This is a genomic window from Carnobacterium sp., from assembly GCF_049673005.1.
Classification (GTDB): Bacteria; Bacillota; Bacilli; order Lactobacillales; family Carnobacteriaceae; genus Carnobacterium_A.
The window spans coordinates 1-57,671 of sequence record NZ_JBATXB010000037.1 but is presented as its reverse complement, the minus strand read 5'-3'; the positions used below and the strand labels follow the sequence as shown (position 1 = coordinate 57,671).

Below are 57,671 nucleotides of genomic sequence, written 5' to 3'. Positions count from 1 at the left end.
GAAATTGGTTACAATAAGTATATTGTACCATATTTTCTGTTGAGGCTAAAGAAAGCACGTGATATAACTAAAGAAAATAATATATAGTACTATCGTTTTTTGAAACATGAATAAACAAACTAAAGAAAGTTCTCAGGAGGTACCACATTGAAACAATTAAAAACACCCATTTTTTGGAAAGAACAGGCTAAAAAAATATTTTTTGTTTTATTTGCATCTATTACAAATTCGTTTGCTTTGAATAATTTTCTTATTCCATCACAAATATATGCTCCTGGAGTAAATGGGATTTCTCAATTGCTCTCACATGTTTTTAAAAACGGATTTGAGATTACAATCGATACGGGGATATTTATTTTACTTATTAATATTCCTATTGCTTTGCTAGGTTGGTTTAAAATTGGAAAAGATTTTACTTTATATAGCTTTATGACTTCAGTCATGATTTCTTTCTTTACAATTATTTTACCTATTTCACCTTTAACAACTGATCCGATTATGAATTCTCTTTTTGGAGGAGTAATTGGTGGAGCTGGGATTGGGTTTGCATTAAAGTATGGTTTCTCAACTGGAGGGCTAGATATAATTTCAATGGTTTTAGCTAAAACTACCGGTCGATCAGTTGGAAGCTTATTATTAACCATAAACGGAATGATTGTTATTGCTGCTGGATTTATTAATGGTTGGCAATATGCTATGTATACCTTGCTGTCTATATATGTAATGACAAGGGTAGTAGATATGATTCATACTAGCCATCAAAAAGTGACGGCAATGATCGTTACAAATGATCCAGACGCATTAATAAAGGCAATTCATGCTAAATTGATTCGTGGCATTACCGTTATTCCCGCTAAAGGTGGATATACAGGTTTAGATCGCTCTGTTTTAATGATTGTTATCAGTAATTATGAAATGTATGACTTAGAACAAGCTGTAAAAGAAGCAGATACAGCGGCATTTGTTAACTTTATGGGAACAAATAAAGTGGTCGGAGAATTTTTAAGTCCTGATCAACAAAAAGCTAGAAGATCAAATCAATAATTACATCTGATTTAAACAAAAAAAGGCTGCTCATTATGAGTGGCCTTTTTTTTGTTCTTAAAGACTGAGGTGTTTTTCTAAATAAAGAGCTAATCCGTCATTATCATTTGTTTCTTCAGTCATATCATTCGCAATATCTTTAAGAGCTTGGATACCATTTTTCATTACTACGCCATTTCCTGCGTATTGAATCATTTCATAATCATTATCTTCATCGCCAAAAGCAATAACGTTTTGTTGTTTTATTCCATAAGCACTAGCGACACGTTCTACTCCTAGAGCTTTTTGAACGCCTGCAGAAACAATTTCTAGACAAGGAGAGCTACCGCCCCAAGTCCTTACTTCAACTAAATTACCGTAACGTTGAACAATTTTATTGATAATTTGCTCTTGATTTTCTTGTGCTGTAAACACACACACTGATGTAGGACTTTGTTTTAAATTAGCAGCAGATAATTTTAGTACGTCTTTTTGTCCATGTGGGAAAAAATCAGGATAAGGTAAAAAAGATTCATCTGTATAAACAGAGTCAAGTAATTCAGCCGCAATTAATTGAATATCGAAATCTTTTTTTAAATCGAGCATATCAATTGCAATATCACGACTAACTGTTTTATGGTATTGGTTTTCCCAATTTTTTTCATTAGGTAAATGACATAAAGCTCCATTAAAATTAATAATAGGTGTAATCATTTCTAATTGATCGTAATAATGTTTGCTATTACGGTAAGGTCTCCCTGTAGCAATTGAAATGATATGTCCAGCTTCCCTAGCTTTTTTAAAAACTTGCTTTGTTTTATCTGAAATTAAAGATAGTTTATTTAATGTTGTACCATCTAAATCAACAGCAATTAGTTTTTTATCCATTTTTTCCTCTTTCTTTTACGGGGTAAATTTTATTTTTATGTTAAACTTACTTTAACCTATATAGAGTAACTGTACCATAAATGTATAACTAACGAAAAGAGGGAAATGGATGATTACAATTAAATCAGTTAGTGTAGATGGATTACCACTGTTAGAAATTAATCCTAAAGGAAAAGAAATGGACTTATTGCCAACGGTTATATTTTTTCATGGGTGGACTAGCAATAAAGAAAGTTGTTTAGTCAATGGTTATGAGTTAGCGAAGAATGGATTTCGTGCATTATTACCGGATGCTTACCTACATGGTGAGCGAAAAGAAAAAGAATTATTGCCTGATGGGCTAGAATTTTGGAATGTAATCACCAGAAATTTAACTGAGTTGCCACTGATTAAAGATTATTACGTAAAGAAAGGACTTAGTGATATCAATCGTTTTGGTGTAACTGGCCTTTCTATGGGTGGGTTTACAACGTGTGCTGCTTTAACGCAATTTCCTTGGATAAAATCTGCAGTAGTCTTAATGGGAAGTCCAGATCCAATTAATTTTACAAAATGGTTGCTATCATCAAAATGGACAGAAGGTATACAAACTTCTATTAATGAAGAAGCCTTTAATGATTCTTTAGTAACATTATCGCCTATTTCTTTAGCTATGCACCCAGAAAAAATTTCTAATCGTTACGTTCATTTTTGGCATGGGACAAATGATGATCTAGTTCCTTATCAACCTACATTTGATTTTTATGAGAAAGTAAAAGAACGTTCTTTTGGATCAAATGTAAGTTTTTCCGTAAGTAAAGGTGTAGGCCATAAAGTTCCTCATGTTAAGTCTGTAGAAATGGCTGATTATTTTCTAGCTCATTTATAATAGCCATAAAAAAGATAGTTTTCAGTTTTACTTTTTGTATTAAACCAAGTAAACTAGTAGTAACAGTTGGAGGTGTTTTCTAAATGGAAATGGATAATAAGCTTTGGAAAGAAGATGAAGTACAAGAAATAAAAGAACGTATTATTGCGTCTTTGGAACAAGTAATTGATCCTGAACTTGGTATTGATATAGTTAATTTGGGTTTAGTGTATAACATCCATTTATATGAATCAGGTTTTTGTCAAATTGATTTAACCTTAACAACAATGGGATGCCCTCTGGTTGATGTAATCACAGATGATATTATTAAGGCTTTAAAAACTATACCAGAAGTAACTTCTTCTGAAGTAAAACTAGTTTGGTATCCTGCCTGGGATACTACTAAAATGAGTCGATATGCACGAATTGCATTAGGTATTCGCTAAAAGAGTTCTGACAGTTGTCAGAGCTTTTTTCATTTGGGAAATAACTATTCGGCTACTTTTTTTAAAAAAATAGAGAAAATCTTTGACCAATTTTAACCATTTGATTATAATTAAATTATAAGTAAATCAATAAATTTTAGTTAAGGAGGAATTAAAAATGGATAGCGAAAAAATGACTTCTACGATGCAAGAATCATTAGCAGAAGCACAAAATGTTGCAATGAATAGGCACCATCAAGAAATTGATATTGTCCATCTATGGAAAATATTTATGACCCCGACCAATTTTGCTCGCGGGTTTTATCAGAGCGTCGGTCTAGATGTAGATAAATTCGAGCAAGCTATTGATCAAGAATTAGATCGGATGCCTACAATAGAAGGTAGTTCTGTTAACTATGGTCAAGCGCTTAGTCAAAACTTATTTCATTTATTGAATGAAGGAGATCAATTACGCAAAGACTTTCAAGATGATTATTTAGCTACTGAAATAGTCATTTTGGCGTTAATGAAATTAAAAAATTACGTATTAACTAAGTATTTACTATCAAATGGTGTATCTGAAAAACAATTAAAAATGAGAATAGAAGAATTACGAGGGGGCGATCGTGTGACTTCAAAAAATCAAGAAGAGAGTTACCAAGCTCTTGAAAAATACGGAATTGATCTAGTGAAAGCAGTGAAAAGTGGGCAACAAGATCCGGTAATTGGGCGAGATGAAGAAATTAGAAACGTTATTCGTATTCTATCAAGAAAAACTAAAAACAACCCAATCTTAATAGGTGAACCGGGTGTTGGTAAAACCGCCATTATCGAAGGATTAGCTCAAAGAATTGTTCGAAAAGATGTTCCAGAGAATTTAAAAGATAAAACAATTTTTTCTTTAGATATGGGAGCTTTAATCGCAGGAGCGAAATACCGAGGTGAGTTCGAGGAGCGTTTGAAGGCTGTCTTAAAAGAAGTTAAAAAAAGTGAAGGGAAAATCATTCTCTTTATTGATGAAATTCATACTATTGTTGGTGCCGGTAAAACAGAAGGAAGCATGGATGCAGGAAATTTATTGAAACCTATGCTGGCTCGTGGTGAATTGCATTGTATTGGGGCAACGACACTAAACGAATACCAATTGTATATGGAAAAAGATAAAGCTCTTGAAAGACGATTCCAAAGAGTCATGGTCGAAGAGCCTAATGTAGAAGATACGATTAGTATTCTTCGTGGGTTAAAAGAACGCTTTGAAATCCATCACAGTGTAAATATTCATGACAATGCTTTAGTAGCTGCAGCCAATCTTTCAAATCGCTACATTACCGATCGTTTCATGCCGGATAAGGCAATTGATTTGGTTGATGAGGCATGTGCAACAATAAGAGTTGAAATGAACTCTATGCCGACTGAATTGGACCAAGTAACACGGCGTTTAATGCAGTTAGAAATTGAAGAAGCTGCACTAAAAAAAGAAAAAGATGAGGCAAGTAAGCGTAGACTAGACATTTTACGCGAAGAATTAGCTAACCTACGTGAAGAAGCTAACACATTGAAAATGAAATGGGAAACAGAAAAAGAAGAGGTTGCTAAATTACGTGATAAGCGTTCAGAAATAGAACAAGCCCGTCGTGAGCTAGAAGATGCTGAAAGCAACTATGATTTAGAGCGAGCAGCTATTTTACGCCATGGACAAATTCCAACTTTAGAAAAAGAACTAAAAGAATTAGAAGCTGAAAATTTAAAAGAACAAGAAGATAAACAACGTTTAGTTCAAGAGTCCGTAACAGAAAATGAAATTGCAGTCGTCGTAGGGCGAATGACTGGAATTCCTGTGACTCGGTTAGTAAAAGGCGAAAGAGAAAAACTACTTCATCTAGCAGATACGTTGCATGAGCGAGTTATTGGACAAGATGAAGCGGTAGAAAGTGTAACTGATGCGGTGATTCGTGCTAGAGCTGGTTTACAAGACCCTAATCGTCCAATTGGTTCTTTCCTATTCCTTGGTCCTACTGGAGTAGGTAAAACAGAGTTAGCAAAAGCTCTCGCTGAAAATTTATTTGATTCTCAAGAACGGATGGTACGCATCGATATGAGTGAGTACATGGAAAAACACTCTGTTTCTCGTCTAGTTGGGGCTCCTCCAGGATACGTTGGGTATGAAGAAGGTGGCCAACTAACGGAAGCCGTTAGACGTCACCCTTATAGTATAGTATTGCTTGATGAAATTGAAAAAGCCCATCCAGATGTTTTTAATGTTTTATTACAAGTTTTAGATGACGGTCGTTTAACAGACGGAAAAGGAAGGTTAGTTGACTTTAAAAATACTGTTTTAATTATGACAAGTAATATCGGTTCTACTATCTTATTAGATGGAACGGATGAAAATGGACAAATTAATGAAGCAGCAAAAGAAGAAGTCCTTACTTTATTAAATGCCCATTTTAAACCAGAGTTTTTAAATCGTATTGATGATACCGTACTATTTGCACCATTAAGTATTGAAATCGTGAAGCAAATAGTGCTCAAGCTGACAGATGATTTAGCTAAGCGTTTGGTCGAGCAAGAAATTGAGCTATCGATCTCAAAAGAAGCTCAGACATGGATCGCTAAAAATGCTTATGATCCAACGTATGGTGCAAGACCATTGAAACGCTATTTAACAAGAAGTGTGGAGACTCCTCTTGCCAAAGAGATTATTGAAGGCAAGATTCTGCCTAAGTCAAAAGTAACGATTACACTGAAAGACGATAAACTAGCTTTTGAAACAGTTGAATTAACGGATTAACTAGCTACTTATCGAGTAAACAAGTAGCTATAAAGTAGCGAAATAAAAACGCCTCACAGCACTAATAGGCTGTGAGGCGTTTTTATTTATAATGGATGCTCTGCTTAGTTTACTTGGTTTCGCCAGCATGAATTGTTTTTGGAATAACTTCTCCAATTAGTAAAATAATAACTGCAGAAACAATACCAATCAAAGTAGCTGTTACAAAATCATATGAACCGCCAGTTAAAGAGCTGCCAATATAGTTAATTGCTTGGCCGATACAAAATCCCCAAAATAACGTCACGATAATTTTCATAATACAACACCTCTCTTTTACAAGTTAATTTTATCACGTTTAGACAGATTGTAAAGAGAACTATGGAAAAACTACTTTTAACGATTTGCGCATCCCTATAAATTAAGGGTATAATACATAAGATGAAATGAGAATGGAGTGGCTAAGATGTCCTTTGTACATTTGCAAGTTATCAGTGCTTATAGTTTGTTACAGAGTACGTTATCGATTGAAAAACTGGTTGTTTCTGCAAAAGAACGTGGATACAAAGCAATCGCTTTAACAGACCATAATGTTATGTATGGCGCTATTGATTTTTATAAAACGTGTATCAAACACAGCATTAAACCAATTATAGGTGTAACGCTGGATATTGAAGGGGTTACCAATACTCAACAAGATTATCCTCTAATTTTGTTAGCTCAAAATAAAAAAGGTTATGACAATCTTATGAAATTATCGAGTAAAAAGATGTTGATGGATCAAAATGAACGCATGAAACTTGAAGATGTAAAAAAATATAGTAATGGATTGCTAGCTATCACACCAGGGAAAGATAGTGAATTTGAATCACTATTAGTTAATGATGAAATAGATTTAGCCCTCTTAACACTAAGAGCTCAGCAAGAGGCATTTTCCAGTGAAAACTATTTTATTGGACTGCAATTACACAATGAAATAAAAGATGTTCAGTCTAAACTAAGAGAGATACAAAATCAAGTATCGATAAAAACGGTCGTGTTAGGAGATTTGCGTTACCTAGATCCTTCAGATGATTTTAGTAATAAAGTTTTGAAAGCAATCGGTTCAGGAGAAAAAATTTCCTTATCTGAAGTAGATACACTAAGTGGACAACACTCGTTACTTGAAAAAAATCAGCAAGTTGAAATTTTTAGATCCGCCGGGTTACAAAAATCAATAGAACAGACAGTTTTAGTTGCTGAAAGGATAAATATTGAAATTGAATTGGATCAACATTTACTTCCTCGATTCGAGTTGCCCAAACAAACAAGTACATCGAGTTATTTAAAACAACTTTGTTATGAAGGATTAAACCAAAGAAAACCAGACTATCCTAAAGTCTATCAAGAAAGACTAGATTATGAATTAACAATTATCCAAAAAATGGGTTTTGAAGATTATTTTTTGATTGTCTGGGATTTAATGGCTTATGCTCATAAAGTAAAAATTATTACTGGCGCAGGTCGTGGTTCTGCTGCGGGCTCGTTGGTTTCTTATGTACTGGCTATTACGGATGTTGATCCGATAGAATACAATCTGTTGTTTGAACGTTTTTTAAACGAAGAACGTTTTACAATGCCAGATATTGATTTAGATTTTCCGGATAACCGTCGAGAAGAAATGTTAGAGTATGTGAAAAATAAATATGGTCAAAATCATGTGGCTCAAATTGCAACTTTCGGAACGTTAGCTGCAAAAATGGCGTTACGTGATGTAGCTCGAGTATTTGAACTCAGTCAAACAGAGGCTTCACTATGGTCTAATACAATACCAAAAACACTTGGAATAACTTTAGAATTAGCTTATCAACAATCGAAATCATTAAGAGAACTTGTACAAAAAAATGAAAAAAATACGCTACTATTTAATACAGCTAAAAAAATTGAAGGGTTACCAAGACATGTATCCACTCATGCAGCAGGAGTCGTTATTAGCGATCATCCTCTAAGCGACTATCTTCCACTCCAAAAAGGTAGCAATTCAATTAATCTGACTCAATACCCGATGGGAAATGTAGAGGAAATTGGCTTATTAAAAATGGATTTTTTAGGGTTGAAAAACTTATCAATTATCGACAACACACTTAAGCTCATCAAGAAAGAAACAAATACCGATATTAATTTGTTAGATATTCCAATGGACGACCCTTTGACGCTTGAATTATTCACTAAAGCAGATACAGTTGGTATTTTTCAATTTGAATCAAATGGAATAAAAAATGTATTGCGCAAATTAGGTCCGACATCAATTGAAGATGTTGCTGCTGTGAATGCTTTGTATCGTCCAGGTCCAATGGAGCAAATTGATTTATTCATTAAACGAAAAAAAGGTGAGGCACCAATTATTTATCCTCATAAAAGTTTGGAATCGATTTTAAGCGTTACTTACGGTGTAATGGTTTACCAAGAGCAAGTCATGCAAGTGGCGTCTAAAATGGCAGGCTATACATTAGGGGAAGCGGATATTTTAAGACGAGCAATGGCAAAGAAAAAAAAATCATTAATAGATATTGAGCGGAACCATTTTATTAGTGGGGCAATGGAATTAGGCTATGAAAAAAAAATAGCTACAGAAGTATATAGTTATATTGAACAATTTGCTAACTACGGATTTAACCGATCACATGCAGTAGCTTATTCCTTTATCGCTTATCAGATGGCTTATTTAAAAGCACACTATCCACAAGCTTTTTTTGTTTCACTACTTAATTCTGCTTCAAATAATCCTACGAAATTGAAAGAGATTATACTAGAAATAAAAAAAAGAAAATTAACTATCCTACCACCGGATATAAATAAAAGCTTTTATGCCTTTTCTCTAAAAGATAGACAAATCCAGTTTGGCTTAGGATCAATAAAAAAAATAAGAAGAGATATGGTTATGGACATCATACGAATTAGAAAAGAAAGTGGTCCTTTTAAAGACCTAATTGATTTTTTAAGAAGAATTGAACCAAAGTGGTTGAAAGAAGAGTACATTAAGCCATTAATATATGTTGGAGCATTTGATGAACTGAGTCATTCGAGAGGGACGTTAATCTCATCACTGATGGGGATTTTATCTAGTTTAGAATTGGCTGGTAATAACATTGGATTATTCGATATATTGAAACCAAAATATACGCATTCATCTGATTTAAACTTAGAAGAAAAACTCGAATTAGAAGAGTTTTACTTGGGTATTTATCTATCTGGTCATCCAACAGAAAAGTATGAAAACGTAGCATTAATAAAAAAAACATCCTTTATACAAGAGTTACAAATTGGCCAACATGAAAAAATAATAGGTCTTGTAAAGGATGTTAAACGAATTAGAACAAAAAAAGGTGAAATTATGGCTTTCATTACATTAAACGACTCTTCAGGGGATTGTTCTTTAACTCTTTTTCCTATTAAATATAGACAATATGGAAAACTATTAGAAAAAGGACAGATAATCTATGTAGAAGGAAAAGTTGAAAGTAGTCGTGACGAAATGAAACAAGTCATTGTTTCATCAGTAGAAGACATCAAAATTTTATCAGAGATAGCGAAAATAGAACGACTCTTTATTCGAATTCCTTCTAAAAAAAATGATAGTGAATCTTTGCAAAAGTTAAATGACCTATTAAAAAAACATCGTGGGACAATTCCGGTTATACTTTATTATGAAGAAACAAAGAAGAAACTTGTATTAAATGAATCTGAATGGATAGATGGATCACCTATTCTCAGATTAGCACTTGAAAAAGTAATGGGAACGGGGAATGTTGTTATGCAAGAAAAAGAACAAAATACAACTTTTTAAAGGTTTTTCGCATTTTAATAGGACAATTCAGGCTAAAAATGGTAGAATAATTTTGTGAGCTTAATAATTAAAAAAGTTTTTCATAAGCTTTCTTAATAAACGCTAGTAAAAATATAGTAATTAATGGTCGGATAGTTCTCCGAATATTAGTTGCTATACTAAATACACTGATAAGGTGGGTTAATAACATGAAACGTATCGCTGTTTTAACAAGTGGAGGAGACGCTCCAGGAATGAATGCGGCTGTTCGCGCAGTTGTTCGTAAGGGTCTCTACGAAGGAATGGAAGTTTATGGTATAAACTACGGTTACGCAGGTTTGGTTGCTGGAGATATCCGTAAATTAACAAGAAGAGATGTAGGAGATAAAATTTCTCGTGGAGGAACATTCTTATACTCAGCTCGTTATCCAGAATTTGCAACAGAAGAAGGACAATTAAAAGGTATCGAGCAATTAGAAAAATTCGGCATTGAAGGTTTAGTTGTTATTGGTGGAGATGGTTCTTATCGTGGAGGATTAGCCTTAACGAAACATGGTTTTCCTGCTATAGGGTTACCAGGAACAATTGATAATGATATTCCAGGTACTGATTTTTGTATTGGTTTTGATACAGCAATTAATACAGTTTTAGATTCTGTCGATAAAATTAGAGATACTGCAACTAGTCATGTGAGAACATTCATCGTAGAAGTTATGGGACGCAATGCAGGTGATATCGCTCTTTGGACTGGTATTGCAGGTGGAGCTGAACAAATTATTATTCCTGAAAAAGAATTTAACATGACAGATGTTGCTAATACGATTCAAAAAGGTCGCGAACGTGGTAAGAAGCATAGCATTATTATCCTTGCTGAGGGTGTAATGAGTGGCAATGATTTTGCTGAGAAATTAGCAGAATTTGGAGATCACCATGCTCGTGTTACGGTTCTAGGACACGTACAACGCGGAGGATCACCAACGGCTAGAGACCGTGTATTAGCTAGTATTTTTGGTGCAAAAGCTGTTGACTTATTAAAAGAAGGCAAAGGCGGATTAGGTTTAGGAATGATTGGCAATGAAATTGCTGAAAATAAATTTGAAGATATTTTAAATGACCAAAAGCATATGCCAGACCTTTCATTATATACATTAAACCAAGAGATTTCATATTAACCAAAAAGACTTTTTCACAAAAAAATGATTATTGGGAGAGATTAAATTAATGAAAAAAACAAAAATAGTATGTACAATCGGACCAGCAAGTGAATCAGTAGAATTTTTAGTACAAATGATTGAAGCAGGTATGAATGTAGCTCGCTTGAACTTTTCACATGGAGATTTTGCAGAACATGGTGCACGAATCAAAAATATACGTGAAGCATCAAAAATCACTGGTAAAATGGTTGCAATTTTATTAGATACAAAAGGTCCAGAAATGCGTACACACAATATGAAAGATGGCCGTGTTGACTTTTCAACAGGAGATATTGTTCGTATCTCTATGGATGAAGTTGAAGGAACAAGAGAGAAGTTTTCTATCTCTTACCCAGAATTAATCGATGATGTTCATGTAGGAACGCATGTGTTATTGGATGATGGTTTAATCGACTTAGAAGTAACGGATATTGATTTTGAAAATAAAGAACTGATAACATTGGTTCACAATGCTGGAGTTTTGAAAAATAAAAAAGGTGTTAACGTTCCAGGGATTTCTGTTAATATGCCAGGAATTACTGATAAAGATGCAGCTGATATCCGTTTTGGTTTAGAAAACGATGTAGACTTTATTGCAGCTAGTTTTGTTCGTCGTCCAAGTGATGTTTTAGAAATCACAGCTATTTTAGAAGAGCAAAAAATGGAACATGTTCAAATTATTGCTAAAATTGAGAACCAAGAAGGCGTTGATAGAATTGACGAAATCTTGAAAGTTGCAGACGGTGTCATGGTTGCGCGTGGAGACTTAGGAGTAGAGATTCCTACTGAGGAAGTTCCTATCGTTCAAAAATCGTTAATCGCAAAATGTAATGCATTAGGGAAAGCTGTTATTACAGCAACTCAAATGCTAGATTCAATGCAAGATAACCCGCGTCCTACACGTGCAGAAGCGAATGACGTTGCAAATGCTATTTTTGATGGCAGTGATGCAGTTATGTTATCTGGTGAAACAGCAGCTGGTAAATACCCAATTGAAGCTGTTCAAACAATGGCTCGTATTGCTGTCCGTACTGAGGAAGCATTAGTAAACCAAGATGCGTTTGCATTAAAGGCTTACAGCGAATCAGACATGACAGAAGCAATTGGACAATCAGTAGGTCACACTGCTCGTAACTTAGGAATTCAAACAATTGTTGCGGCAACAGAATCAGGTCACACAGCTCGTATGATTTCTAAATACCGTCCAAAAGCTAACATCGTAGCTGTTACATTTTCAGAACGTGTCATGCGTGGTTTAGCTCTTTCATGGGGAGTTCACCCAACGGTATCTTCTAAGCCAGCATCTACAGATGATATGTTCAATTTAGCAGCAACTATTGTTCGTGAAAACGGCTTTGCTTCAGATGGAGATTTGATTATCATCACAGCAGGTGTTCCAGTTGGAGAACGTGGTACAACTAACTTAATGAAGATTCAATTAATTGGTTCGAAATTAGTTACTGGACAAGGAATTGGTTCAGAATCTATTATTGGGAAAGCGGTAGTAGCTCTATCTGCAGCTGACGCAAACGAGAAAGCAGTAGAAGGCGGAATTTTAGTTGTTAAAACAACAGATAAAGATTACTTGCCAGCTATCCAAAAATCATCCGCTATTGTTGTTGAAAATGGTGGTTTGACTAGTCATGCAGCCGTTGTAGGAATTGCTATGGGGATTCCAGTAATTGTTGGAGCAGAAGATGCAACAACATTAATCCTTTCAGAGGAATTAATTACAGTTGATTCACGTCGCGGTATCGTTTATCGTGGAGCAACAACTGCGATTTAAAGAGTTTTTCTACTCAAAAAAATGATAACGTTGAGACTTTTGAAAAGGTGGCTGATCATCTTTTCAAAAGTCTCTTTGTATTTTAGTGCTAGATGACATAATGTAATTATGGTAAACTTGTATAGAAGATTTAAGGGGTTTTATTTGTTTGCTTAGAAACAAGTGTAAATAACATGATAATTAATGGAGGAAAAAATATGAATCAGTCATTAGGGAATATAATAACCGGGTTAGTTACGGATATAAACGAAAAAGCTTACTTTATTCAAAAAGATGGAGTAACGTATAAGTTAGTAAAAGATGAAACAACTAATTACGAGCTAGGAGATACTGTTGAAGGTTTTGCGTATGTTTCTTTAAATAAAGAGACTATCTTAACACAAAACATCCCAACAATTCGCATTGGTAAATTTGCATGGGCAACGGTTGTTGATACGCGTAAAGACTTAGGTGTGTTTATGGATGTTGGTTTACCAGATAAAGAGCTTGTTGTATCGTTAGATGAATTACCTGTGTTAAAACATCTTTGGCCAAAAAAAGGTGATCAATTAATGATTACAATAAAAGTTGATGAGAAAGATCGCATGTGGGGAACGCTAGTGCCTGAAACGGTTTTTGAATCACTTTCTACAAAGGCTACTGCAGAATTGAATAACCAAAATATTACTGCTACAGCTTATAGATTAAAGATGATTGGTACGTTTGTCTTCACTTCAGACAATCATTTAGGTTTTATTCATCCATCTGAAAGAAAAGATGAACCTCGTATGGGTGAAGTGGTGTCCGGGCGAGTTATTGGTGTTAGACCAGATGGTGTCCTAAACATTTCATTAATGCCTCGTGCGCATGAAGCCATAGGTGATGATGCTGGAATGTTATTGGCTATCTTAGAACGCACGGCAGAAGGTAGTTTTCCTTATACAGATAAGAGTGATGCTAATGAAATCAGAGAACGTTTTGGGATTAGTAAATCTCAATTTAAGCGGGCTTTAGGCAATTTAATGAAACAAAGAATGATCATTCAAGAAGATGGAGAAACAAAGTTGGTCCAACAATCTGTAGAAGCAGATAGTGAACCCGCAGTAGAACCAGTGAATGATGAAACGAAAATAGTAGAATAGAAAAAATTTGTTGAATTAGATGAGGGATTATTAATGAAAACAACTGATTCCATGTTGACAAAAATCACTGAAAAGCTGCATCATTCAGGTTTTAAACTCACTCCGCAAAGAGAAGCGACAATAAAAATTGTTCTTGAAAAAGAAACCGAACACATGAGTGCGGAAGAAATTTATTTAGCTGTTAAAAGAAAAAACTCGGATATAGGCTTAGCAACTGTATATAGAACTCTAGAAATATTAACCGACATTGAAGTAGTCAACAAAATTAGTTTTGATGATGGATTAGCACGGTACGATTTAAAAAAAGAAGGCGATAAGCATTTTCATCATCATCTTTTATGTTTGAAATGTGGTGGAATTGAAGAAATAGCTGAAGATTTATTGGAATTAGTTGAACAAGATGTAGAAAAACGATTCGATTTTCAAATCAAAGATCATCGTTTAACTTTTCATGGAATATGTAAACATTGTCAATAAATCTAACAAGTAAAAAAAGAGCAGATCACTTCATGTGTTTCGTGCTCTTTTTTTCAATTGGATTAAGGAGAGAAAAAATGGAAGAAGATTTAGCTGGGTATATTCGTTTTTTAACGATTGAACGCGGACTTTCAAAAAATACAATTGAAAGTTATTTACGCGATTTAAAAAAATATTTACTTTTTTTAAAGGAAAATCATTTGATGACTTGGGACAGTATTGATCGCTATGCGGTATTATCTTTTTTACAACAGTTAAAAGAAGAAAAAAAAGCAGCCGGATCAATTATAAGGATGGTCTCAAGTTTAAGACAATTTCATCAGTTTTTAAGACAAGAAAAGTTAGCAACAGTCGATCCAATGGCACATATTGATACACCTAAAAAAGCTCAAACTCTGCCAAAAATATTATCGACAAAAGAAGTAGAAATCTTAATTGAAACTCCGGATACAAGTCAAACACTAGGGATTAGAGACCGTACAATCCTTGAGGTTATGTATGCAACTGGCTTAAGAGTATCAGAGTTAACTGAGTTAAAACTGGATGATCTTCATCTTTCGCTAGGCTTAATTCAAACGATTGGTAAAGGTGAAAAAGAACGTATCCTTCCATTAGGAGACTTAGCAATTAAATGGATAGAGACTTATTTGAATCATAGCCGTAATAGACTAGAACGATCAGATTGCCGCTCTGATTTTGTCTTCTTGAATCACCACGGTCGTAAATTGACAAGGCAAGGTATTTGGAAGAACTTAAATATTCTTGTGAAAAAAGCAGGAATAAAAAAAGAAGTAACACCTCATACTCTAAGGCATTCTTTTGCTACTCATTTGTTAGAAAATGGAGCAGATCTAAGAACTGTTCAGGAATTATTAGGTCATTCAGATATTTCAACGACCCAAATTTATACTCACATCAGTACACATCGTATGTCTTCGGTCTACAAAACCTATCACCCACGAGCGTAACCGTTTTATATTTTATCTTTTCTCTCGCAATATACTGTGTTATTCATTATAATGAATAGTGTAAATGATGAAAATGAGGAGGCTATAAGAATATGTCTTATAAAAGAGTGCATTTAATCGTGATGGATTCAGTTGGAATTGGTGAAGCTCCAGATGCTGAACAGTTTGATGATGTTGGTAGCGATACATTAGGTCATATAGCTCAAGAAGCAGGTTTAAATATCCCTCATTTAGAAGAGTTAGGATTAGGGAATATTCGTCCATTGAAAGGTGTACGACATGTGCAAGATAATGTTGGCTATTACACTAAACTAGAAGAGGTATCTGTTGGTAAAGACACCATGACAGGTCATTGGGAAATAATGGGATTAAACATTCAAACTCCTTTTAGAGTATTTCCAGATGGGTTTCCAGAAGAATTACTAAAAAGAATAGAAGATTTTTCAGGTCGTGAAATTGTTGCGAACAAGCCAGCTAGCGGTACTGAGATTCTGGATGAATATGGTGAGCATCAAATGAAAACAGGGGATTTAATTATCTATACGTCTGCGGATCCTGTATTGCAAATTGCTGCTCATGAAGAGATCATTCCATTGGAAGAATTATATAAAATTTGTCAGTATGTAAGAGACATTACAAAAGATGATCCTTATATGATCGGTCGAATCATTGCTCGTCCGTTTGTCGGAACTCCTGGTAACTTTACTAGAACGAGCGGTCGTCATGATTATGCATTAAATCCATTTGGAGAAACGGTTTTGAACCATTTAAGTGAAGCTGGAAAAGACGTTATCGCAATAGGGAAAATAAATGATATTTATAACGGAGAAGGGATCACAGAGGCTGTCCGTACAATTAGCAATATGGATGGTGTTGATCAATTATTAAGAGTGATGACTCAAGATTTTGAAGGATTAAGCTTTTTAAATCTTGTTGATTTTGATGCATTATTTGGTCATCGCAGGGATGTAGTTGGTTATGCAAAAGCTATTGAAGAATTTGATGCTCGCTTAGAAGAAATAGTAGGACAGTTAAGAGAAGATGATTTGTTATTAATTACTGCTGATCACGGAAATGACCCAACTGCTCCAGGTACTGATCACACACGTGAGTATGTTCCTCTATTAGCGTATTCTCCATCTATGAAAAAATTTGGAGAAATGCCACAAGGTCATTTTTCAGATATTGGTGCAACAATTTCTGATAATTTCAAGACAAAAGATACTGGATTTGGTAAAAGTTTCTTGAAGTATTTAGTATAAAAAATAAAAATTGCAATAAGAAGGAGACCATTCATGACTTCCACGTTACAAGAGAAAATTAAAAGTGCAGCAAACTATATTATTAACAAAGGTGTCACAAAACTTGATGTTGGATTAATTTTAGGTTCAGGATTAGGTGACCTTGCTGATGAGATTGAGAACCCAGTGGTAATAGCTTATAATGAAATTCCACATTTTCCAGTATCAACAGTTGTAGGCCATGCCGGTCAATTAGTTTATGGTGAATTAGGTGGGAAATTTGTATTAGCTATGCAAGGCCGCTTTCACTATTATGAAGGGTATAGCTTAGAAGAAGTGACTTTTCCAGTTAGAGTAATGAAAGCTTTGGGCGTTCATTCTTTGATAGTTACCAATGCAGCGGGTGGAGTAAATACAACTTTCTCACAAGGGGAATTGATGATGATTACTGATCAAATTAATTACACTGGTGTAAATCCGCTGATGGGTCCTAACGATGAAGCATTAGGCGTACGTTTCACAGATATGAGTGAACCCTATGATAAAGATTATCAAAAAGTTGTGAAGAAAGTAGCATCTGATATGAATTTAGATTTAAAAGAAGGTGTTTATATGGGCTTCTCCGGACCGACTTATGAAACGCCTGCTGAAATCAAAATGGCTCGCTTGCTAGGAGCGGATGCTGTTGGTATGTCTACTGTTCCTGAAATTATCGTAGCTAAACACGCATCACTAAAAACAATTGGAATTTCTTGTATCACGAATCTTGCTGCAGGTATGCAAGAATCTCTAAATCATGAAGAAGTTGTAGAAACAACGCAACGCGTTAAAAAAACATTTAAGTTATTTGTAAAAAATATTTTAGAAGCTATTTAATGTCTGAGAGAAACGTCTGCTTACTTGAACTTAAACAAGTAAGCAAACGTTTTTTAATAGTGTTAATTATAAAATGACATTTCCCAAATAATCGAAAAATAGGGTAATTAATTTTTTAAAACTAATACAATGTATTAGACTAAATTATTAGAAAAAATAATCAGTTAAATTAAAATACATAAAGGATTAGTTGATTATAATAAATTTGTTTACGATTTTTTTAGAGATAAAAGCAATCTTACTAATGAAAAGTAAAGAGTTGAGAAATGTGTAGTAAACCTAAGACCTAACTAACATAAGAACGAATTCTTTTCGTTTGGAGATCTTTTGTTTCGTTGAGAAATTGCTTTTTTTATGGTATGGTAAGGAAAGCAAAAATTCGGATAAAGTTGAAAAGAGGACGTCAAATGGACGAACGTTTACTAACAGGTACAATGAAAATAAACGAAAAAAAGCATCTTGAAATTGGTGGTGTAGATACTATTGAACTAGTTCAAAAATATGGTACACCTTTATATGTATATGACACAAAAGCGATTAAACTAAAAGCTCAAGCATTTAAAGCTGCTTTTTCTGAAAGACAAATAAAAGCTCAAGTTGCTTATGCAAGTAAAGCTTTTTCTTGTCTTGCTATTTATCAGTTGATGGCAAAAGAAGGAATGTCTCTGGATGTTGTTTCTGGTGGAGAACTTTATACAGCTATTAAAGCAGAATATCCTAGTGAAAAAATACATTTTCATGGAAACAATAAGTCAGATGATGAAATAATAGCGGGCTTAGATTATCAGGTTGGCTGTTTTGTAGTAGACAATTTTTATGAATTGGATCGATTGAATCAATTTACCTCAGAACGCAAACAAAGAATGAATATTTTAATTCGAGTTACTCCAGGTGTAGAAGCTCATACGCATGATTATATTTCTACAGGTCAAAATGACTCTAAGTTTGGGTTTGATTTAGAAAATGGTCAAGCTAAAGAGGCGGCAATTCTGGCTAGTAAGATGCCATTTATTGATGTTATAGGCTTACACAGTCATATTGGTTCACAAATTTTTGAATTAGAGGGTTTTAATTTAGCAATTAATAAAATGTTGAATTACTCAAAAGATTGGAAAAATCAATTTGGCTTTGAATTAACTGTTTTAAACGTAGGTGGAGGTTTCGGTATTCAGTATACTGTTGAGGATAAACCGTTGGAAATTAAAGAGTATATCGATTCAATTATCACTGAAATCGAAAATGTGACAAAAAAATTAGATTTAAAAATGCCTGAAATTTGGATAGAACCTGGTCGTAGTTTAGTCGGAGATGCTGGCATCACTTTATATGAAACGGGTTCACAAAAAACAATACCTGAAGTTCGTAATTATTTAGCTATCGATGGTGGGATGTCTGATAATATTCGCCCAGCTTTATATAGTGCAAAATATACAGGTGTTTTTGCTAACCGTGTAAACGATCAGAACGAAGGACTGTATTCAATAGCCGGTAAGTGTTGTGAGTCTGGAGATATGCTTATTTGGGATTTACCCTTGCCTGATCCACAGAAAAAAGATATTCTGGCAGTATTTAGTACAGGGGCATACGGATACGCGATGGCAAGTAATTATAATCGTATTCCTCGTCCACCAGTTGTTTTTGTAGAAAATAGTATTAATTTTCTTGCTATACAACGTGAAAGCTATAGTGATTTATTAAGACTAGAACAGTCATTGATTTAGGCTAGTTCAGTAAGTTAGGTGTTTAATGGATAGAATCTCTAGGGGGATAAACAGAACATGCTACTCGAGTATAAAAATAATTATGAAAAGATAACGATGGGTTTAATGTCATTTATACCTGATTTTAAGGAAGTCAGTCGTCTTAAATTTGAATTAGATTGGTACAATCAAGAAGAAAGTCGTAAGCTTTTTCTGTGGCGAGGAGAAGAAACACAAGATTTTATAGCTGTAATTGGTGTTGAAACAGGCGATGATTTAATCTTATTGCGACACATCTCAATTAACCCTTCTTTTCGTAACGAAGGAATTAGTTATAAAATATTAGAGGCACTGGAGAAGCACTTTACTGGTCAAAAAATTATAGGAACCTTAGAAACAGCTCAGTTAATTGTTAGATGGGAACAAGAAAAGAATAAAATTAATGAGCAAGACATCGTTTCCACTACTATTAACCAGAAAGAAGAGTAAGCGATGTCTGAGATAAATGTAAAAATTGATGCGTTTGAGGGTCCTTTAGATCTACTGCTTCATCTAATCAATCGTATGGAATTAGATATTTATGATATCCCAATCGCTGAAGTCACTTCACAATACCTAATATATATTAAAACAATGAAAGTATTGCAGTTAGATGTTGCAGGTGATTATTTGATAATGGCCGCAACTCTAATGGCTATAAAAAGCAATCTCCTATTGCCTAAAAAAGAGTTGGATTTAGAAGATGAGGTACTTGATTATTTTGAAGAAGGCCAAGATCCACGCGATGCTTTGATAGAACAGTTATTAGAATATCAAAAATATAAAGAAGCCGCTATAATATTAAAAGATAAAGAAGAAGATCGAAATCAGTACTATACAAGAGAACCAAAAAATTTGGACTATTTACAACATAATATCCCACTCGAACCACTAGAAATCACAACAGACGATTTAGTGATTGCTTTTAATAAATTGCTGAAAAAACGATTAAGTAAAGTTCCACTTCAAACAAAAGTTATGTCTGAAGAAATAACTATTACTGAAAAAATGACGTTTATTCTTAGTCAACTCTCTCGTAAACCTCATAAAGAAGGTTTGCTATTTTCAAGTTTATTTAGTAATCCATCCAAAAAAGAGATGGTAGCAACTTTTATGGCTATGCTTGAATTAATTAAAGAAAAATCAGTTGTTTTTAAGCAATCACATAAATACGGAGAGATAGTTGTGTTTTCAATAGAAAACAACGATGAGAGGTGCTAATGGATGAATGAAAAAGCTGCTATTGAGACCTTGTTGTTTGTAGCGGGTGACGAGGGACTAGCTTTAAATGAAATTGCGACTCTGCTAGCTTGTTCAACGCAGCATGTCTATCAACTATTGATGGAGTTGCAACAAGAATGTGAAGCATCAAAAACGCGTGGTTTAACCTTGTTACAAGTTGGTGAGCAATACCAATTAGCCACTAAAAAGGAGTATGCTGAAATCATACGTTCTTATGCTATTTCACCACTTTCAACTAACTTGTCTCAAGCAGCACTTGAGACATTAGCAATTATCGCTTATAAACAACCCTTAACAAGAATGGAAATTGATGAAATACGTGGTGTTCAAACGAGTGGTTCATTACAAAAATTAACTATTAGGGGCTTAATCGAAGAAAAAGGTCGTGTAGATGGACCTGGTCGTGCTATATTGTATGGGACATCTCACTATTTTTTGGATTACTTCGGTTTGAAAAAAATAACTGAATTGCCTGCGTTACCTGAAATATCGGATATAGAACAAGATTATTCAGAGAAAGAATCGAATTTGTTCTTTGAACGATTTAATGAACAGTTTTCATGATAAAATTAAAAGCACTAAAATTGGAACGTTAAGGAGTAGTTAAAGAATATGGAAAGATTACAAAAAGTAATGGCACATGCCGGGATAGCTTCTAGAAGAAAATCTGAAGAGCTAATTGTTGAAGGTCATGTAAGAGTAAATGGGAAAATTGTAAAAGAATTAGGGGTTAAAGTTGGTAACTCTGACAAAGTAGAGGTCGATGGCGTACCAATTGATCGTGAAGAACCGATTTATTTTTTACTAAATAAGCCAAGAAGTATGATATCAGCTGTTTCAGATGATAAAGATAGAAGAGTTGTGACTGATTTGTTTACGCATGTAGAACAAAGGATCTATCCAGTCGGTCGATTAGATTATGACACAACAGGAGCGCTTATTTTAACAAATGATGGGGAACTTTCACAGATGTTGATGCATCCTAAATTTCATATTGATAAAACCTATGTAGCTAAAGTTGAAGGAATTGTTGATAGACGTTCACTAAATAAATTAGAGAATGGTATTAATATTGAAGGTAAAAAAACTTCACCTGCTAAAGCAAAAATAATTTCAGTAGATAATGATAAAAAAATGTCCATGGTAGAGTTAACAATTCATGAAGGAAGAAACCAACAAGTGAAAAATATGTTTCGAGCAATTGGACATCCGGTCCAAAAACTTAAAAGAGAAACATATGGAACGTTAAACTTAAACGGGCTTCGTCCTGGAGAATGGCGTGAATTAAAATCTTTTGAAGTAAATCAACTTCGAAATTTAGTAAATGAGAACAAAAAGAATTTAGATTAAAAGGTAGACTTCAGATGACATTAGTTTAGTTGTCTGAGGTTTATTCATACATAAATAATGCATATCGCTGTATGCCAAAAGAATATCATGTATAATAAATGAATATAGGAACAAATAATCAAAATTTTTTTGGGGGTGTAGTGTCGTTGGAGAATGAGGGAATTAGTTTGTTAGTTGTCGATGATGAAGAACGCATTCGGCGCTTACTGAAAATGTATTTAGAAAAAGAAAACTATACCATTACTGAGGCAGAAGATGGTGGACAAGCTTTAAGTTTGGCTATGGAAAATGATTATGATTTGATATTACTAGACCTTATGCTGCCTATTATGGATGGTCTCGAAGTAGCAGAGAAATTACGTGAACATAAAAGTACTCCTATTATGATGCTGACAGCAAAAGGCGAAGAGATGAATCGTATTCAAGGATTTGAAGCAGGTGCAGATGATTATATTGTCAAACCATTTAGTCCTAGAGAAGTTGTTTTGCGCGTTTCTGCTGTTTTAAAACGAACACATGTTGAAAAAGAAAAAGAAGAATTAAATCCAGATTTGATTGTAACGCCCAATATAAAAATCGATAATCAATCACATCGTGTGTTAGCAGATGGTAATCCAGTTAATCTTACTCCAAAAGAATACGATCTTTTATTGTATTTAATTCAATCTCCAAATCAGATATTTGGAAGAGAGCAGTTATTAAGAGAAGTTTGGAAATACGAATTTTTTGGAGATTTAAGGACAGTTGATACTCATATTAAACGACTTCGAGAAAAACTGACTAAACAGTCAGAAACAGCAGCAAAAATGATAGTGACTGTTTGGGGATTAGGCTATAAATTTAATTCTTATTCTGAAGATAAAGAGTAGGTAATAATATGAATAAGTCCAACAACCTAACCATTCGGATTTGGTTGATCACCATGCTAATTATTAGTTTTTGTTTTATTAGTACTAGTGTACTATATAGCCATGTTTATCAGCAAAATTTGCAAGAGAAATATATATCAGATTATGAAAGAACGATTCAATCAATAGAAAAACAAATAGAAGATGACTCAATCACTTCTTTAGCTGATGTGGAGAAATTGAAAGCGTATGATTCGCATTTGTTTATGTCCTTTCAAACAAAGCAAATGCCTGATATCACTCTAACTGAAAACTCTAATTCATTCTTTGCCGATAATAAATTGAAACTAATGAAAGATAAAGAAATAAACAAGGCGATAGCTGAAAAAAAAGATACTCAAATCATTAGTGAAATAGAACTTTCAGAAGGTAAAATAAAGTTGTTTATTTTTAGAATGAAAAACATTTCAATAGGAAATCAAGACGGTATACTCTATTCTGTTGTTGATTTATCTTTTTTAAAAGATGCTGAACAAAAAATGGATAATTGGATTTTAGGTGTATTCTCTTTATATGGATTACTAGCTGTATTATTTTTTTATTTTTTGAAAAAACATTTAGGCCACCCTTTAAATGATCTTAGAGATATTGCATTTGATTATGCTAAAAATGATTTTAGTCAAAAAGCATCCGTTAAATATAAAGATGAATTGTCGCAGTTAGCTTTAGCTATGAATAAAATGAGAAAATCTTTAGAGACTACGGGATCGGCTACAAGACAAGAAAAAGAATTGTTAGAAAATATTGTAGCGTCTATATCTACTGGAATATTGTATTACAATCAAGATAAGACGCTGTTAATGTCTAATCCATTAGGGGAAGAATTCTTATTGAACTGGGATACGATACAAAATGTTGATGATTATCATTTGCCAGAATTTTTAGAAGATAAAATTGACGAAGTTGTTAAGAAATCGGAAAAAGTTTTTTATGATTTAATGATAAATGACTTTTATTTTCATCTGTCCTTTGTTCCTTTATTTGATGAGGGTATGGAAAATGTTCGTGGTGTCTTAGTCTCATTAAAAGACCTAACTAAAGAACGACGTTTGGACAAGATGCGAGTTGATTTTATTAATAATATTTCTCATGAATTACGTACTCCTTTAGTAATGATTCAGGGCTATAGTGAAGCGATTATTGATGATATAGCTGAAACAATTGAAGAGAAACATGAGATGGCAAGCATTATTAGTGATGAAGCAAAGAGAATGAATCGATTGGTTAACGAAATGCTTGATTTATCTCGGATGGAAGCGGGATATATTGATTTAACGATTGAAGACGTTAAATTAGAAGGTTTTTTCAGAAATGTATTGTCGCGTTTTAGTAGAATTGCTAAAAATGGCAATGTTCAATTAGAAATGAAAATTGATCCCGATATCCAAGAATACCCAATGGATGCTGATAAAATGAATCAGGTCTTAGTTAATTTGATTCACAATGCTATTTATCATACCTCAACAATTAAACGAGATGACGCGAAGGTAGAAATCCGAGTTCAGTTGGATAAAATAATAGATGAAATCCTAATAGACATCGTTGATAACGGACCTGGAATTCCAGAAGAAGATATTCCATATATTTTTGACCGATTTTATAAAGCAGATAAATCTCGTGTAAATAATAAATCTAATAAAGCTGGGACAGGAATAGGTTTATCAATTGTTAAAAATATAGTTGAAGAACATGGTGGATACATTGAAGTTACGAGTGAACTAAATAAAAAAACGGTGTTCAGATTACATTTTCCTTATTTAGATCATGTGAAAAGCACTGAATAATTGTAAGTGAACCTTGCAAATTAAAATGAAATAGCTTATACTAAATTTGTACATCTAATGTACTAAAAAAATAGACGATTCGTCTTCAGGGGCAGGGTGTAATTCCCGACCGGTGGTATAGTCCACGAACCAGATAGCATTTCTGGTTGAACTGGTTTAATTCCAGTACCGACAGTAAAGTCTGGATAAAGAAGATGGGGCTTATTTGAATATGATACTGTTCATATGCTCTGTTTAATTTTTCTGAAGGAAAATTAGGCGAGCATATTTTTTTATAGTGTTTTTTAGTAAGCCCAAGAATGCTCAAGCTGATGAGTCCTTTTAGGAGGATTTTTATGCAAAACAGAAACACAAAAAAACTAGTTGGGGTTTCTATGCTCGCCGCAGTGGCGTTTATACTCATGTTTTTTGCTTTTCCGATTATCCCGGGAGTTACTTTTCTGAAAATTGATTTCAGTGACATCCCTGTCTTGCTAGGTATGTTTTTATATGGACCGGTAGCAGGAATAGCAATAGCTTTGATTCGTACCATTCTTCATTATGTACAAACAGGAGGAGACGCAGGGTATCCAATTGGAGACATTGCTAGTTTAATTGCTACATTAGCTTATAGCTTACCGATTTACTACATCATGAGCAGCAAAGCTGAAAATGCAAAAAATATAGTTTTGGCGAATATTTTAGGAACGGTTTCATTAACTACGATATTATCTATATTAAATGCCTATGTGCTTATTCCGCTTTATTTTTTAGTATTAAATTTTAGTGTGGGGCCTGTACAAAAGTATGTTTTTTATGGTGTAATTCCTTTTAACTTAATTAAAGGAATCGTTGTTAGTACAGTCTTTATTGCACTATATAAAAAAATGAAACCTTGGATTATTCAAAATCAAGTAAATGAACTTACCTATGTCAAATATACGACAATAGAAAAAAAGTAAAGAAAAAATGATTTCGTGAATTCTACGAAATCATTTTTTTCTGCTTAAAAATACAAATAGTACAGAATTTCAACTCATTATTTGGTATATTAATCATGTGACATTAATGAAGATAAAAAGGAGTTGTGTTATTTTGGATCAATTATCTTACCTTGACCATTTTTATTTATCTTTATTTTCAACGAAACAGTCAAAAAAGATGTCTACAATTTATCACATCCTTACTGGGAAAAAAACGGCCTCTATTCTTTATAGTGCCGAAAAATACCAATTAACTCATTTTTTTGCACTATTTTCTAAATTAGACCGTAATCAATTCAATAACAGTATTCAAAAATTAATAAACCTAAATACTCTATTATTAGCAGAAGAAACGCAAGAATATTATTTATCTGAAAATGGGAAAAATAAACAGAGCGAATTTTTTTCCGAACACTATTATCCTAAAGAGTTAAATCATCTCAAGGATGGACTCGTATTAATTCATTTTTGGAGAACTCTTCAATTAGTTACTCAAGTTCTATCTGAAATAAGATACAAAAATAAACAGTATATTCCTATAGAAAAAGAATGGGAAAAACAAAATTGGGTAAAACAGTGGTTTAAAAATAATGCTATGAATAAGGATCAATTAGCTTTGGATTTTGGACAAGAATGGATAATTATTCTGAATGATTTACCAGAATTAAACGCTGAAATTATAGCCGCTAATTTAACAGGTCATAGCAATACAGGGAAAACAAAAAATCAACTAGTCGAAGCATTTAAAAAAGAGTCCAGTGAAATTAGTATAATTGAATTAGATTCGATTGCTTGGATTACAAAAATACTAAAAAAACATCCTGAAAAAATACCGTTATTTTATTCTGTTTACAATGAAATGCTTCATCTTTATGATGGAACAACAAAAAGTGCTCTGCTTACAAAACGTTATCTATTGAATGGTTATTCACTTGCTGAAATTGCCGCTCAACGGCAACTTAAAGAAAGCACAATTAATGAGCACGTTATTGAAATAAGTATCATGGATCCATTATTTGATCTTTCTGTGGTTTTACCTTCAGAGAAATTAAAAAAACTTAAGCATCTCCTAAGCGAAAATCCTACTATTACCTATCAAGAGTTAATTAAAAAAAACCCGGAGATCTTATTTTTATGGTACCGCTTAGCTCAAATAGAAAGGAATCGAGACAGTGACTAACCAAGATAAAATAAAAAAAATTCTACTAAATCAATTTGGTTACACTTACTTTCGCGAAGGACAAGAAGAAGCAATTTTAGCCGCATTATCAGGTAAAGATACACTAGTCATGTTGCCTACTGGTACTGGTAAGTCGGTCTGTTACCAAATAACGGGATATTGTTTAGATGGAATTGTTATTATAGTCTCTCCGCTATTATCTTTGATGCAAGATCAAGTAGATCAAATGAAACGATTAGGAGAAAAACGAGTTGCAGCTATTAATAGTTTAATGAGTAGCGAAGAGAAACAATGGGTGCTGTCTCATTTAGGAGACTATAAATTTGTTTTTTTATCTCCAGAAATGCTTCAACAAAAATATGTGTTAGCTAAAATCAAAACAATGAAAATAAGTATGATGGCTATTGACGAAGCACATTGTATCTCTCAATGGGGGATGGATTTTCGATTAGAGTACTTAGGTTTAGGAACTGTTCGTAAAGAGTTAAACTATCCTTTAACGATGGCTTTAACTGCAACAGCTACTGAGATAGTTCGTGAAGAAATTATCAGTTCTTTACTTTTGGATAAAAATAAGATGACTCAAATACTGTATTCAGTAGATCGCCCGAATATTGCCCTAACATCGATTAATTGTGAACGTGATAAAGAGGAACAGGTATTAAGAATAGTAGAAGAGATTGCTAAACCTGGTATTATTTATTTTTCAAGTAAAAAACAAGCTGACAGAATAGCTTTATGGTTAAAAGAAAAGACGGATTACGCTATTGAAAGTTACCATTCTGAGATTAATAATGAAGATAAAATTAAGATACAGCAGCAATTTATTCAAAATGAGATAGAGATTATCTGTGCGACAAGTGCTTTTGGCATGGGAATCAACAAAGAGAATATTCGTTTCGTTATTCACTACCATATGCCTGCTAGTGTTGAATCCTATTTGCAAGAAATCGGTCGGTGTGGTCGAGATGGCAAACAAAGTGTAGCTGTATTACTCTTTGAAACAAGCGATAGATTCCTCCAGAAAAGATTGCAAGAACAAAGCTTGCCTACAACAGCCATGTTAGAGTACGCCTATCGTCATGGAAAAGTGCACGAGGGAAGCTGTAGTGAAACGCAAAAACAAATTATAGAAAACTATTTGATTGCTGAAACACCTATTGAAGAAGCTAAATCTCAGCTATTAGGTAGAGAGCTACAAAAGAATAGACAGTTAGAGTACATGGTTCAATATAGCCAGACGATAGACTGTAAGAGAAAATTTTTGCTTCATTACTTTAATGAGAAAATAGTAGAAAAACCACTCTATTGTTGTTCAAGTTGTGGATATGATCGACATTTCCAGGAAATTTTAAAAGAAAAACAAAAAACAGAACATTTAGCTGCTTCAAAAAACTGGAAAGAAAAGATAACAAATTTATTTTTGTTGCCGAATAAGTAAGGTAAGTTTAGCTGGATTATGTTACAATAAAATCGAATATCTTTAGGAGGAGTACTTTATGGCTAAAAAAAATTCTAAAAAAAATCAAGACAAAGAAATATGGTCTCGTAAATTTGAAAATAATGACAACAATGAAAATGATAATTATTCAAGATCAGCTAGAAAAAAAGCTGAAGGTGGTATTTCTCCAATATTAACGTCTCTATTTATCTTTTTGGCATTATTGATTATTTTACCAACAGGAACCTATTATTGGTTTGTAAATCAACGTAATGATGCAGAAGAGTTTAAAGCGGATAACGATAAAATAACCATTGCACAAAATAGTAGCAGTGAAGTTTCCAGTTCTGAAAAAGAAGTTTCTTCTAGTGAACAATCAGTATCTAGATCTGAAGAAACTAGTGAATCAGACACTCCAGTTAAACCAGAAGTAGAAGAAGAACAGATTGACGAAGTACCCGTTCCAAATGAAGTGGCTCCAGAAACACCAGAAGTTCCGGAAGCAGAAGTAGAGACAGAAACGCCATCTGTAGAAGATACAGGAAAAACCTACACAGTAGCTCCTGGAGACAATCTTTATCGAATTGCATTAAACAATGGTATGACACTAGATCAATTGAAAACATTAAATGGTATCTCTGGCAACGATGTAGCTGCTGGAACAGTTTTAAAAGTAAACTAATTATATAGTTAAATAAATAATAGCCGTCTTAGGACGGTTTTTATTTTGAAAATAGAAAGAAGGCCTGATAAAAATGACAAATAAAATGATGATTGCTATCGATGGACCTGCTTCGGCTGGGAAAAGTACAGTAGCTAAAATACTAGCGAATGAATTAGGTTATATCTATTGTGATACTGGAGCAATGTATCGTGCGTTAACTCATGAAGCGTTGCAACAGAAAATTGATCTAGAAAACGAAGAAGCATTAATTGAGTTGTTAAAACATAGCGATATTTCTTTTGAACCGTCTGAAATGAACCAAAAAGTATTTTTAAATAATGAAGAAGTAACAGAAGCCATTCGTCAACCTGATGTAACCAATTCTGTCTCTATTGTAGCTGCACATGGACAAGTAAGAAAAGAATTGGTCAAAAGACAACAAAAGATTGCAGATAAAGGTGGAGTTGTTATGGACGGTCGTGATATTGGGACAACTGTCTTACCAAATGCAGAAGTAAAAATATTTTTAATCGCTAGTGTTGAAGAGAGAGCTGAAAGACGCTACAAAGAGAACAAATTAAATGGAATTCATACTCCTTTGGAACTATTAAAAAAAGAAATTTCTGATCGTGACTACAAAGATTCGCACAGAGCTTCTTCACCATTAACCAGAGCAGAAGACGCCCAACTATTAGATACGACTAGTTTAAACATTCAACAGGTAGTTGGAAAAATTAAAGAAGTCGTTCAATCTAAAAAAAGCTAAGTTGATATAAAAAGTGAATGATTGTTCTTAACTGATATGGAATTATACTAATTAAAGAGATAAACTGTTTTTATAGGCCTTATTGTGGCATTTTTTTACGATATTGGTTAAAATAAGGTAAGAAAGATTTATTTGGCTAAATTAGGAGGACAAAAACATGACAGATCAAAAAGACAAAAACGAAGGTTTAGAACAAGAGTCAATGTTGGAGGCTTTAGATAGTGTGCAAGAAATTCACATTGGTGATACTGTTCAAGGGGAAATTCTAAAAATTCAAGATAACAAACAAGCAATTGTTGGTATTCTTGGCGGAGGTGTAGAGGGCGTAATTCCGAACAATGAATTATCGGCTGCACCATTTGAAGATGTTACAGAAATTGTAAACGTAGGCGATATTGTTGATTTAGTTGTTATTAAAGAAATTAAAGAAAAAGAAAACGGTAGTTTCTTATTATCTAAGCGCCGTATCGATGCGAAACAAGTATGGGAAAAAATCCAAAAAGATTTTGAAGAAGGAACGATTATTGAAGCACCGGTTAAAGAAGTTGTTAAAGGTGGTTTAGTGGTTGATGCTGGAGTTCGAGGTTTTGTACCAGCTTCAATGGTAGATATTCAATTTGTTGATGATTTCTCAGAATATAAAGGGAAAGTATTGGCTTTTAAAATTATGGAAATTGAACCAAGTGAAAATCGACTGATTCTTTCGCATAAAGCCGTTCTACAAGCTGAAGGTGAAGTAACTAAAAAGAAACTAATGAAAGAATTGAAAGAAAATGAGACCGTTAAAGGTAAAGTTGCCCGTTTAACTAATTTCGGTGCATTTATTGATCTTGGTGGAGTTGATGGTTTGGTTCACATTTCTCAAATTTCTTATGACCACGTTAAAAATCCGGCTGATATCCTTTCTGTAGGTCAAGAGGTCGATGTTAAAATTCTCTCAGTTGATGAAGAGGCTGGACGTATTTCGTTGTCTATTAAAGATACACTTCCTGGACCATGGGATAATATTGAAGAACGTGCAGCAGTTGATACTGTGCTAGATGGTAAGGTTAAGAGATTAACTAGTTTTGGTGCATTTGTTGAGGTTTACCCAGGTGTTGAAGGTTTGGTTCATATTTCTCAAATTTCTCATAATCACATTGCAACACCTCATGAAGTTTTGAGTGAAGGGCAAGAAATTAAAGTAAAAGTATTGGATTTAAATACAGAAGATCAGCGTCTTTCTCTGAGTATTAAGGCATTAGAAGAGAAAACACATCAACAATCAAAACCTGAAGAAGAGAAATACGAAATGCCTGAAACGGATTCAGGATTTACCATTGGCGATATTCTTGGAGATCAGCTTTCTGATATCACCTCTGATGAAGAAGATACAAAAGAAAACTAATTTAGTTTAAACAAAAGTAAAGACGTGTGGCGTATTCATTAGCCACATGTCTTTGTTTGTTAAAAAAATGTTGCCAAAACGATAAAATTTGCTAAATAAAGCGATTTCATCAAGCATAAGCTTGCAAATTCAAGCTTTGTTCTATAAAATAACTAGATGAATAAGAAATTAATTAGAAGGAGGCTAAAGCAATGGCTAAACCAGTTATCGCCATCGTTGGTCGTCCAAATGTAGGTAAATCAACAATTTTTAACCGAATAGTAGGCGAGCGAATCTCTATTGTAGAAGACATTTCAGGGGTAACAAGAGACCGTATTTATTCTCAAGCTGAATGGCTAGGAAAAGAATTTAATCTGATTGATACAGGTGGAATTGACTTAGGAGATGAACCATTTCTTGATCAAATTAAATACCAGGCTGAAATTGCGATGGAAGAAGCAGATGTTATTATCTTCATTACGAATAGCAGAGATAGTGTAACAGATGCAGATGAAAATGTAGCAAAAATTTTATACCGTACAAATAAACCAGTGTTGTTAGCAGTAAATAAAGTGGATAACCCAGAAATGCGTTCGGAAATATTTGACTTTTATACTCTAGGATTAGGCGAACCTTACCCTATTTCAGGAAGTCACGGTTTAGGTATTGGAGATTTATTAGATGCCGCTATCAGTCACTTCCCTGAGGAAGAAGAAGAAGAGTATGATGACTCTGTTATAAAATTCAGTCTTATCGGCCGACCAAATGTTGGTAAGTCTTCTATTATTAACGCTATGCTAGGTGAAGAGCGTGTTATTGTGTCAAGTGTAGCAGGAACAACTCGTGATGCTATTGATACACAATTTACAGATGATGAAGGAACAGAATTTGTCATGATTGATACAGCCGGTATGAGAAAACGCGGCAAGGTATATGAATCAACTGAAAAATATAGCGTAATGAGAGCTCTTAGAGCCATTGAGCGTTCCGATGTTGTTTTGGTTGTATTAAATGCTGAAGAAGGCATTAGGGAGCAAGATAAAAAAGTTGCTGGTTATGCTCATGAAGCAGGAAAAGGAGTTATCATCGTTGTAAATAAATGGGATACTCTTGAAAAAGATAATAATACGGTTAAGGATTTTGAAAGAGATATTCGTAGCGAATTCGCTTATCTAAGTTATGCGCCAATTGTATTTGTTTCAGCTGTTACAAAACAACGCTTAAACAAATTACCTGAAATGATTAAACGTGTGAGTGAAAACCAACGTCTACGCATTCAGTCATCAGTCTTAAATGATGTTATTTTAGATGCCGTTGCAATGAATCCTACTCCAACAGATAAGGGTAAAAGATTAAGAATTTTTTACGCTACACAAGTTGCGATTAAACCACCAACATTTGTTGTATTTGTTAATGATCCTGAGATGATGCATTTTTCTTATTCTCGTTTCTTAGAAAATCGTATCAGAGACACGTTTGTTTTTGAAGGAACTCCAATAAGAATCCTTACACGTCAAAGAAAATAAGAATGAAATAACACTATTAAAAAGAAGAATGTGATATTCTAACATATTTATCAAGGTGTTACAAACATTAATCTGTTTTATATGAAAAAGCTGATAAAAAAATAAAAATTCGAGTAAAATCATTGCAGTAACGGCATTTGTATGATATCTTTTTAGATGAAATGTAATTTATAAGGTTTAAAGTAGCATTTCGTACCGCTTCATTTTTGGACCACTCAAAAATGATATTATGATTTTTATTTGCTTCGTAAAAAAAGCATCTATTCTTCTTTTAGAGGAGGTGAAATACACATGGCTAATAAAGCAGAATTAATCGAAAACGTAGCAACTTCAACAGGTTTGACTAAAAAAGATGCAACTGCAGCAGTAGAAGCTGTCTTCGAAACTATCCAAACAACTTTGAGCAAAGGTGAAAAAGTTCAAATCATTGGTTTTGGTAACTTCGAAGTTCGCGATCGTGCTGCACGCAAAGGACGCAACCCTCAAACAGGGGAAGAAATCCAAATTGCTGCAAGCAAAGTTCCAGCATTCAAACCAGGTAAAGCACTTAAAGATGCAGTTAAATAATACAACGCTAAAAACCCTTGATACGTCAAGGGTTTTTGTTGTTTTTATAGGTAGCTAATTCTAAAACTAGCAAATAACTAGCTAGAAACATTTAGGTTTTATAAAAAAGGTTATTTTTTAGATAATCAGCCAATCTTTATATAAAGACAAAGTACGTATTAGCCGTTATCTTTTTATAACGAAATAAAAAAAATCTAGAGAATAGATTTTTTTGGCTAGTTCAGGTTATTGAATAGACAAAAATATTATCACATATACTTATTAGTAGTTTTGTGCAGTTTAGAGAGCACTTAATCATGTGGTAGGCAAATACTTGTTATACAGTTTAAAAGCCAACCGGTTGCCCTTAAACAAGACCTAGGTCAATTGGTTTCATTCGCATAGAGATTATAATAAAAAAACTAATTCTTATTACTCAAATTCTAGCTCAACTAGCATTTCATCTAAATTTTCTATAGATTCTGTTTTTTCAATATATTCTACCCATGATTGATAAGGATCTGAAGAATTTTCTTTAACAACCCATTTAAACTTATCATAAACATTTTTCATTAATTCTAGCCATAATTTATCAACAGCTCGATCCATTTTAGTTTCGTTCCATTTTTTTGCTGGTGCTCTTCGACTGTTTCGAGCTTCCTGATCGACTAAAGCTTTTTGATAAAAAGTTTCTTTGGCAGTAATGTTTTCTTCCATGTATGCTACAAATTCTTTAAAGTTCATTTATTTTCACCACCTAATAAATTAGATTTTTATTAGTAATTTATATAGAAATCAATTATACCGCTGAAATTAATAAGTTAAATAAGCAACTATACTTAATCTAATACTTATTTTACCATAAACCCTAACGTTTTTAGTATAGTTTAAAAAATGAACTGAGAATCATTCGTTTAATTAAAACGATTCAAAGTTTTCCCACTGGTTCTTTTGTATTCTCTGATTAATAAATTTTTCACAACAAATTTATTGATTATATGGAAGATGTAAAATAACGCTTCCAATACCAACTCGTTTTCTGCTATATTTAAAAGGGAATTAAATAATAGGAGGGATTTAATGATTTTAGAAACTAAGGAAACAAAAAGAATCTTTCATCCAGGTTATGGATCAGGTAGTGGAGTGATTGTTAAGAATGTGTATATCTGTCCATGTGGTGAAGCGTTTGTTTATTACGAGAAAGACGATGTTCCAGGATTTGTAGAGTCTGAAACTAAAACAGATTGTAAAGAATGTAACAAAAAGTATCATTTTCAAAAAAATAATGCTGAATTAAAGACTAACTAAATCCTGAAATAAAGCAGGATAGTTGTTCAGTTTCATATCAATCTGAAACTAATTAATAGATGTTGAATAAAAAATTACTAAACGGACATATAAAAGAACAATGAATTCTAATTGTGTTCCCGATAATTAGACCTAAGTGTAAAAAGAAGCAAAAAGAGGTTTACCATCATATAAGGTAGGTCTTTTTTGTTTTCTGCCATAAAACATTTGTTCCCAAATGAAACAAGAAATATGTTAAAGTTAAAGCATATAAAGATCAATTCGTGTAAAAGAAAGAGGTGGGTTAAATGCATAATGGAGAAAAAATGATAGAAGCTCTTGAAGAGAATCAACTCGAAGAAGCTAATTTATTTTTTGAACAGGCGTTACAAGCTGATTCTGATGAACAGCTTTATGATTTAGCCGATAGCTTGTATCATTTAGGCTTTTTAGAAGAGACAAAAAGGGTATATCAACAGTTGTTAGAATTATATCCTGAAGATGATGAATTAAAAATTGGTTTAGCCGAAATTGAAATTGAATCAAACCACATTGATGAGGCGATGGAATGGCTTCTCAAAGTTTCAGAAACAAGCGAGTCATATCCTCAAGCACTGTTAGTTCATGCTGATTTATATCAAGTTCAAGGTTTGTATGAAGCTAGTGAACAAAAACTATTAAAGGCAAACGATCTATTGCCAGATGAACCGGTTATTTCTTTTGCTTTAGCAGAGCTTTATTTTTCTATGGGAAAATATGCCCGAGCGATTCGAGGTTATGAAGAAATAATGGCTCAAGGAGATAGTGAGTTTTCTGGAATAAATTTAGCTTCTCGTTGTGGAGCTTCTTACAGTGCGTTAGGTGACTTAGAACAAGCAGCCTTATACTTTGAACAAAGTGTAGAAGAAAATGAAACAGTGGATGCTTTATTTGAATTAGGCATAACGTATTACCAGCAAAAAGAATACAAACGTGGTAATGAATTGTTTTTTAAATTAAAAGAATTGGATCCGAATTATACATCTGTATACCCTAATTTAGCTAGAGGCTTAGAAGAAGAAAATCAGCTTGAAAAGGCTATAGAAATTGTCCGAGAAGGATTAAAAATGGACCAATACAATGAAGATTTATTTACTGTAGGAGCAGAAATCGCTATTAAAATAGAAAATGAAAATCTAGCAGAAGACTATTATCTTAAAGCTCAAGCATTAGCTCCTGAAAACGAAGGATTGCAATTAGCTTTTATTAATTTACTTTTGAAGCAAGAACGCTATGAAGAGGCTCTTGTGGTTATCGAAGAGGCTTTATCTCACGAACAAGATGACCCACAATTTTATTGGGATGCTGCTTTGGTCTATGATAAGTTAGAAAAATATGAACAAGCCGAGCAATCTTTTAAACAAGCTTATACTTTTTTAAATCAAAATAAAGATTTTCTAAAAAGCTATATTTATTTCCTAAGGGAATCAGGAGATAGATTTGTGATCAAAACGGTCCTAACCGATTACTTAGTGTTAGAGCCCTCTGATGGAGAAATGTTAGAACTTTCAGAAGTAATTAATACTAACTATTAGAATAGTAGGTTATAATGAAAATAGGATTAGAATAAGGAGGTTTTAAAATGAACATCAAAGTATCTTTAGAAGAAAAAAAAGAATTTCTTGGATGGTTTCTAGATCGTCATCAACTGAAAAGAAGAGAGTCGATGTGGATATTAAACTATTTGTTAAATCATGATATTGTTTTAGGTAAAGTTCACTTTGTTGAGCATGTTGAAACCACACCTAGGGGAATGATGATGTCGACTATTGAAATGGAAGATAAACCATTCTCATTTTATAAGGAAGGTGTCTTATTCGAAGATCCTGAACAGGCATTTCATGAAGTACGACTAAATTGGCATGAAAATATTTATTTAGAATTAATATTTGAAGAATCTTGGAAAATGCATCAATATCTAGCTGTTTTAGAAGATAATCCTTTCCATAAGTGGAATGATTTTATTGATGCTGGACTAGAGTTAGAAGTAGAAGAAGCTTTAGCCACACTTGCATTAAATAATAATATTCAACTAATGCTGGACCAAATAGATGTCGCTTTAGAAAATAATGATCGAGAAAAGTTTATTAGATTATCAAATAATTTGAAAAAATTAAGAAAAAATGTTGCTGAACTTGAAAAAAAACCAAATCATTGATGACTTGGTTTTTTTTTGAGATTTTATCTATGTAAAATTGATACCAAGTCTTGCATCTTAGTGACTTTTTGGTACTATTAAAAAGAATTAGTTGATAATTAATTAAAGAGAGCTAGTTTCCAGACTAGTTTAGAAAACTAATAAGCAGTAAATTAAAATGCATAGTGAAAGGATGAAAAAAATGATCAAAATAGTAGTAGCAGGATTTAAAGGTAAAATGGGTTCAACTGCAACAAAAATGGTTTTAAACAATGAAGAATTCACTTTAGTAGGAGTTTTAGATCCAATAGTAAAGCAAAAAAACTTGAAAGATATTCCTGAATTCTCTTTTGCTAATGTTCCGATTTTTAACGACAAAGAAACGATGGTTCAGACGGTTAAAGCAGACGTTTGGATTGACTTCACAATTCCAGACGTAGCATATGAAAATATGAGGTTTGCATTGGAAAATGGTATACGTCCAGTAGTAGGAACAACAGGCTTTTCAGAAAGTGATGTCAAAGAATTGACAGAATTATCCGTATCTAATAAAGTTGGTGGATTAATTGCACCTAACTTTGCGATTGGAGCAGTATTAATGATGCAATTTTCTGCTAAAGCCGCAAAATATTTTCCGGATGTAGAAATCATTGAGTTGCACCATGATAATAAATTAGATGCACCAAGCGGTACTGCAATTAAAACTGCTGAAATGATTTTCGAAGAAAGAGGTGAGCATAGTCAAGGTCACCCTGATGAAAAAGAAAGTTTAATTGGTGCTCGCGGAGCAGATTATAAAGGGATGAAAATTCATAGTATCCGACTTCCTGGATTAGTGGCTCATCAACAAGTTCAATTTGGAAGTATTGGAGAAGGTCTTACGATACGACACGATTCTTATGACCGTTCTTCCTTTATGACAGGAGTAACTTTAGGCTGCAAAAAAGTGATGGATTTGGAAAAAGTTGTTTATGGATTGGAAAATATTTTATGATTAATGAAAGTCCTCTTTTCACTAAGTCATTACCCGTTATTAAAGAGATACAAAAGGCAGGCTATGAGGCTTACTTTGTTGGTGGTTGTGTACGCGATGCGTTACTAAACAAAGAAATTAATGATGTTGACATAGCAACAAGCGCTTTTCCAGCCGAAGTGAAAACCATTTTTCCCAAGACTATCGATATAGGTATTGAACATGGAACAGTAATGGTATTAAGAAATGATGAGACTTATGAGGTTACGACTTTTCGAACTGAATCAACTTATCAAGATTTCAGAAGGCCAGATCAAGTGACTTTTGTCCGTTCTCTTAAAGAAGATTTAAAACGACGTGATTTTACGGTTAATGCACTAGCCATGACCCAAGATGGAGAAATCATTGATTACTTTGATGGGCTTATCGACTTAGAAAATGGATTAATTAAGGCTGTTGGTTCTCCTGAAGAACGTTTTTTCGAAGACGCGCTTAGAATGATGAGAGGTGTACGTTTTGTTAGTCAACTAGACTTTAAAATTGATTCTAATACAAAAAAAGCTATCCATCTCTATCATCACTTGCTTGGAAAGATAGCTGTCGAAAGAATCCAAGTAGAATTTATAAAACTTCTACTTGGCCAAGGGCGTCAAAACGGAATGCGTCTATTTATTGAAACTAACCTATACCGTTATTGTCCTGGATTAGCAGACTATGAAAAAGAATTAATCTACTTCTCTACATTAGCTAACAATCAAAACAATAAGTTAGCGTCTTCTTTATCAGCTTGGACGTTGCTCTTATTTGCTTTAGATAAGCATGAAAATGAAGTTGAACCTTTTTTAAGAGCTTGGAAATGTTCTAAAAAAATGATAAAGCAAGTAAAGGTTGCTTTAAGAATATTAAGGATAAGAACCTCAAAACCTCTTAATAATCTTTTATTGTATCAAACCGGTTATGATATAACTCGAGAAGTAGAAGAACTACTAATTTTTATAGATAAAAAAATGGATTTAACTAACTTAGAACAATTAGCTAACCTCTTGCCTATAAAAAATAAAAAAGAAATAGCAGTTACTGGGTTCGATTTACTGCATTATTTTAATTTAAAGCCAGGTAAATGGTTAGGTGAGGCATTAGATGAAATTGAAATAGCGATTGTACTCAATAAAGTAGAGAATGAGAAAGAAGCTATTTTAAAATGGGCAACATTAAATGACATAGTAAAAAAATAAGTTGCCTCTGTAAATTATACTTATCTAGATGAGAACTCAATTCTTCCTAGATAAGTATTTTTTTAAATTTATACTCTGACTAAAAAAACTTTTTTAAAGCCATTTATAACGTTAGCAATTAAATAGCTAGATACATTGTGCGTCTTATCACAAAATAATTGTAGAAACGTTTTCTTTTCATGTAGTTTATGATAAAATGAAAGTGTTCAAAAAGTATTACTACAAACGAAGGAGAGATAACTATGAAAAAAGAAGTAACCGCGTTAAAGTTTTACTTACGTAATGGCGAGACATGGACAATTAAAAAAGAATATATTGGTGATTTATGGATTAAACAAATTAGTAAAAGTTTTGGACGTATTGGAGATGGTGAATTAGAAGAAATCTACCCTTGCGAATCTTTAAAAATCGAGATTCTTCCAGATGCTGATCAAGTAAACTCTGCAGATATTAACCTTGGTGGTTTAGAATTAGGAATGTTCGAAAGGATAACAAAGCAACCGGATATTGAAAAAATGGATATTCTGTATGCTGTTCCAAATGATAAATCAGCAGCTGAAATAAATGAAAAAGATAGAGTTTATTTCCCATATCAAGCAGGAGATGTTGATGGAAATGACAATGACTACCAAACTGGACTTATTTCTAAAGATGGCCATTTATTTGTGGTAATTGATCCTAATAAAACAGCAGAAGAAATATACTCTGGTAAATAAAAACACAAAAAACTACGACGTTTATGTCGTAGTTTTTTGTGTTTTTATTTGGTTCATAGTATGATAGACAAAGAGAATTATTATTAAGAAATCAGAATTAGGTGACTAAAAGTGAATGAAAAAGTTACATACGCAGTTGTAGATATTGAAACAACTGGGGGCAGCGTAGCAAATGGTGATCGAATCATTCAATTTGGCTGTGTATTGATAGAAGAAGACAAAATTGTACAGCAATTTGCGGTTGATGTTAATCCTTTGGTTAATATCCCTAAAAAAATAGAAAGATTAACCGGGATTACAAATCAATTAGTTGCAAATGCACCTTATTTTGAGGATGTAGCCCCAACTATTTTTAATTTGTTAGAAGACTGCATTTTTGTCGCGCATAATATTCAATTTGATTTTAAATTTTTAACTGAAGAGTTAAAGCGATGCGGCTTACCCTCACTGAGAAACAAAGGGATAGATACTGTAGAATTGGCGCAAATAATTTTACCAACCGAACCGAGTTTTCGTTTAAATGATTTAGCGATGGCCTTTGACTTTACCCATAAAAATCCTCATCAAGCAGACAGTGATGCTTATGTTACAGCGGAATTATTTTTATTAATGAAAAAAAAATTAAAAAAAATGCCATTAGTCACTTTAGAACAATTAGTAGGATTAGCTGAAAATTGTACAATGAATACAGATATGCTATTTAAAGATACATTAAAAGAACTACAAAACGAACTTCCTTTATTACCTGACGAATTAGTAGTTAAAGATGGATTAGCCTTACGTAAAAAGCAGGTAGTAGTAGAGCATAACTCTCATCGTATTCAATCACCTTATCCAGCAAATACTGAAGATAAAGAGATTCTATTTCGTGACCAATTAACGACTCGTTTTCTACAAAATAAGTTAATGGATGAAATATACAATTATTTTAGCCACGATCCTTCAGAACATTTTGTCATTGAAGCAGCTACTGGAATAGGAAAGACTTTAGGTTATTTATTGCCTTTATCTTACTTAGCAACTCCTAGTGATCCAGTTATTATTAGTACCTATACGACGCTTTTACAAAAACAATTAGTAGAAAAAGATATAGAACAATTAAATTCAATTTTACCATTCACGGTTCAATCAGCTATCGCTAAAAGTAAACAACACTATCTACACTTGTCTAAGTTTCAAGAAGTTTTAAAAGAACCGCATGAAAATTTACCGGATACATTATTAAAGATGCGCATAGTAACGTGGTTAACAGAAACAGTTACAGGTGACATTGATGAATTAAACTTGACTAATTACACCCAGCCATTATGGGAAAAAATTCGTCACAGGGGATGGACTGATAATAGTTCAAAAGATCCTTTTTTTGATTATGATTTTTATCTACACGCAAAAAAACAAATAAAGCATGCCAGTATAATCGTTACGAACCATTCTTTTTTGTTTCATGATTTCAAGCGAGCTGAATCTGTTTTACCAACTTCTAAACGGATTGTGATAGATGAGGCCCATCACTTACCGGATGTAGCAACAGAGGTTTCTAGTGATAGCTTTTCGTATTATCATAATCAAAAACTGATTAAAAAAGTTGGGAAACTATCAGACGAGAAAAGCTTCTTAGCCCAATTAAATCAATTAAGCCAGAAATCAGAGACCATCAGTTCTTCGCAACTTATATTAATGGAAATGAGTGTGCTAACTTTAGAAGATGATCTATCTGATTTTTTTGAAGCAGTACTTTTATACTCACAGCAAGAACTGATGTCTACAGAAAATGTTACAAATCAAGTCGATTTACAATTTAACAAAACAGATAATTGGACACTTGAATTAAAAAAAATGACAAAAAAAATTAGTACCGTCCTAACTGATTTAGTTTTTTTTGGAAAAGAAATCTTCAAAAAAACGTCTTCGCAAAGAGATAAATTTACCCATTTAGAGAGGCATCTAGTAGATGATTTTTTTGACTTAATAACTGTATTAGAAGAACAAACAGATATTTTCATACGCATATTTCAAAAAACGAAACAAGACGAATTAACTTGGTTTTCTTTTAACCAAAAAAATCCGAAAAATAGTTTTGTAATTAAACAAACCGTTATAGACAGTCGTTCTTTTATAAAAAAGTATTTAGTAGAAAAAAAGCAGGACATTCTCTATATAGGTGCAACATTATCTATAGATTCTGATTTCACATACTTTGAAAACCAATTAGGTGAATCTAATCTACGCAAATTATCTATCTCTACTCCCTATGATTATGCGAATCAAGCAAGACTTTGGATTCCAAAAGAAGTACAACCCATAAAACAGCTATCAAAATCACAATACGTAAAAATGATTGTGGATTACTTGGAGTTACTAGCTTTAACAACAAATGAAAATATGCTTGTATTATTCACGTCAAATGAAACTTTACAAGATGTGTATGAATTGCTTCAGCAACGACCATCACTTGTTGGAAGAGAGTTATTAGCACAAGGTCTTTCAGGTAGTCGAGACCGTATGTTGAAAAGATTTTTTAATTCTACAGGTGGTCTTTTACTAGGTGCAGATAGTTTCTGGGAAGGCATTGATTTACCTGGAAAGTCATTAAAAATAATAGTCGTCACTCGCTTACCGTTTGAACCTCCTGAACGTCCGATTGTTAAAGCAAGATATCAGTGGTTAGAAGAACAAGGATTTAACCCTTTTGTTGTGGATGCTCTTCCTAAAGCAATTCTTCGAATGAAGCAAGGATTAGGTAGATTGATTCGTTCAGAAAATGATAAAGGAATTATGATTGTCCTAGATGATCGCTTAGTTAAAGCAGCATATGGCAAAAAAATAGTGAATTCGTTACCAAAGTTCCTACTAAAAGAAGTTGTTTCTAAAGAGGATTTAAAGAAAAAACTAGCTCAATTCCTAAATGAAAGCTAAATGAGTTGACTAATAAGAAAAATTAAAGTGGGGATAAGATGAAAAAAAAGATAATCACTTTCTTAACAATTGTAATGGGAATCATTATTATTTTTTCTGCTTTCATCTATATGAAAAGTAGACAACCCTTGTTACAAGCTAAAGAAGAAACAACAAAAATTGCTCTTGAAAATAGTGAACTAGTGAAAGTAGATAAGTTTTTTTGGTACAATAATAAACAAACTTATTTTGCAGTCTCTGGAGTAAATAAAAAAGAAGAATCAATGATAGTAATCGTTGAACAAGAAGGCGGGAATGTCCTCGTTTTAAATCCAGGTGAATTTATTAGCGAAAATGAAGCAAAAAAAATTGCTTATACAAAAATGAAACCCAAACAATTATTGGAAGCTAGAATTGGAGTGGATAAAGGCCAGCCTGTTTGGGAAATTGCTTATGAACAAGAAAACGGAAAATTAGGTTATTATATTGTAACAGCTAGAGAAGGTAATTGGGTTAAAGATATCAAAAATATCTAAAAATAAGGAATTAAGTGAAAGAAATAAAGAAATTTATTAATTTTTAATGCTAAGTAGCGTTAATTTAGTTATACTTAAGAAGTATGAAAAACATTTAAAGAAATGAAGCTAATTTATATAAATTCAAAGGGGTTTGGGACTGTGAAAAAAATTTCAATTATAGATTCTAAAGATTACGTAGGAAAAGAAGTTACTATAGGAGCTTGGGTTGCGAATAAACGCTCTAGTGGAAAGATTGCTTTCTTGCAATTGCGTGATGGTTCAGCTTTTTTCCAAGGAATTGTAGTAAAAAGTGAAGTTGGGGAAGAAATTTTTCAACTAGCTAAAGGATTGAATCAAGAAACATCTATTTTACTTACAGGTACTATTCAAGAAGACAGTCGTTCAAAATTCGGTTATGAAATTGTTGTGCATAACATTGAAGTTATTGGCGAAAGCCAAGACTACCCTATCACACCAAAAGAGCACGGGACTGAATTTCTGATGGATAACCGTCACCTATGGCTGCGCTCAACAAGACAGCATGCCATTATGCAAATCCGTAATGAAATTATTTTAGCAACGTATAAATTCTTTAATAAAGAAGGGTTTATTAAAATTGATCCTCCAATTTTAACAGCTAATGCAGCTGAGGATTCAACCGAGTTGTTCCATACACAATATTTTGACGAAGAAGCTTATTTGTCCCAAAGTGGTCAATTATACATGGAAGCAGCAGCAATGGCTTTTGGAAAAGTTTTTTCATTTGGACCAACATTCCGTGCAGAAAAATCTAAAACACGTCGTCATTTAATTGAATTCTGGATGATGGAGCCAGAAATGGCATTTATGGATCATGAACAAAGCTTAGAAGTTCAAGAACAATATATTGCCTATATCATTCAAAGTGTATTAGATAATTGTGATCATTCGCTATCTGTATTAGGACGCGATAGACAAGTTTTAGAAAATTATACAAAATTACCTTTCCCAAGAATTTCTTACGATGATGCGATTGTATTATTAAACGAGAATGGCTTTGACGAAATTAAATGGGGCGATGATTTTGGTTCACCTCATGAAACGTTTATCGCTAAACAATTTGATAAGCCCGTTTTCATTTTGAACTACCCTAAAGCGATTAAGGCTTTTTATATGAAACCTCATCCAGACCGCGATGATGTGGTGTTGTGTGCTGATTTAATTGCACCTGAGGGTTATGGGGAGATTATTGGAGGAAGTGAGCGTGAAGTTGATTTTGAAGCGTTGACTGATCGCATTAAAGAATTTGGTTTAACTCAAGAAGATTATGCTTGGTATTTAGATTTACGTAAATATGGTTCTGTTCCACATTCAGGTTTTGGATTGGGATTAGAAAGAGCTGTAACTTGGATTTGTGGAACTGAACATATCCGTGAATCTATTCCATTCCCACGTCTATTAAATCGTATTTATCCATAAAACTAAAAAAAGTAAAGACAGTAACTTAAGTTCTCTTAGGTTGCTGTCTTTTATAAAATATAGAATGATGTAGTGTAGGAAATTAGGCAAGAACGTAATAAGAGTGGGAGTGAAAAACAAAATGGATAATCAACTTTTAAAAGAATGGTTGGTAGCTGGTAATACGACAATCTCAAATATTCTTTTAAAAAGGTATAGAGATATTGGTTTGACAAATGAGCAGCTAGTTTTAATACTGCAATTAAAATCATTTTTAGATAGTGGAATACTGTTTCCGGATACAGAAGAGATTGCAAAACGTATGGGGATTTCATCTGCGGATGTTTTTCAAGGTATACATGATTTAATTCAAAAAAATGTATTATCTATTGATACTGAAAAAAATTCAGAAGGAAAAACGAATGATCAATATAATCTATCGTTACTTTGGGATAAGTTATCTTTATTATTAGTGCAAACTAAACAGACTGTTCAATATGAAGAAAAACAGATTGATGAAAAAGATTTATTCCAACGTTTTGAATCTGAATTTGGACGATCTTTATCTCCAATAGAAATTCAAACTATCGGAATGTGGTTAGATGATGATAAATACTCTACGGAATTAATCGAAATGGCTTTAAGAGAAGCTGTTTTGAGTCAAGTCTATAATTTAAAATACGTTGACCGAATATTGTTGAATTGGGAACGGAAAAATATTCGTTCTAAAGCACAAGTGGAAAAAGAAGCTCAAAATCGCAGGCAATCTAGTAAATCAGAAACAAAAAAAATAACGGATAAAAAGCCGATAAAACAAGTTCCTCTTCACAATTGGTTAAATGATTCGAACTGATAAAAGAGGAGGTTTTAAGTTGCTTAGCAAAAAGAAAACAATTGAATGTATTGAAGCAATGGGTGAGTTATTTCCGCAAGCAGAGTGCGAACTAATCCATCGAAATGCTTTTGAATTATTAATATCTGTTATGTTAAGTGCTCAGACAACAGATATTTCAGTTAATAAAATCACACCAAACTTATTTGAGAGGTATCCAACACCAGAAGATTTTGTAAAAGCACCTGTCGAGGATATTATGGATAGGATTAAAACGATTGGTCTATATCGAAACAAATCAAAGTTTATTAAAGCTTGTTGCCTGAAATTAGTTGAAGATTTTAATGGTCAAGTTCCGCATACGAGAAAAGAATTAGAATCACTTGCTGGGATTGGTAGGAAATCTGCCAATGTTGTTCTAAGTGTTTCTTTTGGCATTCCAGCTATAGCTGTAGATACACACGTGGAACGAGTAAGTAAGCGATTAGGCATTTGTTCTGCACAGGCTTCTGTTCGAGAGGTAGAAGAGGTACTAATGAAAAAGTTACCCCCAGAGATGTGGAGCGTTGCTCATCACCGTCTCATATTTTTTGGTCGCTACCAATGTACAGCTAGAAATCATGATCACTCAATATGTCTAGATTTATTGGGAATAAAATAAAAGACAGACTAAACCTTCATTTAATGAAAGAGTTTAGTCTGTCTTTTTAAATTGAATTATTATTCTGGTTTAATACTAGCTGGATTTTCTTCATCAGGTTTCTCTACTGGTTTTACAGAAGAGCTTGTAGCTGCAGTACTTTCAGTACTTTCACTACTTTCAATCTCAGATTCAACTTTGCTTTCTGAATCACTTTCAGAACTACTTTCTAATACAGAACTTTCTTCTGAACTTTTTTCTGAGCTTTCTTCAATACTGCTACTATCTTCGATGCTGCTATCTTTTTCTTCCTCTTTTGGAGGAATAGTGATAGAAGTCGTTGCTTTAGGACTAGTTTGATCTTTAACTTTAACTGATAACGTTATATCTGTCTTCCCTTCAGAAGGTTTTTGAACAACATAAGATAAGTCATTCGTTTCGAAAGTTTGGCCACCAACAGTTAAAAGATAACTAACAGAATCTTTTTTATCTGCAGGAGTATATTTGTTCCACTTAATAGTGATCTCATCTTTTTCCTCATCATAGTTTGCTGTTAAACCACTAGGAGCTTTTAATTTTTCACCAAAAGATGTTGAGACACTTGTCGGTTGTGTTCCTTTGATAAACAATTCTGTAACAATCTTATCAGAAGGAGTATTCGGTCCAGGAAGTTTAGCAGGATTCGAACCAGCTTCAACGGCAACTTCTACAACTGATGAAGGTTTTTTCCAATCCGTGTTTTCAACTGATTGAGATACATGCGACATCAAAGAACGATAAATTTTTCGTGGGAGTTGTTGAGAACTCGTACTCAAATAGTTTCCATCTTCGAATTTTTTATCATATCCTACCCAGACAGCAATAGAGTAGTTACTTGAATAGCCATTAAACCATGAGTCTGGAACGCCATCTTTAGGAATAGAGTATTTAACTTTTTCTTCATCTGTATAATTTGTTGTTCCTGTTTTCCCAGCTTGAGGAACTCCAGGTATTGGAACTAAATTTTGGTTTGAACCAGAGTTAATGGTATCTTTTAAAATATCCGTTATCATATAAGCAGTTGAATCTTTCATAGCTTGTTTAGATTCTGGAGTTAAATCAATTTCTTCGCCATTTTGAAGAGTAACTTTTGAAACAGTGTAAGGTTCAGTATATACACCACCATTTGAAAAAGCTGCATAGGCAGCAGAAAGCTCAATAGGAGTAATTTCTCCACCAATAGCATTTGATTCGACCAACCCTGCTTTATTATTCCAATTAGAAGGGTCAATACCTATATTTTTTAGGAAAGAAGTCGAATCAGCGTAACCAACTTCTTGAAGTGTTTTAGCTGCGGGTACGTTACGAGAATCGGTAATCGATTTGCGCATACTGATTGGACCTAAATATTTTCGATCATAGTTATAAAGCGAACCGCCACTTTTGTATTCGTATGGTTCATCGACTATTTGTTGATAAGTTGAGTATTCTAGATATTCAATAGCTGGACCATAAACAGAAAGTGGTTTTATAGCTGAACCAACACTTCGGTTCATCTCGGCAGCTCGATTAGTGCCCAGTTGTACTTCTTGATTTCTGCCGCCACCTATGGCTTTTAATTGACCTGTTTTGGCATCAACCATAGAAACAGCTGCTTGAAGATTCTGATCTGGGAAACTAACATATTCCTCAGAATTTAAAATATCAAACAATTTTTTTTGAGCATCCATATTTAGGTTCGTCTGAATAGTTAGACCAGCCGTATGAGGATTTAAATTCGTTTTTTCTTCTACTTCATTGATAACTTCTTTTAAATAAGAATCAAAGACTAATTCATTGGATTGTTCCTCTGTTCGGTTAACAAGATTTTCTTCTACTGATATAGCTTTAGTTTTTTCCGCTTCATCAGCTGATAGTTTTTTATTTTCAACCATCATATCCAATACTAAGTCTCGACGTTTTTTAGCTTTGTCAGGATTAGTTTTAGGATTGTACGTATTAGGTGACTGTGGCAATCCAGCTAACATAGCAGCTTCTGGTAACGTGAGTTCATTGATCTCTTTTCCGTAATAATAATCACTAGCAGTGCTCATGCCGTAATTATTATCCGACATGTAAACTTTATTGATATAAAAAGTAAGGATTTGTTCTTTCGAATACTCACGTTCTAATTTCAAAGCTAACCAAGCTTCTTGAGCTTTCCTTTTTAAGGTCTGATCTGCTTCATCTGTAGAAAATACGGACAACTTAATTAACTGTTGTGTAATCGTACTACCACCTTGAGAAGCATAACCATCCGTTACATTGGCTAACGCAGCACCAGCGATTCGAATAGGATCAATACCGTTGTGTTTATAAAAACGTTGATCTTCTATAGAGACAATTGCATCTTTTAGTACTTGAGGAACTTGATCCTCGGTTGCAATTTCTCGCTTTTGTCCGCCAAGAGTGTATATTACTTCACCTTTATCATCTAAGATCTCAGATGAAATAGAACCAGTGATATCTTCTTCAGTTAGTTCAGGTGCTGAACTAACATAATAGACAAATAATCCCGCACCTCCTAAAATAATAGCCGCTAGGAGTGCAAAAAGAACCATTGCGACTTTTTTTAAAACGGGTTTAGACGTTGTTTTTTTCTTTTTTGTTGATTTTGTACGTTTGTTTTGATCTGCTTTTTTTTTAGATACACGAGACATAGTTTCTTTTTTTTCTGACATGTTTTTTTCTACTCCTTAAAATTCTATAAGATAGGAAAGTATTTTTCTTTTCCTTTTTTGCCTTAATGCTTTAAGCATTGTTTGCAATAAGTTGATCAACAACTGATAAATAGGGAATTCTTGGCGATAATCCATAATACAACTCATAACCATTTTTTTCAAGGTCTTTTAGAAGAATGGATTTCCGACCATTATTTTCTTGTTTTTCCCAGTATTCAATTAAATAAGAGGCCTCTAAAAGAAAGAGTCTGTTGGTAGTAGAAAAGCGTAAAATAACGAAACAAATTGCTGATTGTTTTAGGCAGTCTTGCATGTGTGTAATTTGGTGTTGATGAAAATTTTTCAAAGGAAACGATAATTTATTTTTTGTTTCTTTAGCCTCAAAATCTAAATAAAAACCGTTGTAAACACCATTATAGTCCGTCGTAGAAGCTTGGCGAAAATAGGCTTCCTTTATAACTGCTGCGCTCCTTTTTGGATAATCAACTTTAACAATTTGGACAGGAGTTGGTTTTTTATGAATAACAGCCTTTTTGAAAGCAAGGTAATACGCATTACTTTCATTTAGCTCTTCTTCTAGTGTCATACCTCTTTTACTAAAGGAAGTCTCTTTTTTTTTCATTTGCTTTTTGCCATTTTTTTCGGCATCATGAAAGTAACTCATGCCATTAGGGTATCTTATAACCAATTGCATCACGCTCCTGTGATTCATTATATCAAATACTTTGCTTGAAAGAAAAGGAGAATGAGAATACGTGGCAACAAATTTATTAATTAGCGGCTATCGGTCATTCGAATTAGGTATATTTAAAGACGATGACCCAAAAATTGCAATCATAAAGAAATGTTTGAAAGAAGAAATTAAATCCTACATTGAAGAGGGAGTTAAATGGATTTTAACTACTGGACAATTTGGAGTTGAGCAGTGGGCCATTGAGGTAGTTGAAGAATTAAAAGCAGATTACCCTGAAGTTAAACAGGGAATTATTTTCCCTTTTCTTGAATTTGGCTCTAATTGGAATGAAAACAATCAAATGAAATTAGCACAATTAAAGAAAACAGTAGACTTTGTAGATTCTGTTTCTCATCAACCATACAAAGATCCATCTCAATTAAAAAATCACCAGGTATTTATGCTTGATAAAACACAAGCCGCGTTATTAGTATACGATCCAGAAAATGAAGGGAAAACAAAATGGCTTCATAAAGCCATTTTAAAAAAACAAGATGACGGAAATTATGATTGTCGCTTAATCGATTTTGATCAATTACAAAACACAACTATAGATGAATGACTGTGAAGGAACAAATTATATGACTTTTAGGCAGGATAATGTAAATTAAATAAAATTTTGTTTATATTTTTATATTTCTTTGCTATAATAGCGTTAAGCGATTAATGCCGTATTATCAATGAGAGATAAAAAGAGGTGTAGTCATGGCAGATAGAATACTAACAACAAAAGACATTTTACAAAAAGAGTTTAAAACAAGCATGCGAGGATATAACCCTACGGAAGTAGATGAATACTTAGACGATGTAATTCGCGATTATGAATTATATAATAAAGAACTAACGCAGCTAAAAGCTGAAAATGAGCGATTGTTAAGTAAAGTAGATGAATTAACAAAACAAGCTACTTTAACAAAACCAACTTATTCAGCACAACCAAGTAGTACCGTTACAAATTTTGACATTTTAAAGCGTTTATCTAATTTAGAACGACATGTTTTCGGCTCAAAACTAGATGAAAACGAAGAAAATTAACAAAAAAAGTTACTCTATATTTGTAAATTTCGGGTAATTGCAGTCTAGCTTGACTAGGCTGAGGAAAGTCCATGCTCGCACAAGCTGCGACGCTTGTAGTGTTCGTGCTTAGCGAAAAAATAAGCTAAGGCCATTATCCTTGGATAATGTGACGGCAGAAAAAAAGTCTAAGGTTTTTTTAAAACTATGACTGAGTATTCTTGAAAGTGCCACAGTGACGAAGCAATGTTGGAAACGGCATTGGTGGAACGCGGTAAACCCCTCGAGCGAGCAACCCAAACTTTGGTAGGGGCACTTTTCCTAGGGAATTGAACCGATGGAAGAGGCAGTAATTGCAGACAGATAATTACCTCCGGATAAAATGACCTGACAGATTATCTGAGACAGAACATGGCTTACAGAAATTTACAAATTCAGGTATAAAACCCTCCTTTTCGGAGGGTTTTATATTTATTGTTACTAATTAATTTTAATTAAGTCTAAAAAATAAAAACAAGCAAAATAGAATTGGAGCAAAATAAAATGAAGCAATTTAAACTTGTTGCAACTGCCGCTAGTGGTATAGAGGCGTTAGTTGGAAAAGAACTACGCACTATGGGGTATGAGTGTGAAGTAGAAAACGGAAAAGTTTTCTTTACTGGTACGCAAGAAGATATCGCCAAAACAAATGTATGGTTAAGAACAGCAGATAGAGTTAAAATAATCGTCGGGGAATTTGATGCGATTGAGTTCGACGAATTATTTGAAAAAACGAAGGCATTACCTTGGGAAGACTTACTTCCAATGGATGCTAATTTCCCAGTTGCAGGTAAATCAATAAAATCTACTTTGTATAGCGTTTCTGATTGTCAGGCATTAGTAAAAAAAGCGATTGTTGATCGTCTAAGTGCTGTTTATCATCGTAAGACAAGACTACCTGAAACTGGTGCTTTGTATCAGCTTGAAGTTGCTCTATTAAAAGATAAAGTTACTTTAACATTGGATACAACTGGGTCAAGTTTGTTCAAGCGCGGTTACCGAATTGCTAAAGGTGGAGCACCTTTAAAAGAAAATATGGCTGCTGCTTTAGTTTCTTTGACAACTTGGCGCAAAGACCGTCCATTTTATGATCCAGTATGTGGTTCTGGAACTATTCCTATTGAAGCAGCATTAATTGGTCGAAATATCGCACCAGGAATAAGTAGAGGATTCGCGTTTGAAAACTGGGAATGGTTTGATAAGCAAATTATCGATACTGTACGTGCTGATGCAAAATCGGCAATTGATCACGATGTTGTGTTAGATATTATGGGATCAGATATTGATGCTAAAATGATTGAAATTGCGAAACAAAATGCTATTGAAGCTGGCGTCGGAGATAGTATTGTTTTCAAACAAATGCAATTAAAAGATTTTACAACAGAAAAAGAATATGGTGTGATCTTAGCTAATCCTCCGTATGGTGAACGATTGGGTGAAGAGGAAGAAATACAAGCTCTTTATAAACAGATGGGGCAGACATATCGACCGTTGAAAACATGGAGTAAGTATATTATAACAAGTGATTTAACTTTTGAATCTTTCTACGGAGAGCGAGCAACTAAAAAACGTAAACTTTATAATGGTGCTTTAAGAACCGATTTATTCCAATATTGGGGAACACGTCCACCACGCACACCACGTAATTAAAAAGCTAGTAAACAAATGAAAAAGATTAGTAAAAACTAATCTTTTTCGTTTGTTTTAGTTAATAAATTGTATTTTAATTTTTTAGCTAAAGCTTTTCGAGCAAAATGGTCAGCTTCTTTATTTTGTGATTTTGGAATCCATTGAATACTATAAGATGGGAAAATCTGTAGTCGTTCATTAATAAACGATAAATATAGATCGAAATATGAGTTTTTTACATAGTTGCGTTCAATAGCAGAAACGACAATCTTACTATCTGAGTAAATAATTAATTCCTGATGTATTAATTGATTGTCAACCATATAATTTAAACCAGATAAAACAGCTTCAAATTCTGCCTGGTGGTTGCTTAGTTCCTCTTCAAGAGGAAGGGATAGCTGAATATGTATTCCGTCTCCAATAATAATGACACCAACTCCACTTGGACCAGGATTGGATTTAGTTGATGCATCTGTGTACATTCTGAGCATATTTATTGTCCTTTCCGCTTATTAATTGTTTTTTTTTTAGCATATGCTATGATATATTCAAAATAACCCTAATGAGATTGAGGATGAAAAATGAATAAAATAACTACTGCATCAAAGGTTCGGCTTTCTTTAGAACCAGCCTTTCAACTAATTTATTGGTCTATTTGTTGGCTAGCTTTATTTTTAGGCTTGATTCTTATTTTAGAAAAACAACAGTCTATTCATATTATTATTAGTATAAGTTTATTTATTGTATTGGTTTATTTTGGATTAGGGTCTACTGCAACTATTTCAGAAGGAGAATTGACTATTCGTTATTTTAGAGGTTTAAAAAGAAAGAGCTATCCATTATCCTTATTCTCTAAACTTTCTTTTCCAGGATATCGTCTCATCAAACTTGAAAGAGGAAACACAGGTAAACCATTAATTCTTTATGCAAATAAAAGAAATAAAAAAGTCTTCTCATTATTGATTCAACAGCAATTTCCAGAAAGAGATGAAGTAGCTTTTATTAAAAAAAACGATATCTCGTAGAGGATATCGTTTTTTTTAATGATGAAATTTAGTTAAAAAGATTCATCAACAATAACACCGGTTGCTTGTGGACCTCTAGTACCTTCAACAATTCTAAATAAAACATGTTGACCTTCTGATAATGTTTTAAAGTTTTCTCCTTCGATTCCGGTAAAGTGGACGAAAACATCATTTTGATCATTATACTCTATAAAGCCATAACCTTTTTCATTACTAAACCATTTAACAATTCCTTTTTCCATCTGTTAGTCCCCCTTAATAAATTTTTCAACAAAATTTAGCCAACTTATGCGTAAAAGTAAAGAGGATACAAGAAGTAATGGCCTAATACCATTATAAGAATGATAAGCGCTTTCGTCAACAATTGTTCATTTTATATTCTTTATACAATAAGCTTGAGTAAGCTATAAAACTCATAGTTTTTTTTGTAAACTTCTGTATAATTAAAGATGAGATATACGAACGACCTAATTTACTTAAGTAATAGAATTTTTATGAGGTCATACTATTAGCTGAGACACAGTGTATAACAAGGAGATGAGAAGCTAATTCGCTCATCTTTTTACTTTATCTAGTTTGTTGAGCAAGTTAGATAAAGTAACGTTGACTTATAAGGAGTGAAAATAACCGGTGGAAACTATTTTAACTCAACAATTAATGAAATTAGCAAAAGAGCGCAATAAAGAATTCCCTGTAGAAGGTTTTCTATGGGGTACTGGACCAATTCATCCAAGATTCATGTTAGTTGGTGAGGCACCAGGGGAGGTAGAGTCACTTAACGGTATTCCTTTCACTGGTCGTTCTGGTAAGGAGTTAATGAAATTTTTTGATTTTTTAGAAGTTACTCGAGAAGAAATCTTCATAACGAGTGCGTTTAGAAGTCGTCCTTTTTTGGAAAAAGAAAAAATAGAGAAAAAAACGGGTAAAAAAATAATGCGTAAGTATAATCGAGCTCCAACGAAAAAAGAAATTATCGCTCATGCTCCTCTACTGGATTTTGAAATAACGACGATTGATCCACCTATCATTTTAACGATGGGCAATATCGGTTTACAGAGATTAATTGGGGCTAAAGCTAAAATTATGAACGTGCATGGACAATTGTATGAAGGTCCTATACTAGAATTATCTTCAAAAGAAGCGACTGAATTTACTTGGTCAAAAGAAGATTATCGCATATTTCCTACGTTTCATCCGGCTTCTATCTTTTATAACCGAAAACTACTTGAGTTAATTTATGAAGATTTGGCTTTATTTAAGGAATACATTTAAAAGAATATGAAGTCTAAGTCGATTTTGTGTTAAAATGAGACAGATTAAAAAAATGCGTGCTTACTATGGGAAAGTGGAGATTGAATATGAAAGAAATGAAAGTCATTAATTTAACAAAAACATATGGAGAAAAAGTATTATTTGACGATATTAGTTTTTCAATTCGTACTGGAGAACGAGTTGGCTTAATTGGCGTGAATGGCACAGGAAAAAGCAACTTACTAAATGTTATTACTGGTAAAGATAGTGGAGAAAAAGGTGAAATTTCAACACCAAAAGGTTATACAATGGGCTATTTATTGCAAGAACAAGAATTCAATGAAGAGTTGACAGTTTTTGATACTATATTTGAAGGAGATACACCCATTCTTGTAGCTCTAAGAAATTATGAAAAGGCTTTGGAGAATTTAATTTTAGACGCAATGAATGAAAAATATCAAAACGCTTATTCAAAAGCAGAGCAAGCAATGAATGATCACGATGCTTGGTTAGCTGAAACAAATGCAAAAACGATCTTAAGTAAATTAGGAGTCATTGATTTAGAACAACGAATTGCAACATTATCTGGTGGACAAAGAAAACGAGTTGGTCTAGCCCAAGTTTTGATACAAGAGCCAGATTTGCTCGTATTAGATGAACCTACAAACCACCTAGACTTTAAAACAATTACTTGGTTAGAAAATTATTTGAGCACGTATCGTGGCGCATTTCTATTAGTGACACATGACCGCTATTTCCTAGATAGAATAGCAAATCGAATGATTGAGTTATCACATGGAAAAGCGATTATGTACTCAGGGAACTATGAAAGTTATATTGTAGCTAGAGCCGAAAGGCAAGAAGCTTCTATTCGTGCAGATCATAAGAGAAAACAACTTTATACAAAAGAATTAGCATGGATGAGAACTGGAGCAAAAGCTCGTTCTACTAAACAACAAGCTCGAATTAATCGTTTTTCTGATTTAGAAGAGAATCTTCATCAATCAAATGTTGACGATTCAGTTGAAATGAATTTGGAAGGATCACGTATTGGGAAACGAGTCTTTGATTTAAGAGATGCTTCCTTAACCTTCGTAGGTCACCCTATTATTGAAAACTTTAATTTGTTAATTCAAGCAAAAGATAGAATCGGTATCAGTGGGAAAAATGGTGCAGGAAAATCAACCTTGTTAAATGTTCTTGCAGGACGAATCACTTTAGATTCAGGAGAACTTGTCGTTGGAGAAACAGTTAAAATTGCTTATTATACTCAGATGACTGAAGAAATGGATCCTAAAAAACGAGTTATTTCATTTTTACAAGAAGTAGGAGAAGAAGTAGAAACAACAAATGGCGAACGCATTAGTGTGACTAACTTACTAGAGCAATTTTTATTTGAAAAATCCAGTCATGGTACGCTAATTGGGAAATTATCTGGTGGAGAAAAAAGAAGGTTGTATTTGCTTAAACTATTAATGCAAAAACCCAATGTTTTGCTACTAGATGAACCAACAAACGATTTAGATATTGCTACTTTAACCGTTTTAGAAGATTATATTGAAACATTCCCAGGTGCGGTTATATCCGTCTCACATGACCGTTATTTCTTAGATAAAACAGCAGAGAAGTTATTAATTTTTGAAGGAGAAGGAAAAGTTATTCCTTACTTTGGAAACATTACTGATTATATTGCTGAAGAAGAAGAAGAGAAGATTGACTATCAAGATAAGAAGACTTCTGATAAAACCTTTGTTAAAGAATCAACATCTTCTGAAATTTCAGTAAATAATGAGGATAGTAAAGAGAAATTAAGTTATTTAGAGCGCAAAGAATGGGATACCATTGAACAAGAATTAGTAGATTTAGATAATGAAATCTTACGTATCCAAACAGAAATGAGTGGAAACGGAAGCAATTTTGCTTTATTGCAAGAATTACAAGAAAAACTTTCTTCTCTTGAAAGTAAAGTCGAAGAAAAAATGACGAGATGGGAATACCTGAGTCAATTTGAAAACAACTAAAGCATCCAGGAGGAATAAATTTTGGAAACTGAGTATTTAAATTTAGGAGAAAATGTCATGATAAAAGGGACATTAAAGCAGGATAGGACAGGGACAGGGACAAAGAGCCTATTCGGCTATCAGATGCGATTTGATCTTCAAAAAGGTTTTCCTTTATTGACAACCAAGCGCTTGCCTTTTAGTTTAATAAAAAGTGAATTACTGTGGTTTATAAAAGGAGATACGAATATTAAGTATCTTTTGCAACATAATAATCATATTTGGGATGAGTGGGCCTTTGAGCGTTTTGTGAATAGTCCAGATTATACTGGTCCGAATATGAGTGATTTTGGACAAAGAGCGATTCAAGATACTGAATTTAACAAAGTTTACCAAACTGAGAAAAATATTTTTTGCCAACGCATACTGGAAGATGAAATCTTTGCTGAAAAGTATGGTGAATTAGGTAAGGTGTATGGCTCTCAATGGCGTAACTGGAAAACATCACAAGGAGAAACTATCGACCAATTAAAAGATGTTATTGATATGATTAAAACAAATCCAGATTCTAGAAGATTAATTGTAACAGCTTGGAATCCTGAGGATGTCCCTACAGTGGCTCTTCCTCCCTGTCACACTTTATTTCAATTTTATGTAGCAGATGGCAAGTTAAGTTGTCAGTTGTACCAAAGAAGTGCAGATGTTTTTTTAGGTGTACCTTTTAACATTGCGAGCTATGCACTATTGACTCATCTTATTGCTCATGAAACAGGATTAAAAGTAGGTGAATTCGTCCATACCATAGGTGATGCACATTTGTATTCAAATCATTTAGATCAAATGGCTGAACAATTAACGAGAGAACCGAAAGATTTTCCAAATTTACTATTAAATAAAGAAAAAACTAGTATTTTTAATTTCGAAATGGATGATATCCAAATAGAAAATTATAATCCACACCCGAGCATTAAAGCTCCGATTGCTGTTTAGAAAATAAAAAAGAAGGGGTGATCTAGATGATTGCATTTTTATGGGCTCAAGACGAGAATGGAATAATTGGAAACCAAGGTACGCTTCCTTGGAGTTTACCTAATGATTTAAACTATTTTAAAAAAATGACTCAAGAAAAAGCGGTAGTAATGGGAAGAAAAACATTTGAAGGCATGAATAAAAGACCATTACCTAATCGGATAAATATTATCCTAACAACCGATAAGAATTATCAAGCAGAAGGTGTGAAAATCATGCATACTATAGATGACGTGCTGACTTTCGCTAAGCATTATGAGAAGGATACTATCATCACTGGTGGGACTGCCGTTTTTAAATCATTTATGCCTTTTGCAGACATATTGTATAAAACCATTATACATGCTGAGTTTGAAGGAGACACCGTTATTCCTGATATTGATTGGGATGAATGGAAACTTGTTCAGAGTGAAGTTGGCTTAGTGGATGAACGCAATAAATACCCACATGATTTTGAAACGTACTGTAAAAAATAACAGTAAAAAAAGGCACTCTCAATTTGAGAAATGCCTTTTTTATTTAATCCTTTTTTATTAAAAATTTCGAAAAATCAAACATAAAAAAGAATAGAGAAATACATGAAAATTGTTCCAGCTAGTACAAAAAGATGCCAGACAACATGCATAAATTTAACATTTCTTAAGCTGTA

At 33.3% G+C, this 57,671-nt stretch carries 53 protein-coding genes, 1 other RNA gene, 1 pseudogene and 1 riboswitch; of the genes and pseudogenes, 47 read left to right on the top strand and 8 right to left on the bottom strand.

The window, feature by feature from the left end:
* Positions 1–147: 147 nt before the first annotated feature.
* A complete protein-coding gene (locus tag WBF61_RS03820) occupies positions 148–1,044 on the top strand; it encodes a YitT family protein (RefSeq protein ID WP_424254059.1) in 897 nt (298 codons plus the stop codon).
* Between the two features lie 57 nt (positions 1,045–1,101).
* On the opposite strand, the gene WBF61_RS03815 is transcribed toward WBF61_RS03820, so the two are convergent.
* Positions 1,102–1,911 carry a Cof-type HAD-IIB family hydrolase gene (locus WBF61_RS03815; RefSeq protein ID WP_424254058.1) on the bottom strand — a complete coding sequence of 270 codons (810 nt, stop codon included), beginning with the start codon at positions 1,909–1,911 and terminating at the stop codon, positions 1,102–1,104.
* A gap of 109 nt (positions 1,912–2,020) precedes the next feature.
* Between WBF61_RS03815 and WBF61_RS03810 the strand changes: the two genes are divergently transcribed.
* From WBF61_RS03810 to clpB, 3 genes are all read left to right on the top strand, one after another.
* Positions 2,021–2,779, top strand: coding sequence for an alpha/beta fold hydrolase (locus WBF61_RS03810; RefSeq protein ID WP_424254056.1), 759 nt, complete (start codon positions 2,021–2,023; stop codon positions 2,777–2,779).
* 83 nt (positions 2,780–2,862) lie between these two features.
* On the top strand, positions 2,863–3,204 hold the full coding sequence (locus WBF61_RS03805) for a metal-sulfur cluster assembly factor (protein ID WP_424254054.1): 342 nt from the start codon (positions 2,863–2,865) through the stop codon (positions 3,202–3,204).
* Positions 3,205–3,361: 157 nt separating this feature from the next.
* Positions 3,362–5,974, top strand: coding sequence for an ATP-dependent chaperone ClpB (gene clpB / locus WBF61_RS03800; protein ID WP_424254053.1), 2,613 nt, complete (start codon positions 3,362–3,364; stop codon positions 5,972–5,974).
* Positions 5,975–6,083: 109 nt separating this feature from the next.
* Here clpB and WBF61_RS03795 read toward each other — a convergent pair whose 3' ends face one another.
* Positions 6,084–6,272 (bottom strand): YjzD family protein, encoded by a 189-nt coding sequence (locus tag WBF61_RS03795; protein WP_424254051.1) that lies wholly within the window; start codon positions 6,270–6,272, stop codon positions 6,084–6,086.
* A gap of 147 nt (positions 6,273–6,419) precedes the next feature.
* Between WBF61_RS03795 and dnaE the strand changes: the two genes are divergently transcribed.
* From dnaE to WBF61_RS03680, 23 genes are all read left to right on the top strand, one after another.
* Positions 6,420–9,779 (top strand): DNA polymerase III subunit alpha, encoded by a 3,360-nt coding sequence (dnaE, locus tag WBF61_RS03790; protein ID WP_424254049.1) that lies wholly within the window; start codon positions 6,420–6,422, stop codon positions 9,777–9,779.
* Positions 9,780–9,967: 188 nt separating this feature from the next.
* Positions 9,968–10,930, top strand: coding sequence for a 6-phosphofructokinase (pfkA, locus tag WBF61_RS03785; protein WP_424254047.1), 963 nt, complete (start codon positions 9,968–9,970; stop codon positions 10,928–10,930).
* 49 nt (positions 10,931–10,979) lie between these two features.
* On the top strand, positions 10,980–12,737 hold the full coding sequence (pyk, locus tag WBF61_RS03780) for a pyruvate kinase (RefSeq protein WP_424254045.1): 1,758 nt from the start codon (positions 10,980–10,982) through the stop codon (positions 12,735–12,737).
* A gap of 197 nt (positions 12,738–12,934) precedes the next feature.
* Positions 12,935–13,858, top strand: coding sequence for a CvfB family protein (locus tag WBF61_RS03775; RefSeq protein ID WP_424254044.1), 924 nt, complete (start codon positions 12,935–12,937; stop codon positions 13,856–13,858).
* 33 nt (positions 13,859–13,891) lie between these two features.
* Positions 13,892–14,335 carry a Fur family transcriptional regulator gene (locus WBF61_RS03770; RefSeq protein ID WP_424254042.1) on the top strand — a complete coding sequence of 148 codons (444 nt, stop codon included), beginning with the start codon at positions 13,892–13,894 and terminating at the stop codon, positions 14,333–14,335.
* 77 nt (positions 14,336–14,412) lie between these two features.
* Positions 14,413–15,303 carry a site-specific tyrosine recombinase XerD gene (gene xerD, locus WBF61_RS03765; protein WP_424254040.1) on the top strand — a complete coding sequence of 297 codons (891 nt, stop codon included), beginning with the start codon at positions 14,413–14,415 and terminating at the stop codon, positions 15,301–15,303.
* A gap of 92 nt (positions 15,304–15,395) precedes the next feature.
* Positions 15,396–16,565: a phosphopentomutase gene (deoB, locus tag WBF61_RS03760; RefSeq protein WP_424254039.1), complete on the top strand. Its 1,170-nt coding sequence runs from the start codon at positions 15,396–15,398 to the stop codon at positions 16,563–16,565.
* A gap of 33 nt (positions 16,566–16,598) precedes the next feature.
* Complete coding sequence (locus WBF61_RS03755) at positions 16,599–17,420, top strand: purine-nucleoside phosphorylase (RefSeq protein ID WP_424254037.1); 822 nt, start codon at positions 16,599–16,601, stop codon at positions 17,418–17,420.
* Between the two features lie 407 nt (positions 17,421–17,827).
* Entirely contained in the window at positions 17,828–19,141 is a 1,314-nt protein-coding gene (lysA, locus tag WBF61_RS03750; protein WP_424254035.1) for a diaminopimelate decarboxylase, read from the top strand.
* A gap of 57 nt (positions 19,142–19,198) precedes the next feature.
* Complete coding sequence (locus tag WBF61_RS03745) at positions 19,199–19,609, top strand: GNAT family N-acetyltransferase (RefSeq protein WP_424254034.1); 411 nt, start codon at positions 19,199–19,201, stop codon at positions 19,607–19,609.
* A 3-nt stretch (positions 19,610–19,612) separates the two neighbouring features.
* Entirely contained in the window at positions 19,613–20,380 is a 768-nt protein-coding gene (locus WBF61_RS03740; protein ID WP_424254032.1) for a segregation/condensation protein A, read from the top strand.
* 3 nt (positions 20,381–20,383) lie between these two features.
* On the top strand, positions 20,384–20,965 hold the full coding sequence (scpB, locus tag WBF61_RS03735; RefSeq protein ID WP_424254030.1) for an SMC-Scp complex subunit ScpB: 582 nt from the start codon (positions 20,384–20,386) through the stop codon (positions 20,963–20,965).
* 48 nt (positions 20,966–21,013) lie between these two features.
* The gene (locus tag WBF61_RS03730; protein WP_424254028.1) at positions 21,014–21,751 is read left to right on the top strand and encodes a pseudouridine synthase; all 738 of its coding nucleotides are present in this window, start codon (positions 21,014–21,016) and stop codon (positions 21,749–21,751) included.
* 146 nt (positions 21,752–21,897) lie between these two features.
* Positions 21,898–22,620 carry a response regulator transcription factor gene (locus WBF61_RS03725; protein WP_424254026.1) on the top strand — a complete coding sequence of 241 codons (723 nt, stop codon included), beginning with the start codon at positions 21,898–21,900 and terminating at the stop codon, positions 22,618–22,620.
* A gap of 8 nt (positions 22,621–22,628) precedes the next feature.
* A complete protein-coding gene (locus tag WBF61_RS03720; protein ID WP_424254024.1) occupies positions 22,629–24,443 on the top strand; it encodes an ATP-binding protein in 1,815 nt (604 codons plus the stop codon).
* Between the two features lie 77 nt (positions 24,444–24,520).
* Positions 24,521–24,643: riboswitch (FMN riboswitch) on the top strand.
* A gap of 135 nt (positions 24,644–24,778) precedes the next feature.
* Positions 24,779–25,384 carry an ECF transporter S component gene (locus WBF61_RS03715; protein ID WP_424254022.1) on the top strand — a complete coding sequence of 202 codons (606 nt, stop codon included), beginning with the start codon at positions 24,779–24,781 and terminating at the stop codon, positions 25,382–25,384.
* 133 nt (positions 25,385–25,517) lie between these two features.
* Positions 25,518–26,585: a helix-turn-helix domain-containing protein gene (locus tag WBF61_RS03710; protein WP_424254021.1), complete on the top strand. Its 1,068-nt coding sequence runs from the start codon at positions 25,518–25,520 to the stop codon at positions 26,583–26,585.
* Positions 26,578–28,026: a RecQ family ATP-dependent DNA helicase gene (locus WBF61_RS03705; protein WP_424254019.1), complete on the top strand. Its 1,449-nt coding sequence runs from the start codon at positions 26,578–26,580 to the stop codon at positions 28,024–28,026. Before WBF61_RS03710 ends, WBF61_RS03705 begins: the two co-directional genes overlap by 8 nt.
* Positions 28,027–28,084: 58 nt before the next feature.
* Positions 28,085–28,708, top strand: coding sequence for a LysM peptidoglycan-binding domain-containing protein (locus tag WBF61_RS03700; RefSeq protein ID WP_424254017.1), 624 nt, complete (start codon positions 28,085–28,087; stop codon positions 28,706–28,708).
* 73 nt (positions 28,709–28,781) lie between these two features.
* Positions 28,782–29,456 carry a (d)CMP kinase gene (gene cmk, locus WBF61_RS03695; protein ID WP_424254015.1) on the top strand — a complete coding sequence of 225 codons (675 nt, stop codon included), beginning with the start codon at positions 28,782–28,784 and terminating at the stop codon, positions 29,454–29,456.
* A gap of 157 nt (positions 29,457–29,613) precedes the next feature.
* Positions 29,614–30,843 carry a 30S ribosomal protein S1 gene (rpsA, locus tag WBF61_RS03690; RefSeq protein ID WP_424254013.1) on the top strand — a complete coding sequence of 410 codons (1,230 nt, stop codon included), beginning with the start codon at positions 29,614–29,616 and terminating at the stop codon, positions 30,841–30,843.
* 191 nt (positions 30,844–31,034) lie between these two features.
* Positions 31,035–32,348, top strand: a complete 1,314-nt coding sequence (der, locus tag WBF61_RS03685; RefSeq protein ID WP_424254011.1) for a ribosome biogenesis GTPase Der — start codon at positions 31,035–31,037, stop codon at positions 32,346–32,348.
* A gap of 291 nt (positions 32,349–32,639) precedes the next feature.
* Positions 32,640–32,915 (top strand): HU family DNA-binding protein, encoded by a 276-nt coding sequence (locus WBF61_RS03680; protein WP_414838459.1) that lies wholly within the window; start codon positions 32,640–32,642, stop codon positions 32,913–32,915.
* A 411-nt stretch (positions 32,916–33,326) separates the two neighbouring features.
* On the opposite strand, the gene WBF61_RS03675 is transcribed toward WBF61_RS03680, so the two are convergent.
* Positions 33,327–33,638: a hypothetical protein gene (locus tag WBF61_RS03675; RefSeq protein WP_424254009.1), complete on the bottom strand. Its 312-nt coding sequence runs from the start codon at positions 33,636–33,638 to the stop codon at positions 33,327–33,329.
* A gap of 336 nt (positions 33,639–33,974) precedes the next feature.
* Between WBF61_RS03675 and WBF61_RS03670 the strand changes: the two genes are divergently transcribed.
* The 11 genes from WBF61_RS03670 to nth all read left to right on the top strand — a co-directional run bounded on the left by WBF61_RS03670 (position 33,975) and on the right by nth (position 45,624).
* Positions 33,975–34,202 (top strand): hypothetical protein, encoded by a 228-nt coding sequence (locus WBF61_RS03670; RefSeq protein WP_424254007.1) that lies wholly within the window; start codon positions 33,975–33,977, stop codon positions 34,200–34,202.
* 287 nt (positions 34,203–34,489) lie between these two features.
* Complete coding sequence (locus WBF61_RS03665) at positions 34,490–35,755, top strand: tetratricopeptide repeat protein (RefSeq protein ID WP_424254005.1); 1,266 nt, start codon at positions 34,490–34,492, stop codon at positions 35,753–35,755.
* Positions 35,756–35,802: 47 nt separating this feature from the next.
* Positions 35,803–36,378, top strand: a complete 576-nt coding sequence (locus WBF61_RS03660; protein ID WP_424254003.1) for a ReoY family proteolytic degradation factor — start codon at positions 35,803–35,805, stop codon at positions 36,376–36,378.
* A gap of 181 nt (positions 36,379–36,559) precedes the next feature.
* On the top strand, positions 36,560–37,351 hold the full coding sequence (gene dapB / locus WBF61_RS03655; RefSeq protein ID WP_424254001.1) for a 4-hydroxy-tetrahydrodipicolinate reductase: 792 nt from the start codon (positions 36,560–36,562) through the stop codon (positions 37,349–37,351).
* Entirely contained in the window at positions 37,348–38,565 is a 1,218-nt protein-coding gene (locus tag WBF61_RS03650; RefSeq protein ID WP_424253999.1) for a CCA tRNA nucleotidyltransferase, read from the top strand. The genes dapB and WBF61_RS03650 overlap by 4 nt, the downstream gene beginning before the upstream one ends.
* 242 nt (positions 38,566–38,807) lie before the next feature.
* Positions 38,808–39,281 carry a hypothetical protein gene (locus tag WBF61_RS03645; protein ID WP_424253997.1) on the top strand — a complete coding sequence of 158 codons (474 nt, stop codon included), beginning with the start codon at positions 38,808–38,810 and terminating at the stop codon, positions 39,279–39,281.
* Positions 39,282–39,392: 111 nt separating this feature from the next.
* A complete protein-coding gene (dinG, locus tag WBF61_RS03640; protein ID WP_424253995.1) occupies positions 39,393–42,197 on the top strand; it encodes an ATP-dependent DNA helicase DinG in 2,805 nt (934 codons plus the stop codon).
* 38 nt (positions 42,198–42,235) lie between these two features.
* Positions 42,236–42,712, top strand: coding sequence for a DUF5590 domain-containing protein (locus WBF61_RS03635; RefSeq protein ID WP_424253993.1), 477 nt, complete (start codon positions 42,236–42,238; stop codon positions 42,710–42,712).
* Between the two features lie 141 nt (positions 42,713–42,853).
* A complete protein-coding gene (gene asnS / locus WBF61_RS03630) occupies positions 42,854–44,152 on the top strand; it encodes an asparagine--tRNA ligase (RefSeq protein WP_424253991.1) in 1,299 nt (432 codons plus the stop codon).
* Between the two features lie 121 nt (positions 44,153–44,273).
* Positions 44,274–44,984: a DnaD domain protein gene (locus WBF61_RS03625; protein WP_424253989.1), complete on the top strand. Its 711-nt coding sequence runs from the start codon at positions 44,274–44,276 to the stop codon at positions 44,982–44,984.
* A gap of 19 nt (positions 44,985–45,003) precedes the next feature.
* Complete coding sequence (nth, locus tag WBF61_RS03620) at positions 45,004–45,624, top strand: endonuclease III (RefSeq protein WP_424253987.1); 621 nt, start codon at positions 45,004–45,006, stop codon at positions 45,622–45,624.
* A gap of 59 nt (positions 45,625–45,683) precedes the next feature.
* On the opposite strand, the gene WBF61_RS03615 is transcribed toward nth, so the two are convergent.
* Together WBF61_RS03615 and recU are read right to left on the bottom strand one after the other, a co-directional pair.
* Positions 45,684–48,302 (bottom strand): PBP1A family penicillin-binding protein, encoded by a 2,619-nt coding sequence (locus tag WBF61_RS03615; protein ID WP_424253985.1) that lies wholly within the window; start codon positions 48,300–48,302, stop codon positions 45,684–45,686.
* Between the two features lie 70 nt (positions 48,303–48,372).
* Positions 48,373–48,990, bottom strand: a complete 618-nt coding sequence (gene recU / locus WBF61_RS03610; protein ID WP_424253983.1) for a Holliday junction resolvase RecU — start codon at positions 48,988–48,990, stop codon at positions 48,373–48,375.
* Positions 48,991–49,057: 67 nt separating this feature from the next.
* Here recU and WBF61_RS03605 point away from each other — a divergent pair, with 67 nt between their 5' ends.
* The 4 genes from WBF61_RS03605 to WBF61_RS03590 all read left to right on the top strand — a co-directional run bounded on the left by WBF61_RS03605 (position 49,058) and on the right by WBF61_RS03590 (position 51,738).
* Complete coding sequence (locus WBF61_RS03605; protein WP_424253982.1) at positions 49,058–49,597, top strand: DUF1273 domain-containing protein; 540 nt, start codon at positions 49,058–49,060, stop codon at positions 49,595–49,597.
* Between the two features lie 143 nt (positions 49,598–49,740).
* Positions 49,741–50,070, top strand: coding sequence for a cell division regulator GpsB (gene gpsB / locus WBF61_RS03600; RefSeq protein WP_424253981.1), 330 nt, complete (start codon positions 49,741–49,743; stop codon positions 50,068–50,070).
* Positions 50,071–50,095: 25 nt separating this feature from the next.
* Positions 50,096–50,473: RNase P RNA component class B (gene rnpB / locus WBF61_RS03595), an RNA gene on the top strand.
* Positions 50,474–50,592: 119 nt separating this feature from the next.
* The gene (locus tag WBF61_RS03590; protein WP_424253980.1) at positions 50,593–51,738 is read left to right on the top strand and encodes a THUMP domain-containing class I SAM-dependent RNA methyltransferase; all 1,146 of its coding nucleotides are present in this window, start codon (positions 50,593–50,595) and stop codon (positions 51,736–51,738) included.
* Positions 51,739–51,773: 35 nt separating this feature from the next.
* Here WBF61_RS03590 and WBF61_RS03585 read toward each other — a convergent pair whose 3' ends face one another.
* Positions 51,774–52,208: a ribonuclease HI family protein gene (locus WBF61_RS03585; protein ID WP_424253978.1), complete on the bottom strand. Its 435-nt coding sequence runs from the start codon at positions 52,206–52,208 to the stop codon at positions 51,774–51,776.
* Between the two features lie 90 nt (positions 52,209–52,298).
* Here WBF61_RS03585 and WBF61_RS03580 point away from each other — a divergent pair, with 90 nt between their 5' ends.
* Entirely contained in the window at positions 52,299–52,742 is a 444-nt protein-coding gene (locus tag WBF61_RS03580; protein ID WP_424253976.1) for an EbsA family protein, read from the top strand.
* Positions 52,743–52,774: 32 nt separating this feature from the next.
* Here WBF61_RS03580 and WBF61_RS03575 read toward each other — a convergent pair whose 3' ends face one another.
* Positions 52,775–52,984 carry a cold-shock protein gene (locus WBF61_RS03575; protein WP_424253974.1) on the bottom strand — a complete coding sequence of 70 codons (210 nt, stop codon included), beginning with the start codon at positions 52,982–52,984 and terminating at the stop codon, positions 52,775–52,777.
* 388 nt (positions 52,985–53,372) lie between these two features.
* Here WBF61_RS03575 and WBF61_RS03570 point away from each other — a divergent pair, with 388 nt between their 5' ends.
* From WBF61_RS03570 to WBF61_RS03555, 4 genes are all read left to right on the top strand, one after another.
* A complete protein-coding gene (locus WBF61_RS03570; RefSeq protein ID WP_424253972.1) occupies positions 53,373–54,014 on the top strand; it encodes a uracil-DNA glycosylase in 642 nt (213 codons plus the stop codon).
* A gap of 86 nt (positions 54,015–54,100) precedes the next feature.
* A complete protein-coding gene (locus WBF61_RS03565; protein ID WP_424253970.1) occupies positions 54,101–56,014 on the top strand; it encodes an ABC-F family ATP-binding cassette domain-containing protein in 1,914 nt (637 codons plus the stop codon).
* A 21-nt stretch (positions 56,015–56,035) separates the two neighbouring features.
* Entirely contained in the window at positions 56,036–56,983 is a 948-nt protein-coding gene (locus WBF61_RS03560) for a thymidylate synthase (protein ID WP_424253969.1), read from the top strand.
* Positions 56,984–57,009: 26 nt separating this feature from the next.
* Complete coding sequence (locus WBF61_RS03555) at positions 57,010–57,498, top strand: dihydrofolate reductase (RefSeq protein WP_424253967.1); 489 nt, start codon at positions 57,010–57,012, stop codon at positions 57,496–57,498.
* Positions 57,499–57,572: 74 nt separating this feature from the next.
* Here the strand turns inward: WBF61_RS03555 and WBF61_RS03550 are convergent.
* Positions 57,573–57,671: pseudogene (locus tag WBF61_RS03550) on the bottom strand (PAQR family membrane homeostasis protein TrhA); the annotation flags it as partial.

Coding starts and splice junctions, on each gene's coding strand:
- scpB (WP_424254030.1), top strand. CDS start 20,384: ATGAATGAAAAAGCTGCTATTGAGACCTTGTTGTTTGTAGCGGGTGAC.
- clpB (WP_424254053.1), top strand. CDS start 3,362: ATGGATAGCGAAAAAATGACTTCTACGATGCAAGAATCATTAGCAGAA.
- WBF61_RS03815 (WP_424254058.1), bottom strand. CDS start 1,911: ATGGATAAAAAACTAATTGCTGTTGATTTAGATGGTACAACATTAAAT.
- dnaE (WP_424254049.1), top strand. CDS start 6,420: ATGTCCTTTGTACATTTGCAAGTTATCAGTGCTTATAGTTTGTTACAG.
- WBF61_RS03615 (WP_424253985.1), bottom strand. CDS start 48,302: ATGTCAGAAAAAAAAGAAACTATGTCTCGTGTATCTAAAAAAAAAGCA.
- WBF61_RS03555 (WP_424253967.1), top strand. CDS start 57,010: ATGATTGCATTTTTATGGGCTCAAGACGAGAATGGAATAATTGGAAAC.
- WBF61_RS03720 (WP_424254024.1), top strand. CDS start 22,629: ATGAATAAGTCCAACAACCTAACCATTCGGATTTGGTTGATCACCATG.
- WBF61_RS03580 (WP_424253976.1), top strand. CDS start 52,299: ATGAATAAAATAACTACTGCATCAAAGGTTCGGCTTTCTTTAGAACCA.
- WBF61_RS03730 (WP_424254028.1), top strand. CDS start 21,014: ATGGAAAGATTACAAAAAGTAATGGCACATGCCGGGATAGCTTCTAGA.
- WBF61_RS03745 (WP_424254034.1), top strand. CDS start 19,199: ATGCTACTCGAGTATAAAAATAATTATGAAAAGATAACGATGGGTTTA.
- WBF61_RS03770 (WP_424254042.1), top strand. CDS start 13,892: ATGAAAACAACTGATTCCATGTTGACAAAAATCACTGAAAAGCTGCAT.
- WBF61_RS03715 (WP_424254022.1), top strand. CDS start 24,779: ATGCAAAACAGAAACACAAAAAAACTAGTTGGGGTTTCTATGCTCGCC.
- WBF61_RS03660 (WP_424254003.1), top strand. CDS start 35,803: ATGAACATCAAAGTATCTTTAGAAGAAAAAAAAGAATTTCTTGGATGG.
- dapB (WP_424254001.1), top strand. CDS start 36,560: ATGATCAAAATAGTAGTAGCAGGATTTAAAGGTAAAATGGGTTCAACT.
- WBF61_RS03795 (WP_424254051.1), bottom strand. CDS start 6,272: ATGAAAATTATCGTGACGTTATTTTGGGGATTTTGTATCGGCCAAGCA.
- WBF61_RS03575 (WP_424253974.1), bottom strand. CDS start 52,984: ATGGAAAAAGGAATTGTTAAATGGTTTAGTAATGAAAAAGGTTATGGC.
- cmk (WP_424254015.1), top strand. CDS start 28,782: ATGACAAATAAAATGATGATTGCTATCGATGGACCTGCTTCGGCTGGG.
- WBF61_RS03680 (WP_414838459.1), top strand. CDS start 32,640: ATGGCTAATAAAGCAGAATTAATCGAAAACGTAGCAACTTCAACAGGT.
- WBF61_RS03645 (WP_424253997.1), top strand. CDS start 38,808: ATGAAAAAAGAAGTAACCGCGTTAAAGTTTTACTTACGTAATGGCGAG.
- WBF61_RS03590 (WP_424253980.1), top strand. CDS start 50,593: ATGAAGCAATTTAAACTTGTTGCAACTGCCGCTAGTGGTATAGAGGCG.
- WBF61_RS03805 (WP_424254054.1), top strand. CDS start 2,863: ATGGAAATGGATAATAAGCTTTGGAAAGAAGATGAAGTACAAGAAATA.
- lysA (WP_424254035.1), top strand. CDS start 17,828: ATGGACGAACGTTTACTAACAGGTACAATGAAAATAAACGAAAAAAAG.
- WBF61_RS03755 (WP_424254037.1), top strand. CDS start 16,599: ATGACTTCCACGTTACAAGAGAAAATTAAAAGTGCAGCAAACTATATT.
- WBF61_RS03565 (WP_424253970.1), top strand. CDS start 54,101: ATGAAAGAAATGAAAGTCATTAATTTAACAAAAACATATGGAGAAAAA.
- pyk (WP_424254045.1), top strand. CDS start 10,980: ATGAAAAAAACAAAAATAGTATGTACAATCGGACCAGCAAGTGAATCA.
- WBF61_RS03700 (WP_424254017.1), top strand. CDS start 28,085: ATGGCTAAAAAAAATTCTAAAAAAAATCAAGACAAAGAAATATGGTCT.
- WBF61_RS03775 (WP_424254044.1), top strand. CDS start 12,935: ATGAATCAGTCATTAGGGAATATAATAACCGGGTTAGTTACGGATATA.
- WBF61_RS03635 (WP_424253993.1), top strand. CDS start 42,236: ATGAAAAAAAAGATAATCACTTTCTTAACAATTGTAATGGGAATCATT.
- deoB (WP_424254039.1), top strand. CDS start 15,396: ATGTCTTATAAAAGAGTGCATTTAATCGTGATGGATTCAGTTGGAATT.
- WBF61_RS03665 (WP_424254005.1), top strand. CDS start 34,490: ATGCATAATGGAGAAAAAATGATAGAAGCTCTTGAAGAGAATCAACTC.
- WBF61_RS03650 (WP_424253999.1), top strand. CDS start 37,348: ATGATTAATGAAAGTCCTCTTTTCACTAAGTCATTACCCGTTATTAAA.
- WBF61_RS03585 (WP_424253978.1), bottom strand. CDS start 52,208: ATGCTCAGAATGTACACAGATGCATCAACTAAATCCAATCCTGGTCCA.
- WBF61_RS03740 (WP_424254032.1), top strand. CDS start 19,613: ATGTCTGAGATAAATGTAAAAATTGATGCGTTTGAGGGTCCTTTAGAT.
- WBF61_RS03810 (WP_424254056.1), top strand. CDS start 2,021: ATGATTACAATTAAATCAGTTAGTGTAGATGGATTACCACTGTTAGAA.
- WBF61_RS03675 (WP_424254009.1), bottom strand. CDS start 33,638: ATGAACTTTAAAGAATTTGTAGCATACATGGAAGAAAACATTACTGCC.
- der (WP_424254011.1), top strand. CDS start 31,035: ATGGCTAAACCAGTTATCGCCATCGTTGGTCGTCCAAATGTAGGTAAA.
- gpsB (WP_424253981.1), top strand. CDS start 49,741: ATGGCAGATAGAATACTAACAACAAAAGACATTTTACAAAAAGAGTTT.
- WBF61_RS03625 (WP_424253989.1), top strand. CDS start 44,274: ATGGATAATCAACTTTTAAAAGAATGGTTGGTAGCTGGTAATACGACA.
- WBF61_RS03670 (WP_424254007.1), top strand. CDS start 33,975: ATGATTTTAGAAACTAAGGAAACAAAAAGAATCTTTCATCCAGGTTAT.
- pfkA (WP_424254047.1), top strand. CDS start 9,968: ATGAAACGTATCGCTGTTTTAACAAGTGGAGGAGACGCTCCAGGAATG.
- xerD (WP_424254040.1), top strand. CDS start 14,413: ATGGAAGAAGATTTAGCTGGGTATATTCGTTTTTTAACGATTGAACGC.
- rpsA (WP_424254013.1), top strand. CDS start 29,614: ATGACAGATCAAAAAGACAAAAACGAAGGTTTAGAACAAGAGTCAATG.